Consider the following 56,367-nt stretch of genomic DNA (forward strand, 5'->3'; position numbering starts at 1 on the left):
CCCGGTGAGAAGTGCTCGGGCATGATCAACCGCACCCGTACCCGCCAGAGCAACATCGGCCTGTTCCAGCAGCTGTCGGTGCGCAACCGCCTGCTCGGGCTGGACAACCAGTTCGCCCTCGGCGGCGGTTTCGATTTCAGCCAGGTACGCTTCCAGCAGTCAGCGGAGTACGGCGCGCTCACGGCCGACCGCGGCATCGTCGGCACCGGTGTCTACGCCGAGGCCGACAACGCCTTCAACCTCGATGGCGAGCTGGATGATCGCGCCGTACGGCTGAAGGGCAACACCCGCACCTGGAGCCTCTACGGCAGCGATACGCTGACCCTGCACGAGGGGCTCGACCTCACGCTGTCCGGGCGCTACAACGACATCTCGGTGCGCAACCACGACCAGCAGACGCATTACGAACTGGACGGCGACAGCCTCGGCGAGGACATCGACGAGAGCGCCTCGCTCAGCGGCAAGCACCACTTCAACCGCTTCAACCCCGCCATCGGCCTGACCTTCCAGGCGACGCCGAACCTCACCGCCTACGCCGGCTACAGCGAAGGCAGCCGCGCGCCGACCACCATCGAGCTGGGGTGCGCCAACCCGGACGCGCCCTGCCGCCTGCCCAATTCGATGGCCGGCGATCCGCCGCTGGAGCAGGTGGTCACCCGTACCTTCGAGGCCGGCCTGCGCGGGCGCATCGGCGATCACCTGGGCTGGAACGCCGGGCTGTTCAGCTCACGCAACAGCAACGACATCCAGTTCGTCTCCTCCAGCACCAGTGGCAGCGGCTACTTCGCCAATTTCGGCGAGACCCGCCGCCGCGGCGTGGAGACGGGCCTGTTCGCCGACCTCGGGGACTGGTCGCTGGGCGCCAACTACACCTTCATCGACGCCACCTACCGCTCCGCCGAAACCTTCCTCGGCGAAGCCAACAGCAGCGCGGAGGATGGCCGCATCAGCGTTCGCTCCGGCGACCGCATCCCGCTGATCCCGCGGCACATCCTCAAGCTCTCCGCCGATTACGCGGCGAGCGAGCGCCTGAGCCTGGGCGCCGATGCCATCGGCATCTCCAGCAGCTACGTGCGCGGCAACGAGAACAACGATCACCAGAGCGGCGGGCTGTACGAGGGCAGCGGGGAGATCGGCGGCTACACCGTGTTCAACCTCAGCGCGGCGTATCAGGTCGACAAGGCCTGGAAGGTCTTCGCCGAGGTCGACAACCTGTTCGACCGCGAGTACCTCACCGCCGGCATGCTCGGCGCCAACCCCTTCGACGCCAGTGGGGTGATGCGCACCGATGGCGCTGCCGGCAACGGCACCGTCAATGGTCGACGCAGCAATACGGTCGGGGAGACCTTCGTCTCGCCAGGCGCGCCACGCACCGCCTGGATGGGCGTGCGCTGGCAATTCCTCTGAGGGAAGGACCTTTGAGAGATCGGCAGCCGCCCACGCGGGGCAGGGCGGCTGCCGGCCGGGCGCGGTTATTGCCCCGGAACCCCGCCGGCCTTGGGCACCAGGTCGCCGATGGCCGAGCAGGAGTAGGTGTTGGAGTAGTCGTAGTACTGCTGCGAGAAGCTGCCACCTTCGTAAGTGGTGCACTGGTAGGCCGAGGAGCCTTTCTGCAGGATCAGGAAGTGGATCTGCACGACCCGTCCCGGCGCCCAGTAGGCTGACTTGATCTCATAGCCGCGGCCCAGCAGGTCGGTGAGTTTCGGCTCTTCGGCCAGGGCCTGGCTGCCCCAGGCCATGAGCCCGAGCAGGGAAATTTTCAGTAGTCTGTTCATCGTGGGTTCCGTCCTTGGCGGGTGTTGACGCCTTCCCCGGTGGGGAAGGCGAGAGGCGTCAGGCTTCCGGCCTCAGCGGGATGCCGCCGCAATTGCCGCGGGTGAGCAGGTAGTCGACCTGGCGGGCGCGGTTGATCGCGACGCGGATTTCGCAGCTGGCCGAGTGCACCACGTCGCCCCAGTACTCGGTATGCACCAGCTGGCCGTTCTGCGGACCGGTGTAGGTGCCGAGGGCTTCGCGGGAAACATACGACGTGTCGCGGCGATAGATCAGTACGACCCAGTCGTTCTCCGGCGCCAGGCCGATGTCGCTGGGCGCGCCGAAGTGGTCGATGGCCTCGCCCGCCGGGCGACCCTTCCAGTAGCTGCGGGCCTGCGCCTCGGGCAGGGTGGGGATGGCGGAGCAGCCGCCGAGCAGGATGGCGATCATCCCCAGCGCGAGTAGTCCTTTCATTGCACGCCCTCCTTGGCCGGTGCGTTCTTCACGGGCATCTGCTCGAAGCCCTTGTCGACCATGTCCAGGATCAGGTTCTTGGCGTGATCGCGGTTGCGCAGCTGGAACAGGCCGGGAGCGGCCGAGACCAGTTGCGCCATGGGAATCTTGCCCAGCGGATACATCTTCTGTTCCACGTGGGCGTTCGGCTTGCAGAGGAAGTCACGGCTCTGGGCGATCCAGGCCTCGGGCTTCTTCTGCCATTCCTTGGAGACCTTCTTGGGACGGATGTCGTTGTAGAACTTGTCGTAGTTCTGCGCGCCGTTGAGGCGCACGCGGTTCTTCGCGCAGTCGATCTCGACGTCATAGGCGGTGAAGGTCGGCTTGGCGCCTTCCTCGTAGAACTCATAGACGCCCAGCGAGCGCACGCCGTTCTTGCGGTCGTAGATGTTGGCGGGGTCGCCATCGGCGACGAAGATTTCGTTCTTGTACAGGCTGCCCTGCTGGTGGATCAGCCAGTAATCGCCGGAGGGGCCTTCCGCTTGCGCGGCGAGGGGGCTGCAGAGCAGCAGGGCGGGCAGCCAGGGGCCGAGGGGTTTGAGCATGACGGACAGTCCTTTGCCGTGGGATCGCCAGGGCACAGCGCACCCCGGCGAAGGAAGGGTAGGAAACTAGAGGCGCAGGTTTTGCCGGTCAACCTGCTTGTAGGAATTTTGTGACAGACGGCAGCCAAGTCTTGCGCTGAGGCAACGCCTCCTGTTCCTCGATAACGGCGCGCTGGAGCCTGCCGCCGGGCTGCTCGTTCAGCGACAGGTGCCAGCCTGGCGCGGTGTATCACAGCAGCTACAGTTAGTTCGCAGGCCGTGGCATGGCAGTGTGCAGGGAGCGCGGCTCCCGCACGCCATCGGCGGGAATCCGAATCGACGGAACAAGGAACTCGCCCGTGTCCACCCATGAGCAGATTGCAGGTCTGGAAGCCGCCGTGTCGGCGCAGGTGCTGGGTCAGGCAGAAACGGTCCGGCATATCCTGCTGGGGCTTCTGGCTAACGGCCATGTGCTGCTGGAAAGCCTGCCGGGGCTGGCCAAGACCCGCACCGTCAAGGCCCTCGCGAAGCACCTCGATGCGCGCATGAGCCGCGTGCAGTTCACCCCCGACCTGCTGCCCTCGGACATCACCGGCGCCGAGATCCTCCAGCAGACCGAGCAGGGCAACCAACTGAAGTTCCAGCCCGGCCCGCTGTTCGGCAACGTCATCCTCGCCGACGAGATCAACCGTGCGCCGGCCAAGGTGCAGGCGGCGCTGCTCGAAGCCATGGAGGAACGGCAGATCACCGTGGCCGGGCAGACCCACCGCATGCCCGGCCTGTTCATGGTGCTGGCGACGCAGAATCCCATCGAACAGGAAGGCACCTACCCGCTGCCCGAGGCACAGATGGACCGCTTCCTGATGAAGCTGCTGATCGACTACCCGCGCGTCGAGGACGAGTCCCGCGTGCTGCAACTGGTACGCGCCGAGGAGCGCAGCCAGCACTCCGATGCGGCTGCCGTGGCCATCGCGCCACTGGCCCAGGAAGCGGTGTTCGCGGCGAGGAGGGAAGTAGGCGATGTGCACGTCTCCGAGGCCATCGACCGCTATCTCATCGACCTGATCAATGCCACACGCCGGCCAGCCGACTACGACGCCGACCTGGCCCGCTGGCTCAAGGTGGGCGCCAGCCCGCGTGGCGGCATCAGCCTGGACCGGGTGTCGCGTGCCCACGCCTGGATGGCCGGCAATGATTACGTCAGCCCCGACGATGTGCGCGCGGTCGTGCATCCCGTCCTGCGTCATCGCCTGCTGCTGTCCTATGACGCGGTGGCCGATGGCATCGGCGCCGACCAGGTGATCGACCGACTGCTGGACAAAGTGGCGATTCCCGCCTGAGAGGCACGCTGGCCATGACCGGATCGCAGGCGCTCGCTGATGGCTATGTCTACGCCTCGTTGCAGCAATTGATGCTGCTGGAGCATCGCGTGCGCGGCCTGAGCTTCCTGTCGCGGCAACCGCTTTCCAGCGTGCTCTCCGGCAGCCACGCGGCGCGTCTGCGTGGGCGTGGGCTGAGCTTCGACGAGCTGCGCCAGTACAACCCCGGCGACGACCTGCGGCATCTCGACTGGCGCGCCTCGTTGCGCTACGGCAAGCCGTTCGTGCGCAGCTACACCGAGGAGCGCGACCGGCCGACCCTGCTGCTGGTGGACCAGCGCATGAGCATGTACTTCGGTTCCCGGCGCAGCTTCAAGTCGGTGCTGGCCGCCGAACTCTGCGCGCTGGGCGCCTGGATGGCGCTGCAGGCGGGGGATCGGGTCGGCGGCCTGGTGTTCGGCGATCGCCAGGTCGAGTACGTCCGTCCCCTGCGCAGCCGGGCCAGGGTGGAGGCGCTGTGCGCCGCGGTCGTGCGGCACAACCATGCCTTGCACGCCACGGGTCGGGAAGACGATTCGCCCGGCCAGCTCGACCGGGTGCTGCGCCAGTGCCTGGCAGTGGCCGGGCACGACAGCCTGGTGGTGATCATCAGCGACTTCGCCGGGGTGACCGAGCAGACCCTGCAACTGCTGCGGCAGTTGAGTGCGCACAACGACGTGCTGGCCCTGCAGGTTTTCGACCCCATCGCCGTGCAGCTGCCCGACCGCGGCCGGGTCACCGTGACCCAGGGCGAGCTGCAGGTGGAACTGGAGGTAGGGCGGCGGCAGGTCCACCGGCCGCTGGGGGAGTTCCTCTCCGGACGGCTGAAGGACGTCGCCACGCTGCTGCGCCGCAGCCAGGTGCCGCTGATGATGTTCAGCAGCGGGCGCGACAGCCTGGAGCAACTGCGTGGCGAGCTGGGGCGCCTGGCACGATGAGCGCCCCCGACATCGACCAGCTGCAGGAGCTGGCGGCGCCGCCGGCACTGGTCAGCTACTGGCCGCAGACCTGGGCCTGGGGCGTGCTCGCCGTGGCGCTGCTGCTGGCGCTGGCGGCCTGGGCGATCTGGCGCTATCGGCGCTGGCAGCGTGATCGCTACCGGCGCGAGGCGCTGGCGCTGCTCGATGAACTCGCGCTGGCGATGCAGGACCCGGCACGCCGGCTGACTGCGTTGCGCCAACTGCCGGTGGTGCTCAAGCGCGTGGCCGTGTCGATGCCCGGCGGAGCGGCGGCGGCGCCCTTGGCCGGCGCCGCTTGGCAGGCCTTCCTGCAAAGGCACAGCGCCACGGCCTTGCCCGCCGATCTCGAGCGTCAGCTGGCAGGGCTGGCCTACGCGCCGGATGCCAGGATTCGGGCCATGGACGAGCAGGCTGCGCAGGCCCTGCTGGTCGCCTGTCGGGAGTGGGTCCGGGGGCACCATGTGGCAGCTTGAGTACCCCTGGCTGCTGTTCCTGCTGCCTTTGCCGTGGCTGGCCTGGCGCTTCCTGCCGCTCTACCGGGAATCACGCAGCGCCCTGCGCGTGCCGTTCTTCGCCGCCATGAGCCAGGCGGCGGGCCAGGAACCCCGGAGCGAGGCCAGCGCCGGCGGGCGCTGGCAGCTGCCGCTCAACCTGCTGGTCTGGGCCCTGGTGCTGCTGGCGTGCGCGCGCCCGGTGCTGGTGGAGAAACCCATCGAGCGGGTGCAGCCGGTGCGCGACCTGATGCTCGCCATCGATATCTCGCAATCCATGGAGACCAACGATTACCGTGACGCCGCCGGCAACCGCGTGGACCGGCTGAGCATCGTCAAGGGCGTGGTGCGCGACTTCATCGGTGCGCGCAAGGACGACCGTATCGGCCTGATCGTCTTCGGCAGCGGCGCCTTCGCCCAGGCGCCGCCGACCCTGGACCACGCCAGCCTGCTGATGCTGCTCGATGAGGTCGGCATCGGCATGGCGGGGCCGAGCACCGCCCTGGGCGACGCCATCGGCCTGACGCTGAAGCTGCTCAAGGACGCCCCGGAGCAGGAGAAGGTGCTGATCCTGCTGACCGACGGCAACGACACCGCCAGCGCCATCACCCCTGGCCATGCCGCGTCCATGGCCCATGCGCGTGGCGTGGTGGTGCACACCATCGGCATTGGTGATCCGCAGGCCAGCGGCGAGGCGAAAGTCGACCTGCAGACGTTGCAGGAGATTGCCCGCAGCACCGGCGGCCGTTACTTCCGCGCGGGCGACCGCGAGGCGCTGCAAGCGGTCTACGCGACCCTGGACCGCCTCACCCCGCACCAGGTGAAGACCCTCAGCCACCAACCCAAGCGCGACCTGTTCTGGCTGCCGCTGGGCGCCGCCTTGCTGCTGTTGCTGGTGGCGCACCTGCTGGCCGCCCTTGCCGGGCGCCTGGCCGTACCGCGTGACACGCGCCCTGGCGCGCCAGCGGAGGGCTGATGGCAATCGACCTGAGCGCCTTCCATTTTCTCCGGCCGTGGTGGCTGCTCATGCTGCTGCCGGGCGTGCTGCTGCCGCTGCTGTGGAGCCGGCGCCATGACCTGGCGCGGCGGCTCGACGGGATCATCGCACCGCACCTGCTGCAGCACCTGGTGATCACCCCCGCCGATCATCAGCGCGTACGCTCGGTGCAGTGGCTCGGCGCCTTGCTGGTGCTGGGGGGCGTGGCGGCTGCCGGGCCGGCCTGGGAGCAGGACCGTCCAGCCTTCCTGGAGAACCGCGCGCCGCTGATCCTGGCGCTGGACCTGTCGCCCTCGATGGCCGCCAGCGACGTTCCGCCTTCGCGCATCGAGGCGGCGAAGCACAAGGTGCACGATCTCATTACTCGCCGGCCCGGCAGCCCGACGGCGCTCATCGCCTACGCCGGCAGCGCGCACCTGGTGCTGCCGGCCACCCAGGATGCCGGGCTGCTCGACAGCTTCCTGCAGGCACTGGCTCCCGGGCTGATCCAGCGCAGCGGCAAGGACGCGCTGGGCGCCATCGCGATCGCCAAGCGGCTGCTGGCCGCCGAGCAGTCGCCGGGGACGTTGGTGCTGCTGACCGACGGCGCCGACAAGGATCAGTTCGACGCCATCGGCCAGGCTCTGCGTGGCAGCGACGTACAGGTGCTGGTGCTGGCGGTGGGCAGCCAGGACGGCGGCCTGCTGGCCGGCGGCGAACAGGAGGCGGCGGGCCGCCCCTTGCTCGCCAGCTTCGACGCCCAGGGGTTGCAAGGGCTGGCCGATGCGGCGGATGCGCCCCTGGGCAGCCTGACCCTGAATGACGACGACCTGGACTGGATCGAGCTGCATGCCCAGCAGCACTTCCAGGCAGCCCAGGGCGATGACCGGCAACTGCATTGGAAGGATGCCGGTTACTGGCTGTGCTGGCCCGTGCTGGCGCTCGCGCTGCTCGGCATCCGCAAGGGCTGGAAGGTGCACTGGCTGGGGGCGCTGCTGCTCGCCATCGGTCTGGGTGGGGCGCCGGCCCCGGCGCGCGCCGGGGCACTGGCCGACGCGTTCTTCACGGCAGACCAGCAAGGGCGCTGGGCATTCGAGCACGAGCACTATCCGCAGGCCGCCGCGCATTTCCACGACCCGTTCTGGAAGGGGCTGGCCGCCTACCGCGCGGCGGACTACCCACTGGCCCTGGCCAGCTTCGCCCGGCTCGACTCGGCGCAGGCGTACTTCTACCTGGGCAACAGCTACGTGCGCCTGTCGAAGTTCGACCAGGCCATCGGCGCTTATCGCCAGGCCCTGGCGCGCCAGGTGGACTTCCCGCAGGCCAAGGCGAATCTGGCGCTCGCCCAGGCCCTGAAGAAGGACCGCGAAGACCAGCAGGAGGCCGGCCCGCCGGGCGACAAGCCGGACCAGGAGGTCTTCGACAACACGGCCGACAAGGGCAAGCAAGTGGCGCGGCCCGGTGCCAGGGCCGACTCGGACGAGCAATGGCTGGACAACCTGAGCACCTCGCCGGCGCAGTTCCTGCGCCGCAAGTTCCTGCTGCAGGACGCCGCGAAGGGAGCCGGATCATGAGGCAGGCGCTGCTCCTGTGGCTGCTCTGCTGGTGCTTGCTGGCGCTTGCCGCCGAGCCCGAGGTGAAGGTGCGCACGCAGCTGCTGCCGGCGGACTCGGTGCTGGTCGGCGGCACGCTGACCCTGCAGGTCGACCTGCTGGTGGACACCTGGTTCAGCCAGCCGCCGCAGCTGCCGATGCTGAAAGTCGCCGGCGCGGTGATCTCCGAGCCCGGCAGCGAGGCCACCCACCTCAACGAGAAGATCGCCGGCAAGGCCTTCTTCGGTCTGCGCTACCGCTACCAGATCACCCCACAGAACCCCGGTGAGTTCAGCCTGCCGGCGCTGGCTATCCAGGTGCAACCGGGGCAGGCCAGCGGCCCGCTAACGGTCAGCAGCCAGCCGCTGCGCTTCAGCGCCAAGGCACCGGCGGGCGTTGCGGGCGATGGCGGGCAGCGCCTGGTGGCCAGCCAGGTGACGATCAGCCAGCAGTTGCAGCCTTCCCATGAGCCACTGCGGGTGGGTGACAGCGTCACCCGCCGCCTGCATATCAGCGCCGAGGGCGCCCAGGCCATGTTGATCCCGGCGCCGAACTTTGCCGAGGTGGACGGACTGCGCCGCTACGTGCAGGCGCCAACGGTGCGACCGCTGAGCGATGGACGCGGCGGCAGCAGCGGCGGCGAGCGGCTGGATGCGGTCACCTACGTGATCGAGCAGGCCGGCGACTTCCAGCTTCCGCCGATCCAGCTGCACTGGTGGGCGGCCGACAGTGGCGAGCCGCGCACGGCGTCGTTGCCGGCGCTGAAGCTCTCGGCCCAGGCCCCGGCGGCCTACGCGGCACCTTTTTCCATCAGCGAAGACCTGCGCGAACTGGGCCGGCGCGCCCAGGTGCGGGTCAGCGCCCACTGGCTGCGGCTGGGCCTTCTGCTGGCTGGCCTTGGCGGGCTTTGCCTTGCCGTGCGCGCCTGGGGCAAACCGTTGCGGCTGGCGGCGAGGAGTGCCCTGCAGCGCCATCGGCAACGCTGGCGGGATTCGCCTGCCTACGCCTGGCGGCAGGTGCGCGGGCAACTGGGCAGAGAGCCGCCGCAACTGAGCGCGCTGTATCTATGGCTGCGCCGGACATCGGGAAGCCGTGAAATGAGTAGCGTAATTGACGTTGGCTCCCACCCGGCGGGAAATCCTCTGCTAGCGTTTTTCAGGGCCCGTTACGGGCGCCCGGGCGGGGCGCCGGAAACGGCGTCCGCGCCGCTGCTCCGGGCACTGCCGCAACTGCGGCGCGAGCTGCGGCGGGAGCAGCCTCCGGGCGCCCCAGCCCATGCGCTCAAACCACTGAATCCGTGACCAGGGACGCGACATGCATTCGAACCTCGCTCGACCGTTTGCCCGCTGGCTCTTCCTGCTGACCCTGGGGCTGCCGCTGCTGGCCCAGGCGGCGGGTGAGCTGCCGTCGTGGAATGACGGCCCTTCGCGCCAGGCGATCGTCGGTTTCGTCGAGGCGGTGACCGAACAGGGCGGCAAGGACTTCGTCCCGGTGGCCGAGCGCATCGCCGTGTTCGACAACGACGGCACCCTGTGGAGCGAACAGCCGATGTACTTCCAGGTGCTCTTCGCCCTGGACGAGGTGAAACGGCAGGCGCCGCAGCACCCGGAATGGCAGCAGACGCAGCCGTTCAAGGCGGTGCTCGAAGGCGACCAGAAGACCCTGGCCGACAGCGGCATGCAGGGCATCCTGCAGATAGTCGCCGCGACCCATTCGGGCATGAGCACCGAGGAGTTCATCGCCAATGCCCGCCGCTGGCTGGCCAGCGCCCGCCACCCGCGCAGCGGCAAGCCGTATACCGAAATGGTCTACCAGCCGATGCTGGAACTGCTCGACTACCTGCGCGCCAACGGCTTCCGCACCTACATCGTCTCCGGCGGCGAAGTGGCCTTCATGCGCGCCTTTGCCGAAGAGGTCTACGGCATCCCGCCCGAACAGGTGATCGGCACCACCCTGGGCAGCCGTTTCGAGGATCAGGGCGGCGAGCTGTCGATCCAGCGTCTGCCCAAGCTGGTGCACAACGATGACGGGCGGGGCAAGCCGGAAAGCATCGACAGCATCATCGGCCGGCGGCCGATCCTCGCCTTCGGCAACTCCGACGGCGACCTGCAGATGCTGCAGTGGACCGTGGCGGGCCAGGGCCGGCGCTTCGCCGGCCTGGTGCACCACACCGACGGTCAGCGCGAATGGGCATATGACCGGCAGAGCAGGGTCGGGCGCCTGGACAAGGCGCTGGACGAAGCGAAGGGCAAAGGCTGGGTGGTCGTCGACATGGCCACGGAATGGAAGAAGGTCTATCCGTTCGACCAGTAGCAGGGCGCAACACAAGAAAGCCGCAGGGGCACGGAGACCACCAGCCGGGAAGTCGGTCTCTCCAGTGCATGCAGTCGTGGAACACGATGCAGTGACTGGAATGGAGATACACCCATGAAACGCAGGGGAAGATGGCTATCGCGGTTTGCCCTGGCGGCAACCGCGGTCATGGGCCTTTCCGTGGCGCAGGCCGCGGACAAGCCCAATATCCTGGTGATATTCGGCGACGATATCGGCCAGACCAACATCAGCGCCTATGGCAAGGGCGTGGTCGGCTACCAGACGCCGAACATCGACCGCATCGCCAAGGAAGGCATGATGTTCACCGACTACTACGCGGAGAACAGCTGCACGGCAGGGCGCTCCACCTTCATCACCGGGCAGGCGATCCTGCGCACCGGCCTGTCCAAGGTCGGCATGCCCGGCGTCCCGGTCGGGCTGCAGGACCGCGACGTGACCATCGCCCAGGCGCTCAAGGCCCACGGCTACGCCACCGGCCAGTTCGGCAAGAACCACCTGGGCGACCGCGACGAATACCTGCCGACCAAGCACGGTTTCGACGAGTTCTTCGGCAACCTCTACCACCTCAATGCCGAGGAGGAGCCGGAGCGTCCGTACTGGCCCAAGGACGATGAAGCCTTCGTCAAGGCCGCTTCGCCGCGCGGCGTACTGAAGGCCAGCGCCGACGGCAAGATCGAGGACACCGGCGCCCTGACCAGCAAGCGCATGGAAACCATCGATGACGACACCACCCAGGCCGCCATCGACTTCATCGACAAGCAGGTCAAGGCCGACAAGCCGTTCTTCGTCTGGATGAACACCACCCGCATGCACGCCTTCACCCACGTGCGCGAGTCGATGCAGGGCCAGAGCGGCATGCCCGGCAACGAGTACGCCGACGGCATGCTCGAGCACGACGGCGACGTCGGCAAGCTGCTCAAGACCGTGGATGACCTGAAGATCGGCGACAACACCATCGTCATCTACACCACCGACAACGGCCCGAACCAGTGGTCCTGGCCGGACGCGGCGACCACGCCGTTCCGCAACGAGAAGAACTCCAACTGGGAAGGCGCCTACCGCGTGCCGGCGATGATCCGTTGGCCCAACCACATCAAGCCGGACTCGGTCTCCACCCAGATGTTCTCCGGGCTGGACTGGTTCCCGACCCTGCTGGCCGCCGTGGGTGACACCGATATCAAGGACCGTCTGCTCAAGGGCGCCGACATCGGCGGCAAGAACTTCAAGGTGCACCTGGACGGCTACAACCAGCTGGACTACCTGACCGGCAAGACCGACAAGGGTGCGCGCAGCGAGTTCTACTACTTCAACGACGACGCGGAGCTGGTGGGCATGCGCTTCGGCGACTGGAAGATCGTCTGGTGCGAGCAGCGTGCGCCGGGCGGCCTGCAGGTCTGGAGCGAACCCTTCACCTGCCTGCGGGTGCCCAAGCTGTTCAACCTGCGGATGGACCCCTACGAGCGCGCGGATATCGTTTCCGACCAGTACTACGACTGGCTGACCAAGAACGACTACCTGCTGTTCCAGGGCACGCGCAAGGCGGCGGCCTTCCTGCAGACCTTCGTCGATTACCCGCCGAGCCAGCGCCCGGCGAGCTTCAGCATCGACCAGATCCGCAAGGACGTGGACGCGAAGATCGAAGCCAAGATGAAGCAGAGCGGCAAGCAGTGACACCCGCGACGGGCATTGCCCTGGCAATGCCCGCTTCACTCCCCGCGGCGGCAGCGCCGTCGCGGGGATTCTCCTGTTCGACAAGGTCGTCCCGATGCCGTCAACCGTCAGTTCGTCGAGCATGAATAGCCGCCGCGCCAAGCCGGCCGTCACGGCTGTGCCTTCCGCGCTCGCCCTGTGGGTGCCGGCACTGCTGCTGTTCGTCTCCGGCGCTGCAGCGCTGGTGTTCCAGGTGTTGTGGGTCAAACAGCTGTCGCTGGTGGTGGGGGTGGAGGTGTACGCCGTCACCACTGCGATCAGTGCCTTCTTCGCCGGCCTGGCCCTGGGCGGGCTGCTTTTCGGTCGCCTGGCGGACCGCCTGGCGCGGCCGCTGCGGCTCTACGCGGGGCTGGAAATCCTGGTGGCGCTGCTGGCCGTCACGTCCAGCGTGGCGCTGGCCAATGCCGCCGCTACGTTCGCCTTCCTCGAGGAGGCCTTCGGCATCCTGGCCTGGACGCTGCCCTTTCTGCTGGTGGGCGTTCCGGCATTCTTCATGGGCGGTACGCTGCCGGTACTGGTGCGTGCCCTCGAACCCGCGGATGGCCAGATGGGCCGCGCGGGAGGCGGCCTGTACGCCGCCAACACCGCCGGCGCCATCGCCGGCACATTGCTGGCGGCGTTCCTCCTGCTGCCGCTGCTGGGCGTATTCGGCAGCGCCCTGGCCGCGGCCGCCTGCAACCTGATCGCCGCTGGCGGTGCGCTGGCGCTGCGGCGCGGGCCGAACCGGCCGCTGCTGGAAGAGGCGCCCATTGCCACACCGCGCAGCAAGGCCGCGCGCCTGGCCATCGCCCTGTACTGCGTGGCCGGTGGCGTGGCGCTGGGTTACGAAGTGGTGTGGACGCAGTCGATCGTCCAGTTCATGAGTACCCGCACCTTCGCCTTCGCCGTGGTGCTGGCCACCTACCTGGGCGGGCTGGTGCTGGGCAGCGCGCTGTATGCGCGCCGCGCGGATCGCATCGGTGATCCCTGGGGCCTGTTCGGCCTGCTGATCGCTGCCGCCGGGCTGCTGGCCATCCTGCAGATCGCCGGGCTGGGCACCTGGCTGGTCGGCCTGCAGAGCCGCGCCGAATGGCTGGTGCAGCAAGCCGGCGGCAGCGAGCTGGCCGGCATGTGTGCGCGCTTCGCGGTGGCGGCTCTGTGCGTGGTGTTCCTGCCGACGACCCTGTTGGGCGCGGCATTCCCCATCGCTCTGCGCCTGGCGGTGGATCGCCGCCATGTGGGGCGCGATGTGGGAACGGTGGTGGCGCTCAACACCCTGGGCGGCATCGCCGGGGTCATGCTCACCGGTTTCGTCCTGGTACCGCAGCTGGGCCTGGTACGAACCCTGGCCGTCCTCGGTGCGCTGGCGGCGCTTGTCGGCCTGCTCGCGACTTGGCGTGGCGAGGGCGTGGGCAGGGGCCTGCGCTTCGCCGTGGCCGGCGTGGCCGTGTTGACGGTGGCGGTTGGAGCGCTGACGTCGCCGCAGCACCTGGCGGAACTGATGCCGGGCGCGCGCAACGGGCAGATCAGCTTCTACGCCGAAGGCCGTGGCGGCACCGTGGCCGTGGTGGAGCAGGGCAGCGGCGACAACCGTTTCAGCCGGCTGTACATCCAGGGCGTGTCCAACACCGGCGACGCCATGCCATCGCTGCGCTACATGCGTCTGCAGGCGTTGCTGCCGCTGCTCATCCACAACGGCGAGCCGCGCTCAGCGCTGGTGATCGGCTTCGGTACCGGCATCACCGCTGGCGCCCTGCTGCGCTACCGCGACCTGCAACACCCGGTGGTGGCCGAGCTGTTGCCCGAAGTGCTGGCCGCCGCGCCGCGCTTCAAGGGCAACTTCGACGCGATCCACGATGCGCGCCTGGACATCCGCCTGCGCGATGGCCGTCGCGAACTCCTGCGCAGCGCCGAGCGCTACGACATGATCACCCTGGAGCCGCCGCCACCTTCCGCGGCCGGTGTGGTCAACCTGTATTCCCGCGACTTCTACCAGCTGGCCGCCGCGCGCCTGGAGGAGGGCGGGGTGGTCGCCCAGTGGCTGCCGTTGCCGACCCAGAACGACGAGGAAAGCCGCTCGCTGGTGCGCAGCTTCATCGACGTCTTCCCCTACGCCACGCTCTGGACCACGGAGTTCCACGAGATGCTGCTGGTGGGTTCATTACAGCCACTGCAGCTGGACGTAACGACCATCCGCAAGCGCTTCGAGCAACCGGAGGTGGCCGCCGCGCTGGGCGAAGTCGGGGTCGACTCCGTCGAGGCCCTGCTTGCCACCTGGATTACCGATCGCGCCGGCCTTGAACGCTATGCCGGCGATGCCCGGCCGGTCACCGACGACCAGCCGCGCATCGAGTACGCGCCCTGGGTCCGCCCGAAGGAAATCGCCCGCGTCCTGCCGACCCTGCTCGCCCTGCGCACGCCGCCGCCCCTGGAGAACGCGGTGCCGTCGGTACAGGCGGCGGTCAACGACTACTGGCTGCGGCTGCGGCGCTTCTACGACCTGAGCCTGCACGCCTACCGTGGCGACCGCCAGGCCTGGGCGCGCGATGCCCGCCAGGTGGTGCTGGATGACGGCGATAACCCCTACTACCAATGGTTCCTGGGGGCGCGCTGAATGTTCGCCCCAGGCCGCAACTGCACCAATCGGCGAGGCTCCGGCAATTGCGATTTGCGATGGACGTCCCACCGCGCAATGGCGGTTATCGAAGCCCTGTCTAGACTCCAATCGTTCCGCTGCGGAGCACGCAATGCCGAGTGTGAGACAGACCCTCCTCACTGCAGTTCGCCGATTCGACTCCGTCCAACGCTTCCCATGAATGCAAGGACGTCGATGATGAATGACGCGTTGAAAAAACTGCCGACTCCAGCCCGCCCATCCATTCCCCGTCGCGCTGCGCCTGCAGGTTAGCGAAGACGCCTGCCATGACCAGACCTGGAAACCGGTCGACCTCGTGAAGGCGAAGAGCATCCCCCATTAGAAACCACCCCGTCGATTCCAAGGAGCGTATCCATGCAAATCAAGACCCTGGCCGCCACCCTGTGCCTGACGACTCTCGTGTTGTCCGGCTGCGCCAGCAAGTACGTGGCGCCGGAGCAGTATTCCGGCTTCCTCAAGGACTACAGCGTGCTCAAGGAGGACAAGTCGCCGTCCGGTGCGCCGGTGCGGCGCTGGATCGATCCGCAGGTGGACGTCAACAAGTTCACCAAGGTCTTCGTCGAGCGCAGCCAGCTCTACCCGCAGCCGCAACCGTCGGAGAAGATTCCGCAGAGCACCCTCGATGGCATCACCCAGTACTACGATCAGGTGCTGATGACGGAATTCTCCAAGGTCCTGCCGCTGGCCACCGGGCCGGGTGAGGGCGTGCTGGTGGTGCGCCCGGCGATCACCGCGGTGAGCGCCTCCACCAAGGGCCTGCAGCCTTACGAGGTGATCCCCATCGCGCTGATCGCCGCGGGCGTGAGCACCGCCACCGGCATCCGCGACCAGGACACCAGCCTGGCCACGGAAGCGGCGTTCATCGACGCCGACAGCGGCAAGGTGGTCGCCGAAGTCGTGCGCAAGGGCGCCGGCGCGGAGCTGGAAAACTCCTCCCAGGTCATGACCGCCAACGACGCCAAGGCAGTGCTCAGCGGTTGGGCCAAGGACATGGTGGCGACCTTCCAGCAGCTCAAATCCAAGTGACGGCAGCCTAGCGGGCGAGGCGGCCGGTGCAGCGTACCGGCCGCTTCCGTCCCACGGGGCAATACGGAACTGCCCAGCACCGAGGTAGCAGCATGACCCCCCATCGCGCCCTGATCCGCCCGCTCGCCCTGGGGCTGAGCCTGGCCTCGAGCCAGGCCCTGGCCGGCGGCATCCTGATCTACGAAACCGGGCAGGAAGGCAACGGCCTGGCCAACGCTGGCGCGGCCGCGCTGCCCAGCGACCCGAGCATCCTGATGAGCAACCCGGCCGGCATTGCCGAACTCAAGGGCACGCAACTGAGCGCCAACGCCCAGGTCATCCTCGGCGACATCCGCTTCTCCCGTGACAGCAACAACCAGTTCGACGGCAACGAAGGCGGCAACGCGCTGCAATGGCTGCCCGGTTCGAGCCTGTTCATCAGCCACCAGCTCGACGAACGTTCCGCCATCGGCTTCGGCATGTACGGCAACTTCGGCCTGGCGGTGAACTACGACGATGACTGGGCGGGGCGCTACTTCACCCAGGAATCGGCAGTGATCGGCGTGTCCTTCCAGCCCACCATTGCCCACAAATTCACTGACCAACTCTCGGTCGGCATCGGCCCACGCATCGTCTACGGCTACTACCGCACGGAAGTGGCGATCAACAACAACCTGCTGGGCCTGCGCGACAGCCCGGACGGCCAGCTGGAATACAAGGACACCGACGTCGGCACCGGCGTCAACGTCGGCCTGCTCTACGATCTCAGCGAACGCACCAAGATCGGCCTCGCCTACACCAGCAAGGTCAAGCTGGAGTTCAAGGACAGCCCCGACGTGCGCAAGGTCAGCAACCCGATCATCAACGCCGCCCTCAATCGCCTGGATGTCGACTCCCTGGAACTGGACATGAACGTCCCGCAGACGGCGACCCTGAGCATCGCCCACCAGCTGGACGAACAGTGGAAGCTGCTGGGCAGCCTCGGCTGGCAGGACTGGAGCGACTTCGGCCAGATCGGCGTGGAGGTGGACGCCAACGCCGGCGGCGTGGACCGCACCGTCGACCGCCAGTACAAGGACACCTGGCACGCCTCGGTGGGCACCCAGTACCAGATCGACCCGCGCCTGCGCTGGAGCCTGGGCCTGGGCTACGACAGCTCGGCGGTGGACGACAAGGACCGCACCGTCGACAACCCCATGGGCGAAGCCTGGCGCCTGGCGACCGGGATCAACTACCAGCTCGACGAAGGCCTGGACGTGCACCTGGCCTACACACTCGTCTGGCTCGGCGACATGGACGACGAGCAGACCAAGTCGCGCTCCGGCGAAACCCTGTCGGGCACCTACCACAATGCCGCCCTGCACATCCTCGGCGGCGGGGCGACCTGGCGCTTCTGATGCTCCGGCAGCCCTTGCCCGTGCGGGCTGAGGTCTGCCCGGTGCAGAACTCCCCCGGCAGGAGCGGGCTACGCCCGCGATCCGCCGGCAGGACCGGCGCTACTCCACCCGCAATCGACCGCCGCCAACCCCAGCCCAATCCGGCGACCACCCATCAGCACACCCTCACCAGCGCAAGCACCTGTCCCATCATCATCGGCCACCGTCCAACAACCTCTCGCCACTCCGAGGAACTCCACCATGGCCAGATACCTGATCTCCTTCCCCAGCGCCGCCATGGTCGTGCCTGACAACGAACTGCAGGCCGTCGGCCACGCCGCCCACGCCGTCATCGAGGAGGCCAGGGCCGCCGGTGTCTACGTGTTTGGCGGCGGCATCGACGAAGCCGTGCCGCCCGTGCTGGTCAGCGCCGACGGCTCGGTCACCCCAGGCGGCTACCCCTGGGCCCCCACGCTGGATGGCGGCTTCACCGTGCTCGAACTGCCCTGCGTCGGCGACGCCATCGCCTGGGCGGCGCGCCTGGCGAAGGCCTGCCGCTGTCCGCAGGAGCTGCGGGTGTTCGGGTTTGATCCGAGGGCTTAGCGCGGGGATGGGATGTTTTGCGACCGGCCTCGGGGCAAGGTGCGCCGGGGCGGGCAAAGGCAGTTATCGGCCAGAAGCGGACGTTCGACTCATACTGCTGGTAGCTATTCACGGCTGTCCTGCACAAATGCGATCCTACCGCCAAACGGAACAGATACCGCAAGCAACCGGAAGCAGGACTACTCAAAATGGATATCCGCTTGGGCATCATTCTTCCCCAACACCGCCGGAAGTCTCTGTTCGTCGACGGTGTTGTCGAAACGAGGACGTGGGGCGATGAGATCATTCCCGCAGAAGAGCCTTGGCTGGCGTTCGAAGCGCTTCCGTCCGTGAAGTTTCGCAGCTATTCACCTGTTCCTGGTTGGCTTCGCGACAAACTCTCTCTGCCACTACAAGCGGAAGACCTTGAACAAGTGGTTATGGAGGGTCAGCGCATCATCGACTATGCAGAACTCCTCCAGGAGAAATGCTTCGCGGATGAATGGGATGAGTTCTCCGCGAACCACGGCGACGGGGCGCTTCATACTCAGCAATTCGAAGCTGGGCTAACGGCTTTGCTACGTCAGATTGGATATTGCGCATTGGTATTTGCCAGCAATGACGACATTAATGACTTCCGTATCCTTTCCCTCGAGCAACTCGTTGAATTGCTTAGAGAGTCGCTTGCATCGCCGTGGCGATCCAAAGGCTTTTGTATCTCGGTACGTTTCTCAGACTGAAGCGATCTCGTTTCGACTTTACGAAAAACTCTGCCACTTCAGCAGTGATGCTGGTTTGGCGTGGGTAGCGGACTCTCGCCACGGGCAGCACACGGCCAGAAGCAGATAGCCGTTCGCTCGAGAACGTCACACTACAGGGTGAATCTTCAGGCGTGCTCCCGCTATACTCGCGGAAGGCTCTGAGCGAGAGCATGGGTAAACCTGAAGAGTAAGCACGGTGGAAATAAAGTATCCGGTTCTACGAAATCTTTTGATTTCAGTTTTCTCTGTGGAGGTCGGTCTTTCCGAAGAGTTGGAGATGGCTTTTACGGAGTGTTACCTCCAGAACACGGAAGTGCGACTAGCTCTTAGAGATGAATTGATTGCATTTGAGGCGAGCGGCGAATCATGGAGAGAGCTGCTCGATAATGAGAGCTGGTGTGTTGCTCCAACCGATTCGGAAGACGAGGCGCGAGAGTACATCATGGAAATATTTGGCGCCCGAGTGTTGAGCTGAGACTGAGGAGCAGGCTGGCCACAAAGGATCATGGTGGATAGCTTGAAAGTCCGCTTCGGGCCGGCAGCGGCCTCTCGCCTGGAGCTACAGTCGGCCAGAATCGGGCTTTTAGATTCTAGTGAAGAATTTAATTATTAACTAAACTGCTTTAGCAGGAACCCCCTGCTCACGAAGAAGTTTTTCCAGTTCATCTGAAAAATCAAGAAATCCATCAGCAGGAATCTCTTTCGAAGCTAACAGTGCCCTAACCGACGGAGCTAAATAAGGAAAAATTTCCGCTAAGTCTTTTTTTACCCATCCAGAAATGCTGAAACACACTGGATCTGTATCTTCTTCTCCGCTTCTTCCGACAAGAGCGTACTCAACTTCGCCCAGCCTTAAAATATAGGCGGGAAATTCCTCGTAGCGCCCGGATTGATCCCATTCCAAGTTGATATCTTTTATTGCTGCCGCAACTAAATCGGCCAACTTATTTAGTTCCCCTTCAACAAGAATTTCAGCGCCAGCAGCTACTCTAAACATGTCGAACTCCGATAGTTGTTAACCAATTACACACAGTGCGTATATTCGTTGGTCAGGCCGATAATCTATTGGGACACCCCAGCCAGTTACCTCCATCACACCGAATTTCTCGTCAGTGTAGAACCACTGCTCGTTATCGTCGTATTCCAATTCGGTAAGGCTTAACAAATCCACGATAAAATGGCCGAGCCGAATATCGCCGGGGAGGCGCCCTTGGTAAATTAATGGCTCTGCCATGTCTCCCTGGAAGCTAAAATCATAGGCTTTTATCGCGCACAATCTTCCCTCTCTAAACATCAAGGATAGCGCGGGCATCTCTCGCTTAAACTTACTTATCACACTCCGATCAGAGAGATGAAAATAGAGAATCCCCTCGCCATCTTCATCATCAAAATAGCTCTCCAGGCTTAGTAGTGGCCCCCTTGAAAATCTGTATTCGTTCGAGCCAACCATATATCGAGACAGCACAAGATCAAGACTCTTTTTGCTGATGCCGATGGGTACTCCAGCTAGAGACGCGCCTGGTACAATTGGCGCGTCCCATGAGATTGCAAATTGGAAGGTTTCCTTCTGAAGATAAGGGATGTCGCGCCCAATGATTGCTTCGATTTCCTCTGCTTCACCCAGAAAAGCTTCCGACAGCGAGTGGGTTATAGATTTGGCAATCCAAATTGGGGTCGTTGTTGTAATTACGATGTCCCCACTCTCTTCGATCTTCCTCAATGACTCCAGTATTACATCCACATACTTCTGATTCTCGATTTTGCTCATGACTGGCCCATGGTCAATTTTTGTTTTTATGGCGCTGAGTTTTAGGAGGCTTCAGCGCGAATCCGGCTAAAAATTGGCAACCTGTGCATTCTGACATCATGGGGAAAACATCCGCTATGGGTCGAAAGCATCCCCAGGATGAGGCTGCCTCTACCGATCGATCACGAGCTTGCCTGAACTACTCGCTTGGCGACTGCCTGGAGGATCCAGCCGATGGTTTCGGCGGGGATGCGGGTGATTTTGCTGTCTATGTAGGACGCCAGCTCGTCGACGTGGACGTAGATGCCTTTGGGCTCGAGTTCCTTGAGGAACATGCGTCCGTCGTTGCCGAAGGTGAGGAGGAAGCGGGAGGCGGCGAGCTGCTTCCTTAAATAGATGTTGCGATCGAAGGCATTGAGCTCGGCCGGTGATGCTAACGGTTCTAGAGTAGGAAAATAAATCTGTCCCCTTTACCCCTTTAGTCTTGAGCTGGCATTCCACTCAAAATGAGCCAGGAGCTCATCAACCATAGCGTTCCCCGACGGAATCATGGCCTTGAAACTTCCACTCAGCAGCGCGTCCTCCACTGCGTCTCGAACCGTCATATCGAGGTCAATTCGAGTCACCGTCCAGTTCAGATCAAAGAACGCAATACTCACGGGAATCTCACCGAACTCCTCCTGGAATTCATCAATATGCTGTCGCTCGCGCTTGGTCATTTCCACGAAAAGCAATTTGACCACTGCATCCATAGCGGCGGTTTGCATTGGAGCCACGTCACCTTCCTGGCCCGACCACAGGGTTGGCTCGGCAAGATGGATAAGCTCACTCGATCCAGTTTTGCGTACACGCTCAGCAAAGCAAGCGTTAGGTGAAATCAAGAAGTGAACTGTACGCTGCATTTTCCCATTCCTCGAAATTTCATCATGATCCTGCGTGCTAAGGCAGTCGTGTGGTCGAGTCACTCAACTTGAAGTTCTGCTTCGCCGTCTATAGCCGGCGCATTTTTGCATTCTGCTGTCAGGGAAGTGTGTGCTCGATATTACTGTAAACATCACCACTGTATAGCGCCTTGGCGAGACTTTTCGGGCCTTTACTGCGCTGCTCATTCGACGACTGAATTCATCCGCGCAAGGCCGCTTTGGGGCGAAAGCAGCCCCTAGGCGAGGCTGCTTTGCGCCTCGATCATGAGCTTGCCTGACCACTCGCTTGGCGATTGCCTGGAGGATCCCACAGATGGTTTCGGGTGGGATACGGGTGATCTTGCTGTCTATGTAGGACGCCAGCTTGTCGACGTGGGTAAATGCCTTTGGGCTCGAGTTCCTTGAGGAGCATGCGTCCGTCGTCGCCGAAGGTGAGGAGGAAGCGGGAGGCGGCGAGTTGCTTCCTTATGTAGATGTTGCGATCGAAGGAATTGAGCTCGTCCGGTGATACGAACGGTTCTCTGCAGAATAGGAAAATAAATCTGTCCCCATTGCCTGTCCTAAATGCTGCCAAATTCAAACTATTACCCCTAGACCTCATAATTCCATATAAAAAACTCCTCCGAAATCAATAAATGGTGCCCTGTGAATTTCTGTGGAATATGACAAAGGGAAAAGATCTTCTATCGAGGTAGTCTGAGCCGAACCGAGTTCACTCAAAAAGCTGTGAAGTTGTCCTTTTGAAAGGGTGACTAAGTTTTTGTTAACAAAGAACACCTTGTCATTAGCAAACAAGCCAATGGAAAACACATCCCCAAACCCAACGATATAGCCATCAAAGGATTGTCCAGTTGGGGTTGAAAATTTTGCTTTAAATGAAAGATCGAATATCGAATCCCCCAAATCATCAATCGTCAGTACCGGATATTTCAATTCATCACTATCATCGTATCGCTAGATCGGATGTTCTTCATATTCCATTCGCCCTAGAAAATCTTTTGCCAAATTATTCTTCATGTATTGAGTCCTTTCACCGGCCTAGTGCCAGGGTTTTGGAGGCGGGTGAATCCCCTTGTCTCGGCATTTACAGTGTGCCCCGTGATACTGGTCAGCGATAACAAGTCTACGAAGTTTCATGTCCTACCTGAATCAGCCAAAGAGTCGTTTGAAGCGTCTTACGACTCTCAAGGCTTGTGCATTTCGGTCAGTCACGCTGTCTGAGATCCATGCCCTCCAGTGTCGATTGATGCCAGCATGTCAATACGGACGTCCGTTTTGGGTCAGGCCTGTTGATCAAAGAAAATCTTTACGCCAATCTAAATATACAAGGTCGCGGTCGAATTCTCTTTTCAGCTCAACGGAGTAGTATGACAATCGCGCTATCTCGGATGGTGTCTCATGCCAGATCATTTCCGCAATTTGGCGCATACTTAATCGCTCAAGCAAGCTCTTATAGAACGCATTCACGATTTCTCTCGAACGAGCGATATCTTTAGAGAAGAACAGGGAAACCTTTTGGGAGGTTTCCTCCAGAAGGTAAGGGATGTCGCACTCAATGATTGCTTCGCTTTCCTCTGCTTCACCCAGAAATGCTTCGGACAGCGAGTGGATTATAGATCTGGCAATAGAGGTTGGGGTCGTTGTTGTAATTACGATGTCCCCTCTATCTTCGATCTTTCTCAATGACTCCAGTATTACATCCACATACTTCTGATTGTCGATCTTGCTCATGACTGGCCCATGGTCAATTTTTGTTTTTATGGCGCGGAGTTTTAGGAGGCTTCAGCGCGAATCCGGCTAAAAATTGGCAACCTGCACATTCTGACATCATGGGGCAAACATCCGCTACGGGTCGGTAGCTGACTACAAAAGTCGCCAATCGCCACCCCGTAATCTTGACGTCTCGAACGCCAAACAGTCCTCGCTTGACCGCCGCACCCCCACGCCATAACCTCGCCCGGCCCCTGTGAAAGCGACAGGGGAGCGGGTTTGGCGACCCGATAAAGTCATTGTGCGACCCGCACGGATAAGTCCTGCGCCGTAGTTTTATGGGCGTGGTGCTTTGCTATGGCGAGCCGCGCAGGGAGACCTTCGGGTCTGCCGGGTGATGACTGCCGGTTCGCCAACCCTGCGCGGTTCCGCCTCCCAATCCGTTTGGCGACGGATGAGGGGGCTGTCATGGACAGTCATAAAAGGGTTTGCATGAATGGACGACATCTACGTTCCCACCGTTTTCCACCGCTACAACCGTTCTCTGCGCGGCGTGCTGATCGACAACCAGCCCTGGCTGGTCGCCCGCGAGCTGGGCTATCTGATCCGCGAGCGAGTCGAGTCCTATGTGCTTCGGCTGGATGATGATCTGTTTCGCGAGGCGCGCCTGGTGACGGGCAGTGGCGAAGAGGTCGTGTTGTTGCTCAGCGACTTTGGCGTTTTCCATGTGCTGCAGCGTTATCGCAATCCGGAGCATCGGCCGTTGCGTCGCTGGCTCACCGGCCATGTGCTGCCGGTGCTGAGGGATCAGGGCGCAGTGGCGGCGGGCCTGCCGCAGCGGATGCAGGCGAAGGGGGAAGGGCGGCCGCTGGCGGTGCTGGATTGGCAGGGTGAGTTGTGGGTGCCGATGGCGCAAGTGCCGCGATTGATGCGCGAGGAGCGGCGTGGGCGCTGGTGGCGCAGGGAGTAGGTGCGCGGCGGTGGAGAGCGCCTGTCGGCGCTGATCGCGGACAGAGTCCGCTCCTACGAGGGAAGTGTGCGCAAGCCATGCCGCCGCCACCTGCGTAGCGCCTTTGTAGGAGCAACTGTCTTTGTTCCAGACGTCTGTGCCTGGGTTTCCCTCTCCCTAACCCTCTGACTAGGCGTCCCCCCCATGAAGGGAGAGGGGACCGTTCGATGCAGGTTGAAACGATGGTGTCAGCCGGCACAGACAGCTCCCTCTCCCTTCGGAGCGGGGCGCGCAGCCAGGGCGGGGGAGAGGGACCGCCCTGGTAGGGTATTAAAGTAGGAGCGGATCTTATCCGCGAATCCGGCCGGCAGGCCGGCGCTACCCAATGGCACCGCTATCGCGGTGATCGCGGAGAAGCTCCGCTCCTACAGGGAGCAGGCGGGCGTCGCCCGAGAAGGTAGGGCGAATAACCCGGAACGGGTTATCCGCCGCAGGCGGGCTGCCGGATGACTCAGGACGCGTCGATCCAGATGGTCTTGATCTCGGTGTACTGGTCGTGGGCCCAGGCGGACTTGTCGCGGCCGCCGAAGCCGGACTCGTTGTAGCCGCCGAAGGGGGTGGAGGCGTCGCCTTCGCCGAAGCAGTTCACCGTGACGATGCCGGCGCGGATTTCCCGCGACAGGCGCAGGGCGTGGCGCAGGTTGCTGGTGTAGGCCGAGGCGGCGAGGCCATAGACGGTGTCGTTGGCCAGGCGGATGGCCTCGTCGATGTCGCGGAAGGTGGTGACCGCCAGCACCGGGCCGAAGATTTCCTCGCGGAACAGCCGGCTCTGCGGGGACACGTCATTGACCACCGTGGGGCGGATGAACACCCCCTGATCGGTGTCGCCACCGTGGACGAACGCCAGCTTCTCGCCCTGGGCGTACTCCAGGTACGAGCGCACCTTGTCGAAGTGCGCCGGGCTGACCATGGCGCCCAGGCGATTGTCCGGGTCCATCGGGTCGCCGAGCTTCCAGTCGCGCAGGTGCACGCCGATGCGTTCGAGCAGGGCGTCGCGCACGTCCTCGTGGACGATCAGCCGCGAGGACGCCGAGCAGTTCTCACCCATGTTCCAGAACGCGCCGTTGACCACGTGCTGGGCGACCTGGTCGAGGTCCTCGACATCGTTCATCACCACGGCGGGGTTCTTGCCGCCGCATTCGAGCACCACGCGCTTGAGGTTGGAGTCGGCGGCGTAGCGAAGGAACCGCCGGCCGGTCTCGGTGGAGCCGGTGAAGCTGACCATGGCCACGTCGGGATGGCGGCCGAGGGGTTCGCCGGCGTCCTCGCCGCTGCCCGGCACCACGTTGAACACGCCGGCCGGGATGCCGGCCTGCTGCGCCAGTTCGGCGACGCGCAGGGCGGTGAGGCTGGTTTCCTCGGCCGGCTTGACCACGATGGAGCAGCCGGCGGCCAGGGACGGGCCGATCTTCCAGGCCAGCATCAGCAACGGGAAGTTCCACGGCAGCACCAGGCCGACCACGCCGATGGGCTCGCGTACCACCAGGGTCACGGCGTTGCTGCCCACCGGGGCGGTGGCGTCGTAGACCTTGTCGATCAGCTCGGCGTGCCAGCGCAGCGTGTTGATGGTCTCGGGCACGTCGATGGTCTCGCACTCGCGCACCGGCTTGCCGCTGTCCAGGCTTTCCATCACCGCCAGTTCGTGGGAGTGCTCTTCCAGCAACTGGGCGAAGCCCAGCAGCACGGCCTTGCGTTCGGCAGGCGAGCGCTTGCTCCACACGCCTTGCTCGAAGGCCTGGCGGGCGGCGGCGACGGCGCGGTCGACGTCCGCTGAAGTACAGGCGGCGATGTCCGCCAGGTGCTCGCCGGTGGCCGGGTTGCGGGTGGCGAAGGTCTTGCCGGAAGCGGCGTCCTGGAAGCGCCCGTCGATGAAGGCGCGGGTGGGGAACTGCAGCTCGGCGGCGATGGCCGCGTACTCGGCCCGGGTGAGGAGGTCTGCCATTGTTCTTGTCCTTCTCTGGATGGTCTGGCCTGGCGGGGTTACGCCTGGACGATCTGCGCGACGTTGCGCTTGAGGGTGTCGACGACGTCCTTGAGTGCCGCCTTCTCGGCCTCGGTCATGGCCTTGAGCGGGGCACGTACGCCGCCGGTGCGCAGGCCGTTGAGCTCGCAGCCGACCTTGATCGACTGGACGAACTTGCCGCCTTCGAGGAAGTCCATCAGCGGCATCATCGCCGCCATGATGCGCCGGCCCTTGGCGAAGTCGCCCTGCACCACGCAGGCTTCATAGAGCGCCACGTGCTCGCGGGGGATGAAGTTGGAGCCGGCGCAGACCCAGCTGCGCGCGCCCCAGGCGAAGAATTCCAGGGCCTGATCGTCCCAGCCGCAGGACAGCTGGATGTTCGGGTGGCGGCAGGCCAGGCGGTGCAGCTGGCCCATGTCGCCGGAGCTTTCCTTGATGGCGCAGACGTTCTTGCGCGCGGCGATGGCGGCGAAGAACTCCTCGCCCATTTCCACGCTCATGCGGCCGGGGTAGTTGTAGAGCATGATCGGCAGGCCGGCGGCATCGTCCACCGCCATCACGTGCTCGGCGATCTCCTGCTGGGTCGGCAGGGCGTAGGGCGGCGAGCCGGCCAGCAGGGCGTCGGCCTTGATCTCCTTGGCCGCGCGGGCATAGGCCACCGAGTCCTCGGTGCGGATCGCGCCGGTGCCGACGATCAGCGGCAGGCGGCCGCCGATCACGTCCTTAGCCTTGGCGGCGAGGTCCAGGCGCTCCTGGGCGGTGTGGGCGTAGTACTCGCCGGTGGAGCCGCCGATGATGATGCCGTGGACCTTCGCCTCGATCAGGCTTTCCAGCACGTCGGCGAAGGCCTGGGTGTCGATCGAGCCGTCGTCCTTCAGGGGGGTGATGGCCGGGGTGTAGATACCTTCAAACTTCACGGTGCTTTCTCCAGTGGGGGAATAGTTGCCGTGTGCGCGGGCTTGCCTGCGACGCGACTGTCGAATCGGGTTGTCAGCTTTCCCGGCCGGCGCGGTACTGGCCCCAGCTCAGGTTCATGTTCACCCCGGCCGAGAGGAACGGCTCGGGCGGGTTGGCATTGGGGCCGGGGGAGGCGAGCAGGTAGTCGATCAGCTCGCTCTTGTGCCCGGCCAGCCAGTCGGCCAGCAGCTTGCCGGTGACGGTGCCGCGGGTGACGCCCAGGCCGTTGCAGCACAGCGCGCCGAAGACGTTGGGCGCCAGTTGGCCGAAGTAGCCCAGGTGGTTGCGCGACAGCGCCAGCGAGCCGCCCCAGGTGAATTCGAAATCCACCCCCGGCAGCATCGGGAAGCGCCGGGCGAAGGACTCGCGGTGGCGGCCGACGATGCGTTCCAGGTAGCGCGGGCTGCTGCGGCCATCGGGGTTGAAGCTGAAGCTGTTGCGGATCAGCAGGCGGTTGTCCGGGGTGCGCCGTACGGTGGTGCCGAAGGGGTCGGCGGGGATCAGCCCCCAGTACGGCTTGCCGCCCAGGCGCGCCTGTTCTTCCGCGCTCAGTGCGCGGGTCAGGCTGGCGTAGGTGAACACCGGCAGCATGCGTCCCTTGAGGAAGCCGAAGCTCATGCCGAAGGCGTTGTTGGTCAGCAGCAGGTGCTGCGCGCTGATGCTGCCCTGGGCGTGGCGCAGCACCACCTGGGCGCCGTAGTCGACCTCGGTGATCGGGGTGTTCTCGTAGAGCGTGACGTTGGCCGGCAGCGAGTCGGCCAGGCCCTTGACCAGCGCGGCGGGCTGGATCAGCACGGTGCCGGGGGTGAACAGCGCCTTGCGGTAGAAGCCCGTGCCGATGTGCTCGGGCAGCTCGGCCGCCTCGATCATCCGGTAGTCCTGGCCGAGCTTGTCGAGCCCGCGGCGGTAGGCTTCGAGCACGGCGATACCACGGTCCTCGATGGCCGCCTGGTACTTGCCGCAGGCCTTCATCTGGCAGTCGATGGCGTGTTCGCGGACCAGCTCCTTGAGCAGGTCCTGGCCCATCAGGTTGAGCTTGAGGCTGGTTTTCGCGGTGGCGATGTCGCCGATGTAGTCCTCGGCGCCGATGTCGTGGGGCAGGTCGATGGCAAAGCCGGCGTTGCGCCCGGAGGTGCCGAAGCCGACTTCCTGCGCCTCCACCAGGATGATTTCCTCGTTGGGGAAATGCAGCGCCAATTGGCGAGCGGCGGCCAACCCGGTGAAGCCTGCGCCGACTATGACCCAGCGCGCCGAGCTGTGCCCCGAATGCCGCGGCCGCACTTGCCGGGCTGGGCTCAGGTGATACCAGCCGCAGCGTTTATCGTCGGCGGGCAGATAGGTGATCTTCGTCATTGCAGGGACCTGTTGTTACTTTTATCGGCCAATAGCTATCCCTTGCGTGGAGCCGAAGCTTCACGCGAGATCTCTGGAGCGCGCGGGTGGTGGATGGCTGACGCTGGCGGTCAGCGGAGACTGTCGATGGGGCCGGGCCCTCTGCGGCGCCGGTTTTCGGATGGCGCGGTTTGCGCCGTTGGTGTGACGACTATAGGAGCGGCTCCGACGGAGCGTCTAATTACATTTTCTGGGATCAATTCATACGCTTACAGGGGGCTTCGGGCTTGGCCGGCGATGTGTACTCGGCCGTCGGCAGCACCGCTCATGCACCGTTGAAAGCCCCGGATTGACTGGCCTGCACGCCGCTGGTGAGGGGATTCATGTGGCGCTTTCAGGCGTTGCCAGCGCCAGGGCGTGATGCGCCAGGGTCATCCATTGCCACGGATTTCCCCCGTGCGAATCCGTCGCCGATTGCGCGCGGGTAGCGCGGCCAGTAGCCGAGCGCGAAGGCGTTTGTATAATCCGTTTCCACAAGCGGCAGGCCACGCGGTGATATCCGCGCTCGCACCTGCCAACAAGAAATCGCCGAGGTACGCCGCCGTGGAAAGAAGACAGTTCAGCGAATCGATGCAGGGCCAGAACCTGCGCTTCGTCGGCGAGCGCAAGAGCGACCCGCAGCGCCAACGCAAGGTTGGCTTCGTGCTGCTGGAACACTTCTCCCTGCCGGCCTTCACCCAGGCGCTGGATACCCTGGTCACCGCCAACCTGATCCGCGAAGGCGCCTTCGCCACCCGCACCTACAGCCTGGATGGCGAGTCGGTCACCAGCGATCTCGGGCTGGTCATCTGCCCGGCGTCAGCGCTGGAAAGCAAGTACCTGGACATGGACCTGCTGGTGGTCTGCGGCGGCCTGCGCACGCCGCTCAAGGACATGCCCCACCTCAGCCGCCTGCTGCACCTGGCCGACGAGCGCGGCATCGCCCTGGCCGGCTTGTGGAACGGCGCCTGGTTCCTCGGCAAGGCCGGTCTGCTGGACGGCCACAAGTGCGCGGTGCACCCGGAGAACCGCGCCTCCCTGGCGGAGGTGGCGCGCAACTGCGTGGTCACCGCCGAGAGCTACATCCTCGACCGCCACCGCCTCACCGCCGGCAGCCCCACTGGCGCCTTCAACCTGGTACTGGAATGGGTCCACCAGCTGCACGGCCGCGAGCTGGTGGAAGGCATCGTCGATATCCTCGCCTTCGAGGAGTCGCGCTACCGGCGCACCCGCCCGGCGTTGCACGAGAAGATGACCCAGCCGCTGCGCGACGTGCTCAACCTGATGAGCGCGAACATCGAGGAACCGCTGAGCCCGGACCAGCTCTCGGAATGCGTGGGGCGCTCCAAGCGCCAGCTGGAGCGGCTGTTCCAGGAGCAGCTGGGCACCTCACCGGTGCGTTACTACCTGGAGCTGCGCATCACCGAAAGCCGGCGCCTGCTGCAGCATTCGGACCTGTCGCTGGTGGAAGTGGCGCTGGCCTGCGGCTTCGTCTCGCCCAGCCATTTCAGCAAGTGCTACACCTCGTTCTTCGGCTACTCGCCGTCCAAGGAAGTGCGCTTCGGTTGCGTGCGCTCGGCCAAGTGAGGGCAGGGCGCCCGCACTGCGCAATGGCTCGTTGACGGCCCGCGTCGATCAGAACTGCGCCGCCAGCCAGTCACGCAGGCGGCAGCAGGCGTCGTCGTCTTCCTTGTCCTCGTTGAACGCCAGGTAGTGGTGCGTGTCGTGCAGCACCAGTTCCTGCTCTACCGGGCGGATCAGCGAGCCGTTGGCCACCAGGTGGTTGACCAGGTGGTTCCAGCCCAGCGCCACGCCCTGGTGGCTCAGCACCATCTGCACCAGCAGGTTGTAATCGTTGGCATTGAAGAAATGCGGGCGCTTGCCGGGGCCGTTGTCGATGTCGATGTCGTGGAAGGCCATCCAGACGGCCCAGTCCACGTGCTCGGCGACCTGCGAGCGGCCGTAGGGCGTGAGGTTCAGCAGGGTGGCTTCGCGCAGCCCGTCGAGGCTGGCGATCTGCGGGTGCTGCTCCAGGTACTGCGGCGTGCACACCGGGTAGATGAGGTCGTGCATCAGCGGCAGGTTGCGGTAGCCCTCGCGGACCCGGGTCATCTTGGTGACGAAGATGTCCGGCCGCACGCCCGGTTCCATGGAGAGGAAGTTCTGCGTGGTGATCAGGTTCAGTTCCACGTCCGGGTTGGCGTCGAAGAAGCTCGGCAGCCGGTGCGACAGCCACAGCGCCGAAAAGGCCGGCGAGCAGCACAGGGTGACGATGCGCTTGGACACGCTGTTGTTGCGGATGCGCTCGGCGGCCTGGGAGATGTTGACGAACGACAGCTGCACCGCGTCGAAGAAGATCGACCCCGCGGGGGTGAGCTCCACCGCGCGGCCCACGCGCTTGAACAGCTCGGCGCCCAGGTAGGTTTCCAGCTCGCGGATCTGCCGGCTGATCGCCGCCTGGGTGACGCACAGCGCCTCGGCGGCGCGGGTGAAGTTCTGGTACTTGGCGGCGGCGACGAAGGACTTCACGGCGCGCAGCGAAGGCATCTTGATCAGTGTCTGATCCGGTTCGGTGTGTTTGACCATAACTTCAGGTAATCAAGACCTTGGATAAAATGTCGGTTCTTCCGCGCCTGCCCCCGTCCTAGACTGCCCGCATGCTGTGATCGCGGAGGGCTGGCGGTGACTTGTTTGCGTGGAGATTAGCCCAAGCGCTGCCCCGCAGAAAGCCTCCGCCGCACCACCGGTTCCGCACGCACCGTTCCATACCGCGCCTGTTCTGGAGTGCCTATAACAATGGATAAGAAAGCTGCAGTACTTGACCTGATTCGCCAACGCAAGGCACGCCACGCGCTGCCCCGTGCCGTCTACAGCGACCCTGAGGTGTATCGCCAGGACCTCGAACAGCTGTGGCACCGGGAGTGGATCTTCGCCGGGCATACCTTCGAGCTGGAGAAGCCCGGCCAGTACCTGACGCTGCAGATCGGCGACTACCCGATCGCCGTCGTGCGCGGCGCCGACGGCCAGGTCCGCGCCTTCCACAACGCCTGCCGGCACCGCGGCACCAAGGTCTGCACCGAGAGCAGCGGCAAGGTCGCCAAGCTGGTCTGCCCGTACCACAAGTGGGTGTTCGACCTCGACGGCAAGCTGCTCTTCGCCGGCAACATGGGGCCTGAATTCAACCCCGCCGAATATGGCTTGAAGCCCGCCCACTGCGAGGTGGTGAATACCTACATCTACGTCTGCGTGGCCGAGCGCGCGCCGGACTTCTCGCGCTTCCGCGATGCCGTGTCGCCCTTCATCGGCCCGCACAACCTGGAAGACTGCAAGGTCGCCTTCGAGTCCAACCTCGTCGAGCGCGGCAACTGGAAGCTGGTGTTCGAGAACAACCGCGAGTGCTACCACTGCGACGGCACCCATCCGGAGCTGCTCAACTCCTTCGTCGAGAACCTCTCGGTGGCCGGCGTGGGCGGCGAGGACGACCCGGAGCTGAGCGCCCACTGGGACCGCTGCGAGGCCGCCGGCCTGCCCAGCCGCCTGGTGATGGACGAGGACGGCCAGTACCGCATGACGCGTATCCCGCTGTCCGCCAACGCGGTCAGCTACACCATGGACGGCAAGCCGGCGGTGTCGCGCCGGCTGGACCGCAGCGGCGAGCCAAACATCGGCGCGCTGCTGTACTTCAACTACCCGTCCACCTGGAACCACTTCCTCGGCGACCACGCCCTGAGCTTCCGCATCCTCCCCCAGGGCCCCAACGAGACCCTGGTGACCACCCGCTGGCTGGTGCCCAAGGACGCCCAGGAAGGCATCGACTACGACCTGGAGCGCCTGACCCGCGTGTGGATCGCCACCAACGACCAGGACCGCCGCCTGGTGGAAGGTGCGCAGATGGGGGTGAATTCGCCGGCCTACGAGCCGGGCCCGTATTCCTCCATCGCCGAGAACGGCGTGTGCCAGTTCGTCGACTGGTACTGCGAGCGCATGACCCGCCGACTCAGCGACTGAGCCAGTTTTCGCTGTAGAACAACCCCGCTTCGCCCTCCCGGCGAAGCGGGTTTTTTGTGGCTGCTCGAAACCCCTTCCATCGCCCGGAGCCGCTCATGCGCCTGATGCGTTTTCGTCTCGCCAACCCGCATTCCCAGGGGTTCTTCCTGGTCCTGCTGGCCGCCTTCTGCTATGGCCTGCAACCCCTGTTCGCCAGCTTCGCCTATGCCGGCGGCGCCAACCCGGTCGGCCTGCTGCTGGCACGTTTCGCCATCGCTGCGGCCCTGCTGCTGATGGGGTTGCAGTACCGCCGTATCCGTCTGCCGGGCGCTCGGCTGATCCGGCAGAACCTGATCCTCGGTGTGGGCTACGGCCTGGCCGCGCTGGGCTACTACAGCGCCGCGCGGGCCAGCTCGGTGAGCCTGGCGGTGATCCTCATGTACAGCTTCCCGGCCATTGTCACCGCCGTGTCGATCGCCTGGCTGGGCGAGCGCACCAGCGCGCTGAAGCTGATCGCGCTGCTGCTGGCGCTGGGCGGCGTGACGCTGGCGACCGGGCTGAGCCTCAAGGGCCTGTCGGTGGGCGCGCTGTGGGCGCTGTTCGCGGCCATGGCCTATGGCTCGGCGATCATCTACGGCACCCGACGCATCCGCCATGACCACCCGCTGGCGTCGGCGGCGGTGGTGCTGCTGGGTTGCGCGGCGACCTTCGCGGTGGCCGCGCTGACGGAGGAGGCTCGCTTCCCGGCCACGGGCCAGGCCTGGCTGGCGACGGCGGGCCTGGCGCTGTTCGCGACGGTGATCCCGGTGGCGGCGTTTCTCGCCGGCTCGCCTGCGGTGGGGCCGTCGACGGCGGCCACGCTGTCCACGCTGGAGCCGCTGGTGGCGGTGGCGATCGCGGTCTGGCTGATGGGCGAGCAGCTCACCCTGGGCATGCTCGGTGGTGGGCTGATGGTGCTGCTGGCGGCCGTGTGCCTGGCCCGGCCCGCGCCTGGAATCCCCGTGGCGAGCCCCGTGGCAGAAGGCGCGGGCCTGGATCGATAACATGCAGTTATGGTTTTGAGCGAGCAAATGTCGTTGGACGCTCACCCCTCGGAACCCTAATTTTGACTCACGGCGAGCCACCTGACAGGGTCCGGAAAACAGGGCCGCCGCAAAGCCTTGCAGGAGCTTCTGCAAACCGGAAGGGCCGGCGCGTCCTGAGCCGCGCGGGCCGCTCTTCTTCCGGCGTACGCGAATGCTACGAGGCCATGGGGCCAGCGGCAGCATGACCTTGAACACAAGAATAAGCACAAGGTGAGGAAAGTATGAGCCAGACCGACGACATCCTTTCGGTGAGCAACATCTTCAAGGTCTTCGGGCCGCGCCCGGACGAGGTGATGGAGATGCTGCGCAAGGGCGCTGACAAGAACGAGATCTTCCGCAAGACCGGCCACGTGGTCGGTGTGTTCGACGCCAGCTTCTCGGTTCGCCGCGGCGAGATCTTCGTCATCATGGGCCTGTCCGGCTCCGGCAAGTCGACCATGGTCCGCCTGTTCAACCGGCTGATCGAACCCACCGCCGGCAGCATCCACCTCAATGGCCGGGAGATCACCGGGCTGTCCGACAAGGCGCTGCTCGACGTGCGCCGCAAGGAGATGGGCATGGTCTTCCAGTCCTTCGCCCTGATGCCGCACATGAGCGTGCTGGAGAACGTCGCCTTCGGCCTGGAGATCGCCGGCGTCGCCGAGAAGGAACGCCACTGCCGCGCCGGCGAGGCGCTGGCCCAGGTCGGCCTGGCCGGCCATGAGCACAGCTACCCGCATCAGCTCTCCGGCGGCATGCAGCAGCGCGTCGGCCTGGCCCGTGCGCTGGCCAACGACCCGACCATCCTGCTGATGGACGAAGCCTTCTCCGCCCTCGATCCGCTGATCCGCCACGAGATGCAGGGCGAGCTGATGCGCCTGCAGGCCGAGCAGCAGCGCACCATCATCTTCATCTCCCACGACATCGAGGAAGCCATCCGCATCGGCCACCGCATCGCGATCATGGAAGGCGGCCGGGTGGTGCAGATCGGCACCCCGCAGGAACTGCTCAACAACCCCGCCAACGAATACGTCGAGACCTTCTTCCGCGGCTTCGACAGCTCCCGCGTGCTCAAGGCCGGCGACGTGGCGAAGCTCGACGCCGCAGTGCTCTGCCGGGTCAACGGCCGCGGACCGCAGCCCAAGGTCGGCGTGCCGTTCAGCTACCTGATCAACGAGCGCGACCAGTTCATGGGCGTGATGTCGGCGGACGCCGCCTTCGCCGAACTGGCTGCCGGCCCCTGCACCCGCCACGAAGACCACCCGGTGTACACCGACACGCCGCTGCACGACGTGCTGGATATCGTCGCCGAGCTGCCGTACCCGGTGCCGGTGCTCGATCGCAGTGGTGCGCTCAAGGGCACCATCTCGAAGAACCAGCTGCTGCAGACCCTGAGCCGCCACTGAGCGCACGCCGTCTTCGCCGTCCCTGACGCCTGCCTCCGGGCGTCCCCCGCTTGAAAAGGTACGCAAGCATGTCCGAGTCCAGTTTCCTCGATCCCTTCCAGAGCGCGGTCATCCCGCTGGGCGAGTGGGTCGAAACCAGCCTGAACTACCTGGTGCGCAATTTCCGCGATGTCTTCCACGCCATCCGCTGGCCCATCGACCAGGTGCTCAACGGCTCCGAGCACGTCTTGCAGAGCGTGCCGCCGACCATCGCGATCCTTGTCGCCGCGCTGTTCGGTTGGCAGCTCGCCGGCCCGCGCATGGGCGTGATGTGCGCCGTCACCCTGACGCTGCTGGGGCTGATCGGCGTGTGGTCGGAGTCCATGACCACCCTGTCGCTGGTGCTCACCTCGGTGTTCTTCTGCGCGCTGATCGGCATCCCGCTGGGCATCCTCTGTGCCCGCAGCGACCGCGTCGAACGCGTGGTGCGCCCGCTGCTGGACGCCATGCAGACCCTGCCGGCGTTCGTCTACCTGGTGCCGGTGGTGATGCTGTTCGGCATCGGCAACGTGCCCGGCGTGCTGGTCACCATCGTCTTCGCCGTGCCGCCGCTGGTGCGCCTGACCAACCTGGGTATCCGCCAGGTGCCCGAGGACAAGATCGAAGCCGCCCGCGCCTTCGGCTGCACCCCGCGGCAGATGCTGACCCGCGTGCAGCTGCCGCTGGCCACGCCGACCATCATGGCCGGCGTCAACCAGACCCTGATGCTGTCCCTGTCGATGGTGGTGATCGCCTCGATGATCTCTGTCGGCGGCCTCGGCCAGATGGTCCTGCGCGGCATCGGCCGGCTGGACATGGGCCTGGCCACCGTGGGCGGCGTCGGCCTGGTGCTGCTGGCGATCTTCCTCGACCGCCTGACCCAGGCCATGGGCGAGCGCACCCGTTCCGACCCCAGCCGCCGCTGGTACCACAGCGGCCCCGCCGGCCTGGTGCTGCGACTGTTCAGCAGCCCGCCGGCGGTACAAAAGAGCGTCTGATTCCGCTGTTCTTCCTCACCCTGCCGACCCCACAACGAAAAGAACAAGAGGTACGCAACGATGCAATTCGAGTCGATCAAGAACAAGCTCCTGCACTGTGCTTCGGTGCTGTCCCTGAGCCTGCTGTCGCTGTACGTGCTGGCTTCGCCGGACAAGCCGGGGGAGGGCGTGAAGGTCACGCCGATCTTCCCGCCGATCGCCGAGGAGCGCTTCCGCGGCGAGCTGGCCATGGCCGGCCTGCGCGAGCTGGGTTACGACGTGCAGGAACCCAAGGAGACCGAATACGCGGCGATGATGGTGGCGCTGTCCTACGGCGACGCCGACTTCACCGTGCACTTCTGGGACAAGCTGCACGACGCCTTCTACCAGAAGGTCGACGGGCCCAATACCCTGGTCAAGGCCGGTGACGTGATCCCCGGCGTGCTGCAGGGCTACCTGATCGACAAGAAGACCGCCGACCAGTACCACATCAAGTACATCACCGACCTGAAGAAACCCGAGCTGGCCAAGCTGTTCGACACCGACGGCGACGGCAAGGCCAACCTCACCGGCTGCAACCCCGGCTGGGGCTGCGAGCTGGTGATCTCCCACCACATGAAGGCCTACGACCTGGAGAACTCGATCAACGTCAACCAGGGTTCCTACTTTGCCCTGATGGCCGACACCATCACCCGCTACAAGCAGGGCCAGCCGATCCTCTACTTCACCTGGGTGCCGCAGTGGATCGCCGGCGTGCTGGTGGAAGGTCGCGACGTGGTCTGGCTGGAAGTGCCGAAGACCGACCTGCCCGACGGCAACAACAGCGTCAACACCACCTATGACGGCAAGAACCTGGGCTTCGCCATCGACAAGGTCGAGGCGCTGCTGAACAAGGACTTCGCGCAGAAGAACCCGGTGGCACTGAAGTTTCTCTCGCAGCTGCAGATCAAGGCGGACGACGAGAGCCAGCAGAACCTGCGCATGCAGAAGGGCGAGAACAAGCCCGCCGACATCCGCCGTCATGCGGATGAGTGGATCGCCGCCCACCGCCAGGAATGGGATGCCTGGCTGCAGGCCTCGCGCGCGGCTGCCAAGCAGTGATGCGCAAGCAATGAGATAGGACGGGTGCCCGGTTCCGGGCACCTGCGCTTCCCCCTCCGACAAAGCCTTCTTCGCCTGGGAGAGCCCCCGATGTCGCTGTATTCGTTCGTCCGCGAGTTTCACTTCGAGCAGGCCCCGGCGCGCACCCGCGAGCTGATGCAGACCTGCCTGCTGGATATCCTCGGCGTTGCCGCCGGCGCGCGGGACAACGCCACCAGCCAGGCCGTGCGCCGCTATGCGTTGAATCACCACCCGGCCGGCGTGCTGTCCAGCCGCCTGCTGTTCGATGGCCGCGCCGTGCACCCGCTGGGCGCGGCCTGGGCCGGCGGCTTCTGCGTCGACAGCCTGGACGCCCACGAAGGCCACTTCACCTCCAAGGGCCACGCTGGCGCCACCGTGGTGCCGGCGCTGCTTGCCCTGGCCGATGCCTGCCGCCAGCAGGGCCGCAATATCAGCGGCGCCGAGTTGATGACGGCGCTGACCCTCGGCTACGAAACCGCCCTGCGCGCGGGCGCTGCGCTCATGGCAACCGCGCACGAATATCACGCCTCCGGAGCCTTCTCCGGGATCGGCGTGGTGTGCGGTGGCGCGCGCCTGCTGGGTTTCGATGAAGAGCAGTTCCGCCATGCCCTGGGCATTGCCGAGTACTTCGGCCCGCGCTGTCCGATGATGCGCCTGGTGGACCACCCCAGCATGCTGCGCGACGCCCACGGCGCCGGCGCCCATGCCGGGCTCAACGCGCTGCTGCTGGCCGAGGCCGGCGTCACCGGCGCGCCGGCGGAGACCGTGGAATTCCTCGAAGTCGCCGAGCACTGGTGTGACCTCGGCGCGCGCTGGGAGATCGACGCGCAGTACTTCAAACCCTGGCCGGTGTGCCGCTGGGCACAACCGGCGCTCACCGCGCTGACGGCGCTGATGGCCGAGCACCCGGCGATCCGTGGCGAGAACATCGAGCAAATGCGCGTCGAGACCTTCCACGAGTCGGTGCGCCTGCAGGGCCATCGCCCGGCCAACGCCGACGAGGCGCAGTACGCCCTGGCCTTCCCGCTGGCGGCGCTGGCCGTGCGCGGGCAGGTGGGGCCGCTGGAAGTGACCGGCGCGGCGGTGCACGCGGCGGACATCCTGGCGGTCAGCGAGCGGGTGGAGATCGTCGAGAGCGACGAGCTGTCGGCGCGCTTCCCGGAGGAAATCCTCTCCCGCGTGACGGTCCTGCTCAAGGACGGCAGCCGCTTCGTCAGCCCCATCACCCAGGCCAAGGGCGACCCGCAGACGGCCATGAGCCGCGCGGAATTCCGCGCCAAGTTCGACCTGCTGGCGGGCATCTCGCTGAGCCCGGCGCTGCGCGACGAGATCGACGTGGCCATCGCCGAACTGCCGGCCAGCGTCAGCTGCGAGCGGCTGTTCGGGCTGATCCTCAGTGCACCCCAGGGTGCCTGAGCGCCCCCTTGCGCACCTCCTTCGAAAGCGTGCTGCGCAGTCGCAACCTGGCCCATCTGCCGCAGGGCAAGCGCGTAATCGCCGCGCTGCAACCGGCGCGGCGGGTGGTCTTCGTGCTGCGCGAGCACTTCTCCCAGCTGGCGTTCTCCGCCGCGATGGACGCGTTGATCACCGCCAACATCATGACCGCCGTGCCGCTGTTCCAGGTGCAGGTGGCCGGCAACGAGGGCAGCGTCACCAGTGACCTGGGGCTGGCGCTGGCGACGGATATCCGCATCGCCGATCTGCACGCCGGGCCGCAGGACATTCTCGTCGTCTGCGGCGGCTTCCGCGTGCGCCTGGCGGCCGATCCCTTGCTGCGTGCACGGTTGCGCCAGGCCGACTCGGCTGGCGCGGTGTTGGGTGGACTGTGGAACGGCGCGTATTTCCTCGCCGAGGCCGGACTGCTCGAGGGTCACGAATGCGCCTTCCATCCCGATGGCCGGGCGATGCTGGCGGAAGTCTTCCCGAACGTGAAGGTCACCTCGCGTGCCCGCGTTGTCGACCGTCGTCGGCTGACCTGCGCCGGCCACCACAGCGCGCTGGGGATGATGCTCGATCTGGTGGGTGAGGCGGGCGGGCCGGAGCTGCGCTGCGCGGTGGAAGAGGTGCTCAACTGCGACCAGGTGCCGGACGCGGGCAGCGCGCCGGTGTCCTCGATCGAGGCCGATCCGGGCCTGCCGCGTACCCTGCGCCTGGCGCTGGAACTGATGAGCAGCCATATCGAGGAGCCGATGCAGCAGGAGGAGATCGCCCGCTATGCGCGCATCTCCCGTCGTCACCTGGAGCGCCTGTTCCGTCGCCACGTCGGCACCACGCCGGAGCGCTACTACCTGGAACTGCGCCTGACCCATGCGCGCCAACTGCTGCAGCACACCCAGCGGCCGTTGATCGAAGTGGCATTGGCCAGCGGCTTCTGCAGCCTGCCGCACTTCCATCGCTGCTTCCGCGAACTGTTCAACGTCACGCCAGGGCAGTTCCGCGCGCGTGGTGGCTTGCTCGTTCCCTGCTAGGAGCGAGCTGTGCTGTCACTGCACGGAAACGATGGGTATCGCTACGCTCCACGCCATCCTACGTTGTGCATCCCGGATGCTGTCGCGTGGTCTTCAAAGGCTGTCGCGAAGGCGTCAGCGATCAGAGAGGCTTTTGTAGGATGGGTGGAGCGCAGCGATACCCATGCGGATCGCTGCGCTGGAGTCGATGGGTATCGCTACGCTCCACGCCATCCTACGGGGTGCCGGGATTTGCTCGCGAAGTGTGCGTCAGAACGGCAGCGGCAGCTTCGCCGTGCGTCCGCCGTCGATGACGATCACCTGGCCGGTGATGAACGCCGACGCATCGCTGGCCAGGAACACCACCGCGTTGCCGATATCCTGCGGTTCGCCGGTGCGGCCCACCGGGTGCAGGCGGAGCAGGTCGCGGCGGGCCTGGGCGGGGTCGGCCTGGGCATCGATGTAGGCGTCGCTCAGGTCGGAGTTGATCCATCCCGGTGCGATGGCGTTGCAGCGGATGCCGTCGCGCCCCAGGTCCACTGCCAGGGCACGGGTGAAACCGTGCACGCCGGCCTTGGAGCCGCAGTAGGCGGCATGCCAGGGGTTGGCGCCGATGCCTTCGATGGAGCCGATGTTGACGATGCTGCCACCGCCACGCTGGCGCATCTGCGGCAGCAGCGCCTTGGCCAGGAACACCGGGGCGCGCAGGTTCACCGCCATCATGCGGTCCCAGTCGTCCTCGCTCATCTCGTCCAGCGACTGTTCGAACATGAAGCCGGCGTTGTTCACCAGGATGTCCGCGCCGCCGAAGCGTTGCTGCACTGTGCGGGCGATGAGCCAGGGCGCCTCGCGGTCAGCCAGGTCGGCCTCGCACCAGGCCACGCGCGGGTGCTTGCCCAGCTCATCGTCCAGCCCCTGGCGCTGGGCGATCAGCACCTGGGCGCCGGCCAGCAGCAATTTCTCGGAGATGCCCCGGCCGATGCCGCGCCCACCACCGGTTACCACGGCGACTCTGTTCTTCAGGTCCATGCGCCACCTCAACCCGAAACCGGCTTGGCGCCGGTCACTTCCAGGGCTTCGCCGGCGATATAGCGCGCCTCGTGGGACGCCAGGAAGGCGATCACATCGGCGATGTCTTCCGGCTCCGCGATGCGCCCCAGCGGCACGCTGCGGTTCAACTCCTCGATGGCCTTGTCCGGGTCGAGCCCCCGGCGTGCGAAGCCGCTGCGAATCATCGGCGTGTTGATCTCGTGCGGGCACACGGCATTGACGCGGATGCCGAACGGCGCGGCGTCGCGCCCCATGTTGCGGGTCAGCGCGGCCACCGCGCCCTTGCTGGTGCAGTAGGCGACGTGGCCGGGGCCGGGATAGACGCCCCACACCGACGAGGTGTTGACGATGGCGCCGCCGCCACGCTGCTTCATGTGCGGGATGGCTGCGCGGCAGAGGAAGAACACCGCCGTGAGGTTGACGTCCAGCGCGCTGAACCACATCTCGTCGGTGGTTTCCTCGATAGTCCCGCGAGGGATGATGCCGGCGTTGTTGAGCAGGATGTCGAGGCCGCCGAAACGCTCCACCGCGCGGGCGATCAGCGCTTCGCAGTATTCCTTCTCGCGCAGGTTGCCGGCCAGGTACTCGGCCTCCGCGCCCAGGCGTCGCGCCTCGGCCACCCTGGCCTCGCAGCCCTGGGCGTCGAGGTCGGAAATCATCAGCTGCGCGCCTTCCTTCGCGAACAGCCGCACCAGTGCCTGGCCAACGCCACCGGCGCCGCCGGTGACCACCACCACCTTGTTCTGGAATCTCATCGGGCATTACCTCGAAGCGCAAATGGGAGAGGACTTGCGTGGTGGATGATCGATAGCCGCCGGTTCGCCTGACAAACGAGAAATCCGTCGCCTTCGCTTAACCTGTGCTCAAGCGAGGGCTGTCTGCGGGCCCGCAGTTCATCGGCGGCGGTGTTCGCCGCTGCGGCCGGCTGGTTAACTGTCCCGACGACACCCGAGCGGGAGCCCACCCCATGACCGGCCTGCGTGATCTGCCACCGCTGAATGCCCTGCGCACCTTCGAGGCCGCCGCCCGCCATGGCAGCTTCAAGCAGGCGGCGGAGGAGTTGTGCGTGACCCAGGCGGCGGTCAGCCGGCAGGTCCAGGTGCTGGAAGCGTTCTATGGGCTGCCGCTGTTCCTGCGCAGCAACCGCCGGGTCGAGCTGACCGGCCAAGGCCAGACGCTGTACCAGGCCGCCACCTCGGCGCTGCAACACATCGCCAGCACCTCGCGGGACCTGCTGCGCAGCAGCGGGCAAGACTTCCTGCCGCTGCACACCACCAGCGCCTTCGCCCAGCTCTGGCTGCTGCCGCGCTTGCGTCGCCTGCGCCTGGCGCACCCGGACCTGCAACTGCACCTGATCAGCGGCGAGGGCAATCCGGACTACCGCGAAGGCTTCCAGGCCGCGGTGACCCTGGGCCTGGAGGAGCACCCGCAGTACCAGGCGCAGGAGCTGTTCTCCGAGGAAGTCTTCCCGGTCTGCACACCGGGCTTTCTCGCTCGGCATCCGCAGGCGGCGACCCTCGATGGCCTGCTCGGCCTGCCGCTGCTCAACCTCAGTGCCAGCCACTGGAAGGCGCGGCTGTGGGAGCCGGTGGATTGGGCCTTCTGGCTCAAGCGCCTGGGGCTGAAAAGCCAGCCGGCGCGGGAGGCCATGAGCTTCAGCCACTTCTCCCTGCTGATCGACGCGGTGCACCAGGAGGAGGGCGTGGGCCTGGCCTGGCGGCATCTGGTACAGCACCAGCTGGATGCCGGAAGCCTGGTGCGCCCGGTGCCGCAGAGCTGGAAGGCGGATGAGCGCAAACACTATTTCGTCTGCCGGCGCGAGCTGGGTAACAGCAGACAGCTACAGCAGCTGTGCGACTGGCTGCTGGAGGAAACCGAACCGTTGCGTGCAAACCTGCGTGCCGACTGATTGTCGCTGCCTGGCGCAGTGAGGGCGGTGCGCGGCAAATCGGGGCGGGGAGAGCGCCCCAGACTGATGGACAACCTGAAAACAACAGCGAGGAACAGGACGTGATCTTTCTTTACAACGCCGAACCCGAACATGCGGCCCAGTGGAAGGCGCTGCTGACCGCCCAGGTGCCGGACCTGGAATTCGTCGAGGGTTTCGAGGCGGTCGACCCGGCGCGGGTCACCTACCTGCTGACCTGGAAGGCGGTCGCCGATATCGAGCGCTACACCAGCCTGCGCGTGCTCTTCGCGGCGGGCGCCGGGGTGGACCAGTTCGACCTGAGCCGGATTCCCGAATCGGTGGCGCTGGTGCGCATGGTCGATGATTCCCTGGCCGACATCATGGCCGAGTTCGTGGTGATGTCGGCGCTGGCGCTGCACCGCGAGATGCCGGCCTACCGCGTGCAGCAGGCTGCGCAGGTGTGGGAGCCGCTGAGTATCCTGCCGGCGGCGACCAGCCGCGTCGGCGTGATGGGGCTCGGCCAACTGGGCCAGGCGTGCCTTGCGCAACTGCGTCACCTGAAATTCCAGCTGCTGGGCTGGAACCGTTCCGCGCGGCAGATCGACGGGGTGACGACCTACACCGGCCCCGAGCAACTGGAAAGTTTCCTGTCGCAGTGCGACATCCTGGTCAACCTGCTGCCGCTGACCGACAGCACGCGCGGCATCCTCAATCGCGAAACCCTGGCGCAATTGCCCAGGGGCGCCGGCCTGATCAACGTTGGCCGGGGCGAGCACGTGGTGGAGGCCGACCTTGTCGCAGCGCTGGATGCCGGGCAGGTCGGCGCGGCGATCCTCGATGTGTTCCAGCAGGAGCCGCTGCCCGAAGGCCATCCGTTGTGGTCGCACCCGCGTGTGTGGGTTACCCCGCATGTGGCCAGCACCATGCAGGTGGAAGGCGGCGCGGCGGCGGTGGCGCAGAATCTCCTGCGTGATCTGCAGGGCAGCGAGCTGCTGCACACCGTGGATCGCCGCGCGGGCTACTGAGGCGGCCGCGACGGTCGGGGAGTGCGGTACAGTGCGCCACCGCATTTCCCCCCGTTTCCCGGAATGAGTGAGGATTTCCGATGCTGACCCAGGCCTTCGCCTACAAGTGCTGGTCGGACCGCCGGGCGCTGGACGCCATCGCGCTGATCGACGCCGAGCGCTTTCCTGAAGAACGCGCCTTCGCGCTGCAGCAGCTCAACCACATGGCCATCGTCGAGGACCTGTTCCGTGCACGGCTGAACGGCGCGGCAGACCCGCACCCGGCGACCAATAGCGCCAGCGTGCCCGGCTATGACGAACTACGCGAGCGCCTGCTGGTCTCCGGGCAGTGGTATGTCGAACAGCTCGCTGCGCTGACCCCGGAGCGCGCGGCGGAAGTCATCCGCTTCCGTTTCACCGACGGCCGCAGCGGCAGCCTGACCCGCGAGGAGATGTTCTTCCACGTCCTCAACCACGCCACCTACCACCGCGGCTCCATTGCCCGCGCGCTGGACCAGGCCGGCGTGGCGCACCCGGCGGACACCTACACGGTGTTCGTGCACGCCACCCAGCCGCAGCGCCGCGAGGGCTGAAGGCTCAGCAGGCCACTTCGTCGATGATGATCTGCAGCGTCTGCCGCGAGCAGCGCTCCACCCGCGCCTGTACGCCGTAGACCTCGCCGAACAGCTGCGGCGTGAGGATGCTCTGCGCGTCACCCGCGGCTACCAGCCGGCCCTGGTGCAGCACCGCCAGCTGATCGGCATAACGCGCGGCGAGGCCGATGTCGTGGAGCACGGCAATGGCGATCAGGCCGTGGCGACGCACTTCCTCCTGCACGCATTGCATGACCCGCAGCTGGTAGTTCAGGTCCAGCGCGCTGGTGGGTTCGTCCAGCAGCAACACCTGCGGGCGCTGCGCCAATAGCTGGGCCAGGCTGACCATCTGCCGCTGGCCGCCGGAGAGGCGGTCCAGGCGCTGCTCGCGCAGGTGCAGGATGCCGACCCGGCGCAGCGCTTCGAGGGCGGCGGCCAGCGGGTCGGTGCGGCGCAGCTCGCTGTCGAACGGGTTGACTCGCAGGCTGGCGAGCAGCGCGTCGAGGACACTGAGGGCGATGCCGCCGGGCAGGTGCTGCGGCATGTAGGCGATGCGCCGGCTGCGCTCGCCCACCGACAGCGAGGCGAGCGACTGGCCGTCCAGGCTCAGCTCGCCGTGCACGCGCTCAAGGCCCGCCAAGCCGCGCAGCAGGGTGGACTTGCCCGCGCCGTTGGGGCCGATCAGGGCGGTGAGGGTGCCGCGTTGGAGTTCCGGCAGCGTCACGTCGTGGACCACGGCGTGGCGGCGGTAAGCGACCGTCAGGTCTTTCGCGAGCAGGCTCATGCGTGGCGAACTCCGCGGCAGATCAGGGCGACGAACACCGGTACGCCGACCAGCGCAGTGACGATGCCCACCGGCACGATCAGCCCCGGCATCAGCAGCTTGCTCGCCACCGACGACAGCGACAGCAGCAGCGCGCCGACCAGGGCGCTGGCCGGCAGGTAGAAGCGCTGGTCCTCGCCGATCAGCATGCGCGCGATGTGCGGGCCGACCAGGCCGATGAAGCCGATGGTGCCGACGAAGGCCACCGCGCACGCCGACAGCAGGCAGATGCGCAGCAGGGCGAAGCGGCGCAGGCGGCGTACGTCCACGCCCAGGCTGCGGGCGCGGTCCTCGCCCATGCGCAGTACCGTGAGTTTCGACGCGGCGGCCTGGGAGAACGGCAGGCACAGCGCGAGCACCAGGGCCAGCGCGCCGGCCTTGTGCCAGTCGGCACGGGCGAGGCTGCCAAGGGTCCAGAACACCAGTTGTTGCAGCACGTCCTCGCTGGCCATCATCTGCAGCAGCGCCACCGCCGCGTTGCAGCTGAACACCAGGGCGATGCCGAACAGCACCAGGCTTTCCACGCCACCACCACGCAGGCGCGAGAGCAATTGCAGCAGCACCAGCGACAGGCAGGCGAAGACGAAGGCTGCCAGCGACACTGCCGCATTGGCCGAGAGCCAGGCGTTGCCCAGGTGGAAGAAGATCGCCAGGGAGGCGCCCAGCGCGGCGGAGGACGACACGCCGAGGGTGAAGGGGCTGGCCAGCGGGTTGTCGAGGATGGTCTGCATTTCCGCGCCGGCCAGGGCCAGGGCGCCGCCCACCAGCAGCGCCATCACCGCGTAGGGCAGGCGCACGTTCCAGATGATCACCCGCTGGCTGGGCTCCAGCTCGGCCGGATGCAGCAGGCCATGGAACAGCGCGGCAGGCGTCATGCCCGACGGCCCGCTGAGCAGGTCCCAGGCCATGGACGCCAGCAGCAGGGCGAGCAGCACGAGGAGCACCGCGCCGCGGCGGCGCAGCTGCAGGCGGCGCTCGCGGCGCGCCAGTTGCAGGTCGATATCGTTCAGGGCGGCGTTCATTCGGGCTGGCTGGCGTCGATCCAGTAAGTGCCGTCCAAGCCGATGCGCAGGAACTGCTGGTTGATCTGCGCCTGGGTCTGCGCCGGGTCGAGCGTGGCGAAGCGTTCCGGGTGGACCCAGCGCGCCATGGCCTCGATGGCGAGGATGTTGAACGGCGAGTTGTAGAAGTCGTGCCAGAGGCCGTGGGCCTTGCCGCTGCGGATGGCTTCGAGGCTGGCGAACTCCGGGCGCTGCAGGACTTTGCCCAGGCTTTCGCGGGCCTGCTGCTGGCTGACGCCGGCGCCGAGGATCAGCCCCGGATTGCGGTTGCCGGTGGCGATGTAGATATCCGGTCTGGCCGACAGTGCGTACTCCACGCTGATGTCGCCCAGCGCGCCGGGCACCACGCCAGCGGCGATGTTGCGCCCGCCGACCGCGTCGATGACGCTGCCCAGGCCGCTCTTGCCGGTGGTGTGCCCCGGCGCCTGCCAGACGCCGGCCAGCAGTTCGAGGAACACGCTCGGCTTGTGCGCGTCATCCAGCCCGGCGACGCCGTCGCGGATGCGTTGCAGGTGGGCGTCGTAGAACTTCAGGTACTGCTCCGCCTCGGCCTTGCGACCGAGCGCTGCGCCCAGCGCGGTGAGGCTGGTGCGCACGCCTTCGATGGGGTGCACGCGGAAGTCGACGAACACCACCGGCACACCGGCGGCGGCCAGGATGTCGGCCACCGGGCTGTGCTGGGTCGGGCCTTCGCCGGCGATGCTGAACACCGCCAGGTCCGGCTTCAGGGCGAGGATCTGCTCGGCGCTGACGCTCTGTTCCGAGGCCTGGCCGATCAGCGGAATCTGCTTCACCTGGGGGAAGCGCCGTGCGTAGACCTCGAAGGTGTGCGGGTCGAGCAGGCGCACGTCGTTCTGCCAGCCGACCACGCGCTGGAAGGGATTGTCGCGGTCGAGCAGGGCCAGGGCGAAGAACAGCCGGCCTTCACCCAGCACCACGCGCTGGGCATTGCCGCTGACCTCGACCTTGCGCCCGAGCACGTCAGTGACGGTGAGCGCCTGGGCGGGCAGGGCGAGGCCGAACCAGCCGAGGCAGAGCACGGCGAGGGCGGCGAAGGCGTGAGTGAGATGGGAGCGGGAAGCGCGGGACGACAGGAAGGGCATGCGGAACGACCTGGGCATGAAGTAGAATTAATCGCATTTGCAATCCACTCTACCGCTGCCATGGTGGGCGAGCCGGGCGGCTTTGTATTGGAGAGGCGCGAATGGCCGCGCCACAACATTCCATTACATTTGCGCCCGGCAGCCTGCGCAGGCAGCGGGAACGATAGCGACCCGCCGCGAGTTTCCCGATGTCCAGGCCAGACCACATCCTCGTCGTCGATGACGACCCCGAGATCCGCCAGTTGCTGGCCGATTACCTAAAGGGCATGGGCTACCAGGTGTCCGCCGCCGCCGATGGCCGCGAGATGCAGCGCCAGCTGGAAGTGCAGCCGGTGGACCTGGTGGTGCTCGACCTGATGCTGCCCGGCGAGGACGGCCTGACCCTGTGCCGTGACCTGCGCGCGCGCAGCGACGTGCCGGTGATCATGCTCACTGCCCGCGGCACCCTGATCGACCGCATCATCGGCCTGGAGATGGGCGCCGACGACTACCTGCCCAAACCCTTCGACCCGCGCGAGCTGCTGGCACGGATCAAGGTGGTGCTGCGCCGGGTACAGAGCTTCCCGCAGCGCGCCCAGGTGGACGAGGCGGCGACCCTGCGCTTCGCCGGCTGGGAGCTGGACACCCGCGGCCGCCACCTGCGCTCGCCGGCTGGCCTGAGCATCGCCCTGGCCGGCTCGGACTTCCGCCTGTTGCGCCTGTTGTTGCAGCATCCCAATCGCCCGCTGAGCCGCGACTTCCTGCTGCGCCAGGTGTTCGACAAGGAACGCCTGCCGTTCGACCGCGCCATCGACGTCTGCGTCAGCCGCCTGCGCCAGCACCTGGAAGACGACCCGAAATCGCCGAAGCTGATCCGCACCGTGCGCAACCAGGGCTACATGCTCACCGCCGAAGACGTGGTGAGCGCCTGATGCGCCTGTGGCCGCGCACGCTGTTCGGGCGGCTGGTGGTGATCCTGGTGGGCGGCATGATCGCCGCCCAGGTGCTCACCGGCAGCATCTGGTACGACGTGCGCCATACCCAGGCGCTGGAGATTCCCCTGCGCCTGGCGGCGGCGCGGCTGACCGACCTGCAGCAGCTGCACCAGCGGCGCCCGGAAGACTTCGCGCAGGCCTTGAGCGCGCTCGCTCGCCCAGGGTTCGAGGCGCGCTTGCTGAGTGTCGCCGATGAGCCGGGTGCGCCGCCGGATGCCACCGCCGAACGCCTGCTGCGCCGTGCCGTGCGCGACCAGGGCGGTGATCCCCAGGGGCTGCGCCTGCTGCGGGTGGAGCTGCGCGACAGTGCCGGCCAGCGCAGCGGCCTCAGCGGGCTGTTCGTCGGCAACGGCGTGGAAGCGCACCTGCTGCTGGAAGCGCCGCTGGGTGAGGGCGGCTGGCTGCGCATCGCCATGGTCGAAGGGCAGGGCTGGAGCAGCCAGTCGACCCTCGACGTGGCGCTGGACTACCTGCTGCGCCTGTACCTGCTGCGCATCCTCGTGGTGGTGCTGCTGGCGCTGCTGGCGGTGCGCCTGGCCATCGGCCCGCTGGACAAGCTGGCGCGCGCCGCCGAGGGCCTGGGCCAGGACATCCAGCGCCCGCCGCTGCCCGAGGAAGGCCCGCTGGAAGTGCGCCGCGCCGCCCGTGCCTTCAACGCCATGCAGCAGCGGCTGATCCACAACCTGGGTGAGCGCATGCGCTTTCTTGCCGCGGTGTCCCACGACCTGCGCTCGCCCATCACCCGTCTGCGCCTGCGCACCGAGATGCTCGCCGACGAAACGGCGCGGCAGAAGATGCGCAAGGACCTCGACGACATGGAAGGCATGGTCACCGCGACCCTGGATTTCATCAGCGGCAGCGATCTGGACGAGGCACGGCAGAACCTTGATGTGAACGCGCTGCTGCAGAGCCTGCAGGCGGATTTCGAGGAGCAGGGCGAGCGGGTTTCTCTGTCCGGCCGTGCGTTGCAGCCGCTGGCCGGCTACCCGCTGAGCCTGCAGCGGGCGCTGCTCAACCTGCTGGAGAATGCCGTGCGCTATGCCGGTGCCGCTGAGGTGCTGGTCGAGGACAGCGCGCAGGCTTTGTGCATCCGCGTGCTGGACCGTGGGCCGGGAATTCCTGCCGAACAGCTGGAGCGGGTGACCGAGCCCTTCTACCGCCTGGAGCAATCGCGCAACCGTTCCACCGGCGGCTACGGCCTGGGCCTGAGCATCGCCCAGACCATTGCGGCGGCCCACCATGGCCGGCTGGAGCTGCGTAACCGCGACGGCGGCGGGCTGGAGGCGGTGCTGCTGTTCGATCGCGGCGCGTGAGGTGGCTTCTGAGCGAGCGCGGATCGTCAGGCTTCAGTGCTGGTGACGAATGCCTTCATGGGCGCAGCAGCCCCAAGGCCAGCCCCGCGATGCATCAGCCATCGCTCGCTATTCTGCCGGGAAGTTGGCCTTTGCTGGCCAGCGTCCTGGCGAACAGTTGCCATTCCCGCAGTACCACATCGTAGGGCACATACACCGTGAGCGGCTCATTGTCGGCGCTCTTCATGGGGGAGGGCAGCGTGGAGGTGTAGGTTCCCACGGTGATGCCGACCACGGCATCGTCGCGGCCATAGATCGGGCCGCCGGACATCCCCTCCACGACCGGAGCATCGGCCAGGGCATAGGCGGTGCGGTCATTCCTGCCATTGAGGCGTACGCGCTGCGCCTTGCTGGTCCCGACACCCTTGACGGTCTCGAAGAACGGGCTCTGGCCCACGGCTTCCAGGGACTCGCCAGTCACCGCCGGCCTCCAGAGGGGAAGTGCGCCCTGGGCTTCTCGACGAATGAACACCAGGTCGCAGCCGGTGCTGCAGCGGTGGGCCACATTGGCCAGGGACGGGATGTGGGCCGCGCTCACGGCGTAGTGCTCATTCCACTGCACGGCGCTGCCGAAGTAGAGGCTGGGCAGGGCGCCCGCGGAACTGACGGGAAAATAACCGGGTGTGGCCTCTTCCGCAGGGACGGGCCGCACGGCAGTGGAGCAGGCGGGCAGGGCCAGTAGTGAGGCAACGAATAGCGGCCAGAGCTTGAGAGCTGACATGTCCTATTCCTTGCAGGGGTTTGTGCAAAGAATAGGACAAGTACGGGGTGATTAGTACTTGTCAGTGGGTGCGGTGTGTGTACCAGTTCGCACCCAGGGATTTCTCTCGATCGATTTGACGCCTTGCGCCCGGACGACAGCGTGACGGCACGGCCTCGCGAGCGCGGCTGCCGTCGTCAGGTTCCGCGTCAGCCGTAGCTGGGCAACCCTGCTCCCGGATCAGTCCGACTGCCGCCCAGAACCCGCAGGCGGGCTGCCGTACGAGGCCATGGCGAATGCTCGCAAGGCCGCAGGACTAGCCGTTGGCATGCCCGAGGCTGTCATTGCTCTTCTTGAGCGCCCCCTGTTCAATCTCCCATTGCTCGATATACATCTTCCGGCGCTTGCTCGATGCAAGCAGAAAGCAGTTCATCGTAGAAATAAATGCTGTCTGCTCACCATCGCTCAATTGAGAGAAGCTCAATAAAGCTTCAGTAACTGCGCGATTCTTTGGCTTGCGCATTGTATTCCCCAATTCTATTTATCTGATTTGCGTCGCCCTGGCGTGATTCAAGGCGACCTGTTGCACTCGCAATTCATGCAAGTAGTTTGCTTTCGCTGTCGTCAATCTGGATGTTTCTGTTGCCACCTTCAGATTGATGCGCGGAGTCGAGCAGGCCTGTTTCAAAGGCAAAGCGGAACAGGTCTGCATCGCGGGTAATGCCCATCTTGCGCATCGCGCTGGCCTTCTGCGAACTGACGGTCTGCTTGGTGCGCTTGAGCTGGTTGGCGATGTCATTGATGGACAGCCCGGCGACGTAGAGGCGAATGACTTCGGACTCCCGGCGCGTCAGCGGATGGCTGGCCATCTGGCCGTTGCCGTCCCTGGCGGCCTGCTGCGTGGTCAGGCGCAGCGTCGGCGATATGTAGGTGGCCCCCGCATACACGGCATGCACAGCGGAAATGAGATGGCCCAGGTCGTCGACCTTGTTCAGCACGGAGCCGACGCCGAGCTTGAGGATCTCTCCGACGATGGCGGAGTTGTCGATGGTCGTGAAGACGATGATCTTCAGGTCCGGGTAGCGGCGACGGAAGAACGACAGCATGGCCATGCCGTCTCCGGCACTGCCGCCGGGCATCACGTAGTCCGTGATGAGGATGTCGCAGCTATGCGCGGAGAGCAGATCGATGATCTCGGTGGAATTCCTGGCCTTACCGACGATATCGAGCGTCGGGATTGCCGAGAGTTCGTGCACGACCCCCATGATGAGGGCGGGGTGGTCATCGGCAATGATGATATTGATTTTCATGGTTTCTCCGAGTGCAAGAGCGGCGCTCGTTAGCTGACGGATAGTTTATGACTATCCACGTCGGGTCCCAGTAGGACTTGTACGCAATGGCGCCTTGGCGGGATAAGGGAAGTCAGAAAACCGTGGTCTCTGACTTCCCCTGCCGGGTTCGGCTGCTCACTGAACGCTCACTCCACCGCGCAGCCAGTAGCTCAACTGACCGGCGCTGGCATAGGACTTCAGCACGGCCTGGTAGCCATCGAAGCGGTTGGAAACTTCATTGATGCGGTTGTTGTTGTGGTCGCTTTCGGCAATCAGTACGTCCAGCAGGGTGCGACGGCCCAGGTGGTACCACTGCTCGAAGAACGCCTTGCGCACGCTGTCGGTCTCCGTGGTGAGATCACGGTAGAGATCGGCCCTGGCCAGCAGCGTTTTCGCATCCTGCTCGGCGGTACGGGTATCGAACTCCAGGTCCTGCAGCTGTTGCGCTTTCTTCTCGCGCTCGGCGCTCGCCCGGAGGGTCGCGGCCTCGCGTGCCGCCCGCGACGAGCCGCCACGGAACAGCGGGTAGCTGACCGTCATCATGGTCTGCCAGGGCTGTTCGCGGCCCAGCTGGTCTTCGCCGGTGGACTTGCTGACGACCCAGTTGAACTGCGGCTTTTCGCCGGCGCGCAGGGACTTGGCATGCAGTTCTGCAGCGGTCGCTTCGGCCTCGGTCTGACGCAGCGCCGGATGGTCGTTGGCAGACGCCAGCAGCTTGTCGAGGTTGGCGGCCTGCAGTGCCCACAGATCGTTGGTCGGCAGCACCACCGGAGCATCGCCCACCAGCTTGCGCAGGCGGATCTCGGTGTCACGCACCCGTGCCTGCGAGGCATCACGGCTCGCCTGGGCTTCCATCAGGCGCGCACGCGCCTGGGTCAGTTCGCTGGCACGACCACGGTCGGAGGTGACGATCTCGCTGAGCATGCTCACCAGGGTGCTCATGCGCTCGACGTACTGCTGACCGATCGCGCTGATGCGGCGGCCCTTCTCCAGTTCCACCACGGTGGTGGAGACATCCCGTGCCAGGGTTTCCATGTCCACCAGGTACTTCTGGTCGGCAGCGGCGCTCAGTTGCTTGCGGCTGTCGATGGTGTTGCTGGTGCGACCCCAGTCGAAGACGTTGGTCGTCATGTTCATGGTGACGGCCTGCGAGTTGCTGCCGGTCTCGTTCTTGCCACCGACCGCCAGGGGACGGCTGTTGCCGCCGATGTCGATCTGCGGCAGGCGCTGGCCCTGGGCTTCGCGCACATCGGCCTGGGCGGCTGCCTGCTCGGCCTGGCTCTGGCGCAGCAGCGGGCTCTGGTTGATGGCGCGGTCCAGTGCGCCGGCCAGGATGGTGCGGATCTCGCCTTCGGATACCTGGCTCTGGGAACGCCGGCGCGCGGCCTCGGGGTTGTCCTTGAGCCACTCGGAGAAGCGCACGGAACCTTGCGGGTCAGCGTTCTTCAGGGTCTCGGGGTTGACCTTCCGGGTGCTCGCCGCAGCGGCAGCGGTCGGCGCCTGGGCCCGTTGCACGGCTTGAGCCTGCACGGGGCGGGCCGGTGCCGCTTGCGGCGTGTCCTTGGCGGCAACCAGAACCACATCACGAGCCGGGGTCAGGTTGACGGTCTTCTCGATGTTCTGGGCAAAGGCGACTTCCGCCGAGAAGAGAACAGCAGCCGTCAGACTGACGCAAAGTGCTTGCACGGGCGACACAGTGTTCTTGCTCCATGCCTGTTTGATAGTCGTCGGTTTCATGTCTGTCATCTCTCGCGGAAGGCTTCTTTCGCCTTGAAAATCGGTTTCAGCAAATAGTCCAGAATGGTTTTTTCACCGGTGCGGATTTCCACCGTGGCGGTCATCCCCGGGATGATCGGCAGGCGCTTGCCCGCGGCTTCCAGCCAGCTCGTGTCGGTCAGTACCTGCACGCGGTAGTAGGTGGCGTCGGGGCGGCCGGCGGCGAGTTTCTTCTCGTCCTGGAGGGTGTCCGGGCTGATGTAGACGACGGTGCCTTTCAGGCCGCCGTAGATGCCGTAGTCGTAGGCGGAAATCTTCACCGCGGCGGGCAGTCCCGGACGGAGGAAGGCGACGTCCTGCGGCTTGATCTGGCCTTCGATGATCAGTTGCTCTTCCAGCGGGACGATGTCCATGATGTCCTGGCCGGGCTGGATGACGCCGCCGATGGTGCTGACGCGGACGTTCTTCACGGTGCCGCGCACGGGAGCGGTGAGGACGGTGCGCTCAAGGACATCCTTGCGCCCGACCAGCCCCTCGGCGGTCTGGGCCACTTCCAGCTCGATCTTGACCAGCTCGGAGTTGGCTTCACCCTGGTAGCGGTTCTTGCGCTCGACGATCTGGATCTTCAGCTCGTTGGCCTGGCGGCGCATGCGCAGCAGCTCCACTTCCGACAGCAGCCCGCGGGCAGCTAGCGGCTCGGCCAGGGCGATCTCCTTCATGATCAGGTCGTGGCTGTTCTGCAGAGCCCTGACGCTGGAGTCCAGGGACTGCTTGCGGGCGTTGTAGGCATTGGTTTCCTGCTCGACCATCAACTTCTCGCCCTTGACCTCGTCGGGGAAGGAGAGCGGCAGGTTGTAGGCTTCCGCCTGCAGGCGGGCCATCATGGTCTTGAGGCCCATCAGCTTGGTGTACATCTCCTGGTAGGTCGACTGAGCACGCACCGGGTTGATCTTGATCAGCGCCTGGCCCTTCTCGACGACATCGCCTTCGCGGACCAGGAGCTCATCGATGATTCCGCCTTCGAGGCTGGAGATGAGCTGCTCACGGCTCTTGGAGATGATCTTCCCTTCGCCCTGGGTGATTTCCTCGACGCGGGCGAAGTTCGCCCAGGTCAGGCCGGCGATCATCAGCGCGCCGATCAGGTACATGACGGCGCGGGAGCCGGGGGTCGATTGCACGAGCAGGGACTCGCGCAGGTCGCTCATGAAGGCGGCATCGCCAGCCTTGAGCGGTGCTTCCTTGGAGGTGCGCCAGAACGGGCGCTTCAATGCAGTGATCATTTCAGTATTCCTCAGCGTGCAGCACGGGCAGCGGGTTCGGCAGCGGCCGTTCTCTGGGGCGCGGCCTTGCTCTGGGCGGGCTGCGCGCTTTGGGCTGCCTGGTCTGCGGGGGCACTCAGGGCAGCGATGATTTCGTTCTTCGGGCCATCGGCGACGATGCGGCCGTCATCGACGATGACGATGCGGTCGACGACGTTGAGCAGCGAGGTGCGATGGGTAACCAGGACCAGCGTCTGGCCCTCGGTGGCCCTGACCAGGTGCGACATGAAGATCGCTTCGGTCTGCGTATCCATGGCGCTGGTCGGCTCGTCGAGCAGCAGCGTCTGGGGTTTGGCCAGCAGGCTGCGGGCCAGGGACACCAGCTGGCGCTGGCCGCCGGAGAGGCCTTCGCCCATTTCGCCGATCGGCAGGTTGATGCCCATCGGGTGCTTCTGGGCGATGTGGTCCAGCCCGGTCAGTTGCAGCACTCGCAGCAGCTCGTCAGCGGAGGCGTTGGGGCGGCCGATCATCACGTTGTCACGCAGGGTGCCGTAGAACAGGCGGGCTTCCTGGCCGACATAACCCACCGCGTTGCGCCAGTCGGCCGGGTCGATCTGGGCGACATCCAGGCCGCCCATCAGCATCTGTCCGCCAGTGGGCTGGTAGAGGCGGGCCATCAGGCGCAGCAGGGTCGATTTGCCGCTGCCGATCTTGCCGAGGATGGCCACTCGCTCACCCGGAGCGATGGTCAGGTTGAGGCCACCCAGTACCGGCGGGTTCGGCTTGTCCGGCGGGGCCGGGTAGGAGAACTCGACGCCTTTGAGTTGCAGCTCACCTTGCAGGGACGGCTGTTGCAGGTACTGTTTCTCCGGCTCACGGTCCAGCGGCATGCCCATCAGGCGGTTCAGGCTGGTCAGTGCGGCCTTGGCCTGCTGGAAGCGCACGGCCAGTCCAGCTACCTGGGTCAGCGGAGCAGTGGCACGACCGGCGAGCATCACGGTACCGATCAGCGCGCCCTGGGACAGGTCGCCCGAGCCGATCAGGTAGACACCGATGACCACCAGGACGACGGTCTGCAGCTGCTGCAGGAAGGTGACCATGTTGAGGGCGGTGCTGGTCATCTGCCGGGACTTCATCGAGGTGCTCGCGGCGGCGGCACTGAAGGATTCCCAGCGACGGGTCATGTAGCCTTCGCCACCGACGGCCTTGAGGGTTTCCATGCCTTCCACGGATTCCAGCAGGACGCCTTGCTTGAGCGAGGACTCACGCAGGTTCTCACGCATGATGCGGGCCAGCGGCCACTGGATGGCGACGCTGATGGCGAGGATGCACGGGACCATGAGCAGGCAGACCCAGCCCAGCGGACCACCGATGACGAACACCACGCCGATGAACAGGAACACGAACGGCAGGTCGGCGAGGGCGGCCAGCGTGGCCGAGGTGAAGAAGTCCCGCACCGATTCGAATTCGCGCAGCTGGTTGGCGAAGGCGCCCGGGGAAGCAGGCTTGTGCTCCATGCGCACGCCCAGCGCCTGGCGGAAAAGCCGCGAACCCAGGGTCAGGTCGGCTTTCTTCGCGGCGACATCGAGCAGGTGCGCTCGCAGGTAGCGGGTGATCGCTTCGAAGCCCATGGCCACGGCAACACCGATCGCCAGCGACCACAGGGTGACATACGCCTGGTTGGGGACGACGCGGTCGTAGACGTTCATCGTGAAGAAGATGCTGGCCAGGGCCAGCAGGTTGACGATGACCGTCGCGATGGCCGCGCTGCGGTAGTAGCGGCGATAGCGCCACAGGGTGCTGAACAGCCAGTGACCGACCGACTTGGGAGTTTCCTCACCGGCGCGGGTATCGACCTTGGCACTGGGTTTGACCAGGATCGCGTGCTCGGAGTACCAGCCGGACAGTTCCTCGTGGGAGATTTCCACGCGGGTGTCGCAGCCCATTTCCGGGAGCATGACCTGGTAGATCAGCTTGCCTTCGTCATTGCGACGGGAGCTGAACAGCACCGCGGCGCCGTGATCCTTGCGCAGCAGGATGACCGGCATCAGGTGCTGGGAGAATTCATGGGCACGGCGGCGCACGATGCCGCTGGTGAGGCCGGCGCTTTCAAGGGCCGACTGGGCCTGGGAGGGCGACAGCACGCTGGCCTTGGGCAGGCCGGCGCAGAGGCTTTCGGCAGAGCGCGGAACGCCCTGGTGCTTGCACATCCACAGGACG

At 65.6% G+C, this 56,367-nt stretch carries 53 protein-coding genes (2 of these 53 running past the window's edge); 29 read left to right on the plus strand and 24 right to left on the minus strand.

Going from position 1 to position 56,367, the window contains the following annotated elements:
• Positions 1-1,407, plus strand: partial view of a TonB-dependent receptor gene (locus HNP46_RS22925; RefSeq protein WP_184593561.1) — the 3' portion only. It extends 1,083 nt beyond the left edge of the window; 1,407 of the gene's 2,490 nt are visible here — the last part of the coding sequence; the start codon falls outside the window, past its left edge; its stop codon occupies positions 1,405-1,407.
• Positions 1,408-1,472: 65 nt separating this feature from the next.
• Here HNP46_RS22925 and HNP46_RS22930 read toward each other — a convergent pair whose 3' ends face one another.
• Genes HNP46_RS22930 through HNP46_RS22940 form a run of 3 tightly spaced genes read right to left on the minus strand, consistent with a single transcriptional unit; the run spans position 1,473 to position 2,813 of the window.
• A complete protein-coding gene (locus HNP46_RS22930; protein WP_184593563.1) occupies positions 1,473-1,775 on the minus strand; it encodes a hypothetical protein in 303 nt (100 codons plus the stop codon).
• A gap of 58 nt (positions 1,776-1,833) precedes the next feature.
• A complete protein-coding gene (locus HNP46_RS22935) occupies positions 1,834-2,229 on the minus strand; it encodes a hypothetical protein (RefSeq protein WP_184593565.1) in 396 nt (131 codons plus the stop codon).
• The gene (locus tag HNP46_RS22940; protein WP_184593567.1) at positions 2,226-2,813 is read right to left on the minus strand and encodes a hypothetical protein; all 588 of its coding nucleotides are present in this window, start codon (positions 2,811-2,813) and stop codon (positions 2,226-2,228) included. Before HNP46_RS22940 ends, HNP46_RS22935 begins: the two co-directional genes overlap by 4 nt.
• 338 nt (positions 2,814-3,151) lie before the next feature.
• On the opposite strand from HNP46_RS22940, the gene HNP46_RS22945 reads away from it, so the two are divergent.
• The 14 genes from HNP46_RS22945 to HNP46_RS23010 all read left to right on the plus strand — a co-directional run bounded on the left by HNP46_RS22945 (position 3,152) and on the right by HNP46_RS23010 (position 19,046).
• Positions 3,152-4,132 (plus strand): AAA family ATPase, encoded by a 981-nt coding sequence (locus HNP46_RS22945; protein ID WP_184593569.1) that lies wholly within the window; start codon positions 3,152-3,154, stop codon positions 4,130-4,132.
• Positions 4,133-4,146: 14 nt separating this feature from the next.
• Positions 4,147-5,088, plus strand: coding sequence for a DUF58 domain-containing protein (locus HNP46_RS22950; RefSeq protein ID WP_184593571.1), 942 nt, complete (start codon positions 4,147-4,149; stop codon positions 5,086-5,088).
• Positions 5,085-5,582, plus strand: a complete 498-nt coding sequence (locus HNP46_RS22955) for a DUF4381 family protein (protein WP_184593573.1) — start codon at positions 5,085-5,087, stop codon at positions 5,580-5,582. Before HNP46_RS22950 ends, HNP46_RS22955 begins: the two co-directional genes overlap by 4 nt.
• Positions 5,569-6,576 carry a vWA domain-containing protein gene (locus HNP46_RS22960; protein ID WP_184593575.1) on the plus strand — a complete coding sequence of 336 codons (1,008 nt, stop codon included), beginning with the start codon at positions 5,569-5,571 and terminating at the stop codon, positions 6,574-6,576. The genes HNP46_RS22955 and HNP46_RS22960 overlap by 14 nt, the downstream gene beginning before the upstream one ends.
• Positions 6,576-8,150, plus strand: coding sequence for a VWA domain-containing protein (locus HNP46_RS22965; RefSeq protein WP_184593577.1), 1,575 nt, complete (start codon positions 6,576-6,578; stop codon positions 8,148-8,150). Before HNP46_RS22960 ends, HNP46_RS22965 begins: the two co-directional genes overlap by 1 nt.
• Positions 8,147-9,469: a BatD family protein gene (locus HNP46_RS22970; protein WP_184593579.1), complete on the plus strand. Its 1,323-nt coding sequence runs from the start codon at positions 8,147-8,149 to the stop codon at positions 9,467-9,469. The genes HNP46_RS22965 and HNP46_RS22970 overlap by 4 nt, the downstream gene beginning before the upstream one ends.
• 13 nt (positions 9,470-9,482) lie before the next feature.
• A complete protein-coding gene (locus HNP46_RS22975; protein WP_184593581.1) occupies positions 9,483-10,481 on the plus strand; it encodes an HAD family hydrolase in 999 nt (332 codons plus the stop codon).
• A 114-nt stretch (positions 10,482-10,595) separates the two neighbouring features.
• A complete protein-coding gene (locus HNP46_RS22980) occupies positions 10,596-12,173 on the plus strand; it encodes an arylsulfatase (protein ID WP_184593583.1) in 1,578 nt (525 codons plus the stop codon).
• A 121-nt stretch (positions 12,174-12,294) separates the two neighbouring features.
• Positions 12,295-14,805, plus strand: a complete 2,511-nt coding sequence (locus HNP46_RS22985) for a spermidine synthase (RefSeq protein ID WP_184593684.1) — start codon at positions 12,295-12,297, stop codon at positions 14,803-14,805.
• Positions 14,806-15,201: 396 nt separating this feature from the next.
• Positions 15,202-15,873, plus strand: coding sequence for a DUF3313 domain-containing protein (locus HNP46_RS22990; RefSeq protein ID WP_184593585.1), 672 nt, complete (start codon positions 15,202-15,204; stop codon positions 15,871-15,873).
• Positions 15,874-15,965: 92 nt separating this feature from the next.
• Complete coding sequence (locus HNP46_RS22995; protein ID WP_184593587.1) at positions 15,966-17,249, plus strand: OmpP1/FadL family transporter; 1,284 nt, start codon at positions 15,966-15,968, stop codon at positions 17,247-17,249.
• 240 nt (positions 17,250-17,489) lie between these two features.
• Positions 17,490-17,831 (plus strand): YciI family protein, encoded by a 342-nt coding sequence (locus HNP46_RS23000; protein WP_184593589.1) that lies wholly within the window; start codon positions 17,490-17,492, stop codon positions 17,829-17,831.
• Between the two features lie 188 nt (positions 17,832-18,019).
• Positions 18,020-18,550 (plus strand): hypothetical protein, encoded by a 531-nt coding sequence (locus HNP46_RS23005; protein WP_184593591.1) that lies wholly within the window; start codon positions 18,020-18,022, stop codon positions 18,548-18,550.
• 217 nt (positions 18,551-18,767) lie between these two features.
• Entirely contained in the window at positions 18,768-19,046 is a 279-nt protein-coding gene (locus HNP46_RS23010) for a hypothetical protein (protein WP_184593593.1), read from the plus strand.
• Positions 19,047-19,184: 138 nt separating this feature from the next.
• Here the strand turns inward: HNP46_RS23010 and HNP46_RS23015 are convergent, their stop codons facing one another.
• From HNP46_RS23015 to HNP46_RS23040, 6 genes are all read right to left on the minus strand, one after another.
• Positions 19,185-19,568, minus strand: coding sequence for a hypothetical protein (locus HNP46_RS23015; RefSeq protein ID WP_184593595.1), 384 nt, complete (start codon positions 19,566-19,568; stop codon positions 19,185-19,187).
• An 18-nt stretch (positions 19,569-19,586) separates the two neighbouring features.
• Positions 19,587-20,339, minus strand: a complete 753-nt coding sequence (locus HNP46_RS35925; RefSeq protein ID WP_260403241.1) for a hypothetical protein — start codon at positions 20,337-20,339, stop codon at positions 19,587-19,589.
• 161 nt (positions 20,340-20,500) lie between these two features.
• The gene (locus HNP46_RS23025; protein ID WP_184593597.1) at positions 20,501-20,653 is read right to left on the minus strand and encodes a hypothetical protein; all 153 of its coding nucleotides are present in this window, start codon (positions 20,651-20,653) and stop codon (positions 20,501-20,503) included.
• A 135-nt stretch (positions 20,654-20,788) separates the two neighbouring features.
• Positions 20,789-21,220 carry a hypothetical protein gene (locus HNP46_RS23030; protein WP_184593599.1) on the minus strand — a complete coding sequence of 144 codons (432 nt, stop codon included), beginning with the start codon at positions 21,218-21,220 and terminating at the stop codon, positions 20,789-20,791.
• Between the two features lie 618 nt (positions 21,221-21,838).
• Positions 21,839-22,174: a hypothetical protein gene (locus tag HNP46_RS23035; RefSeq protein WP_184593601.1), complete on the minus strand. Its 336-nt coding sequence runs from the start codon at positions 22,172-22,174 to the stop codon at positions 21,839-21,841.
• Positions 22,175-22,534: 360 nt separating this feature from the next.
• Positions 22,535-22,972 (minus strand): hypothetical protein, encoded by a 438-nt coding sequence (locus HNP46_RS23040; protein WP_184593603.1) that lies wholly within the window; start codon positions 22,970-22,972, stop codon positions 22,535-22,537.
• A gap of 475 nt (positions 22,973-23,447) precedes the next feature.
• Between HNP46_RS23040 and HNP46_RS23045 the strand changes: the two genes are divergently transcribed.
• The gene (locus tag HNP46_RS23045; protein ID WP_184593605.1) at positions 23,448-23,921 is read left to right on the plus strand and encodes a BRO-N domain-containing protein; all 474 of its coding nucleotides are present in this window, start codon (positions 23,448-23,450) and stop codon (positions 23,919-23,921) included.
• A gap of 490 nt (positions 23,922-24,411) precedes the next feature.
• Here HNP46_RS23045 and HNP46_RS23050 read toward each other — a convergent pair whose 3' ends face one another.
• The 3 genes from HNP46_RS23050 to HNP46_RS23060 form a co-directional block, all read right to left on the minus strand.
• Entirely contained in the window at positions 24,412-25,902 is a 1,491-nt protein-coding gene (locus tag HNP46_RS23050; protein ID WP_184593607.1) for an aldehyde dehydrogenase, read from the minus strand.
• A 38-nt stretch (positions 25,903-25,940) separates the two neighbouring features.
• Entirely contained in the window at positions 25,941-26,840 is a 900-nt protein-coding gene (locus tag HNP46_RS23055; RefSeq protein ID WP_184593610.1) for a dihydrodipicolinate synthase family protein, read from the minus strand.
• Between the two features lie 73 nt (positions 26,841-26,913).
• Complete coding sequence (locus HNP46_RS23060; RefSeq protein WP_184593612.1) at positions 26,914-28,233, minus strand: NAD(P)/FAD-dependent oxidoreductase; 1,320 nt, start codon at positions 28,231-28,233, stop codon at positions 26,914-26,916.
• Between the two features lie 582 nt (positions 28,234-28,815).
• Between HNP46_RS23060 and HNP46_RS23065 the strand changes: the two genes are divergently transcribed.
• Positions 28,816-29,838 carry a GlxA family transcriptional regulator gene (locus HNP46_RS23065; protein WP_311771834.1) on the plus strand — a complete coding sequence of 341 codons (1,023 nt, stop codon included), beginning with the start codon at positions 28,816-28,818 and terminating at the stop codon, positions 29,836-29,838.
• A 48-nt stretch (positions 29,839-29,886) separates the two neighbouring features.
• Here HNP46_RS23065 and HNP46_RS23070 read toward each other — a convergent pair whose 3' ends face one another.
• Positions 29,887-30,837: a LysR family transcriptional regulator gene (locus HNP46_RS23070; protein ID WP_184593614.1), complete on the minus strand. Its 951-nt coding sequence runs from the start codon at positions 30,835-30,837 to the stop codon at positions 29,887-29,889.
• Positions 30,838-31,047: 210 nt separating this feature from the next.
• On the opposite strand from HNP46_RS23070, the gene HNP46_RS23075 reads away from it, so the two are divergent.
• From HNP46_RS23075 to HNP46_RS23105, 7 genes are all read left to right on the plus strand, one after another.
• A complete protein-coding gene (locus tag HNP46_RS23075) occupies positions 31,048-32,259 on the plus strand; it encodes an aromatic ring-hydroxylating oxygenase subunit alpha (protein WP_184593616.1) in 1,212 nt (403 codons plus the stop codon).
• A 95-nt stretch (positions 32,260-32,354) separates the two neighbouring features.
• Positions 32,355-33,281, plus strand: a complete 927-nt coding sequence (locus tag HNP46_RS23080) for a DMT family transporter (protein ID WP_184593618.1) — start codon at positions 32,355-32,357, stop codon at positions 33,279-33,281.
• A 263-nt stretch (positions 33,282-33,544) separates the two neighbouring features.
• On the plus strand, positions 33,545-34,708 hold the full coding sequence (locus tag HNP46_RS23085) for a quaternary amine ABC transporter ATP-binding protein (RefSeq protein ID WP_184593620.1): 1,164 nt from the start codon (positions 33,545-33,547) through the stop codon (positions 34,706-34,708).
• A gap of 68 nt (positions 34,709-34,776) precedes the next feature.
• A complete protein-coding gene (proW, locus tag HNP46_RS23090) occupies positions 34,777-35,724 on the plus strand; it encodes a glycine betaine/L-proline ABC transporter permease ProW (RefSeq protein WP_184593623.1) in 948 nt (315 codons plus the stop codon).
• A 60-nt stretch (positions 35,725-35,784) separates the two neighbouring features.
• On the plus strand, positions 35,785-36,804 hold the full coding sequence (gene proX, locus HNP46_RS23095; RefSeq protein ID WP_184593625.1) for a glycine betaine/L-proline ABC transporter substrate-binding protein ProX: 1,020 nt from the start codon (positions 35,785-35,787) through the stop codon (positions 36,802-36,804).
• A 90-nt stretch (positions 36,805-36,894) separates the two neighbouring features.
• Complete coding sequence (locus HNP46_RS23100; protein WP_184593627.1) at positions 36,895-38,241, plus strand: MmgE/PrpD family protein; 1,347 nt, start codon at positions 36,895-36,897, stop codon at positions 38,239-38,241.
• Positions 38,242-38,249: 8 nt separating this feature from the next.
• The gene (locus HNP46_RS23105; RefSeq protein WP_184593630.1) at positions 38,250-39,293 is read left to right on the plus strand and encodes a GlxA family transcriptional regulator; all 1,044 of its coding nucleotides are present in this window, start codon (positions 38,250-38,252) and stop codon (positions 39,291-39,293) included.
• Between the two features lie 249 nt (positions 39,294-39,542).
• Here the strand turns inward: HNP46_RS23105 and HNP46_RS23110 are convergent, their stop codons facing one another.
• Both HNP46_RS23110 and HNP46_RS23115 read right to left on the minus strand, forming a co-directional pair.
• A complete protein-coding gene (locus HNP46_RS23110) occupies positions 39,543-40,301 on the minus strand; it encodes an SDR family NAD(P)-dependent oxidoreductase (protein WP_184593632.1) in 759 nt (252 codons plus the stop codon).
• 8 nt (positions 40,302-40,309) lie between these two features.
• On the minus strand, positions 40,310-41,077 hold the full coding sequence (locus HNP46_RS23115) for an SDR family NAD(P)-dependent oxidoreductase (RefSeq protein WP_184593634.1): 768 nt from the start codon (positions 41,075-41,077) through the stop codon (positions 40,310-40,312).
• Positions 41,078-41,289: 212 nt separating this feature from the next.
• Between HNP46_RS23115 and HNP46_RS23120 the strand changes: the two genes are divergently transcribed.
• The 3 genes from HNP46_RS23120 (at position 41,290) to HNP46_RS23130 (ending at position 43,828) form a co-directional block, all read left to right on the plus strand.
• Positions 41,290-42,231, plus strand: coding sequence for a LysR substrate-binding domain-containing protein (locus HNP46_RS23120; RefSeq protein ID WP_184593636.1), 942 nt, complete (start codon positions 41,290-41,292; stop codon positions 42,229-42,231).
• Positions 42,232-42,332: 101 nt separating this feature from the next.
• Entirely contained in the window at positions 42,333-43,256 is a 924-nt protein-coding gene (locus tag HNP46_RS23125; RefSeq protein WP_184593638.1) for a 2-hydroxyacid dehydrogenase, read from the plus strand.
• A gap of 80 nt (positions 43,257-43,336) precedes the next feature.
• Positions 43,337-43,828, plus strand: a complete 492-nt coding sequence (locus HNP46_RS23130) for a DinB family protein (RefSeq protein ID WP_184593640.1) — start codon at positions 43,337-43,339, stop codon at positions 43,826-43,828.
• Between the two features lie 4 nt (positions 43,829-43,832).
• On the opposite strand, the gene HNP46_RS23135 is transcribed toward HNP46_RS23130, so the two are convergent.
• Genes HNP46_RS23135 through HNP46_RS23145 form a run of 3 tightly spaced genes read right to left on the minus strand, consistent with a single transcriptional unit; the run spans position 43,833 to position 46,815 of the window.
• On the minus strand, positions 43,833-44,612 hold the full coding sequence (locus tag HNP46_RS23135; protein WP_184593642.1) for an ABC transporter ATP-binding protein: 780 nt from the start codon (positions 44,610-44,612) through the stop codon (positions 43,833-43,835).
• Positions 44,609-45,673, minus strand: a complete 1,065-nt coding sequence (locus tag HNP46_RS23140; protein WP_184593645.1) for a FecCD family ABC transporter permease — start codon at positions 45,671-45,673, stop codon at positions 44,609-44,611. Before HNP46_RS23140 ends, HNP46_RS23135 begins: the two co-directional genes overlap by 4 nt.
• Positions 45,670-46,815, minus strand: a complete 1,146-nt coding sequence (locus HNP46_RS23145) for an ABC transporter substrate-binding protein (RefSeq protein ID WP_184593647.1) — start codon at positions 46,813-46,815, stop codon at positions 45,670-45,672. Before HNP46_RS23145 ends, HNP46_RS23140 begins: the two co-directional genes overlap by 4 nt.
• Positions 46,816-47,003: 188 nt before the next feature.
• Between HNP46_RS23145 and HNP46_RS23150 the strand changes: the two genes are divergently transcribed.
• Together HNP46_RS23150 and HNP46_RS23155 are read left to right on the plus strand one after the other, a co-directional pair.
• Positions 47,004-47,726, plus strand: coding sequence for a response regulator (locus HNP46_RS23150; RefSeq protein WP_184593649.1), 723 nt, complete (start codon positions 47,004-47,006; stop codon positions 47,724-47,726).
• Entirely contained in the window at positions 47,726-49,102 is a 1,377-nt protein-coding gene (locus HNP46_RS23155; RefSeq protein ID WP_184593651.1) for an ATP-binding protein, read from the plus strand. The genes HNP46_RS23150 and HNP46_RS23155 overlap by 1 nt, the downstream gene beginning before the upstream one ends.
• 94 nt (positions 49,103-49,196) lie before the next feature.
• On the opposite strand, the gene HNP46_RS23160 is transcribed toward HNP46_RS23155, so the two are convergent.
• The 6 genes from HNP46_RS23160 to HNP46_RS23185 all read right to left on the minus strand — a co-directional run.
• Positions 49,197-49,862 carry a S1C family serine protease gene (locus tag HNP46_RS23160; protein ID WP_184593653.1) on the minus strand — a complete coding sequence of 222 codons (666 nt, stop codon included), beginning with the start codon at positions 49,860-49,862 and terminating at the stop codon, positions 49,197-49,199.
• 295 nt (positions 49,863-50,157) lie between these two features.
• Positions 50,158-50,364, minus strand: coding sequence for a hypothetical protein (locus tag HNP46_RS23165; RefSeq protein WP_184593655.1), 207 nt, complete (start codon positions 50,362-50,364; stop codon positions 50,158-50,160).
• Positions 50,365-50,437: 73 nt separating this feature from the next.
• Entirely contained in the window at positions 50,438-51,151 is a 714-nt protein-coding gene (locus tag HNP46_RS23170; protein WP_184593657.1) for a response regulator transcription factor, read from the minus strand.
• 156 nt (positions 51,152-51,307) lie between these two features.
• Positions 51,308-52,909 (minus strand): TolC family protein, encoded by a 1,602-nt coding sequence (locus tag HNP46_RS23175; RefSeq protein ID WP_184593659.1) that lies wholly within the window; start codon positions 52,907-52,909, stop codon positions 51,308-51,310.
• Between the two features lie 5 nt (positions 52,910-52,914).
• Positions 52,915-54,168, minus strand: coding sequence for an HlyD family type I secretion periplasmic adaptor subunit (locus HNP46_RS23180; protein ID WP_184593661.1), 1,254 nt, complete (start codon positions 54,166-54,168; stop codon positions 52,915-52,917).
• Positions 54,169-54,179: 11 nt separating this feature from the next.
• On the minus strand, positions 54,180-56,367 hold the 3' portion of the coding sequence (locus HNP46_RS23185) for a type I secretion system permease/ATPase (protein WP_184593663.1). Its footprint extends 89 nt past the window's final position; 2,188 of the gene's 2,277 nt are visible here — the last part of the coding sequence; the start codon falls outside the window, past its right edge — the gene reads right to left on this strand; the stop codon is at positions 54,180-54,182.

This window comes from Pseudomonas nitroreducens, assembly GCF_014204515.1.
GTDB lineage: Bacteria > Pseudomonadota > Gammaproteobacteria > Pseudomonadales > Pseudomonadaceae > Pseudomonas > Pseudomonas nitritireducens_A.

Bases quoted from the DNA above. Each gene is read 5' to 3' on its own strand.
- HNP46_RS22930 (WP_184593563.1), bottom strand. From the start codon at position 1,775: ATGAACAGACTACTGAAAATTTCCCTGCTCGGGCTCATGGCCTGGGGC.
- HNP46_RS22935 (WP_184593565.1), bottom strand. From the start codon at position 2,229: ATGAAAGGACTACTCGCGCTGGGGATGATCGCCATCCTGCTCGGCGGC.
- HNP46_RS22940 (WP_184593567.1), bottom strand. From the start codon at position 2,813: ATGCTCAAACCCCTCGGCCCCTGGCTGCCCGCCCTGCTGCTCTGCAGC.
- HNP46_RS22950 (WP_184593571.1), top strand. From the start codon at position 4,147: ATGACCGGATCGCAGGCGCTCGCTGATGGCTATGTCTACGCCTCGTTG.
- HNP46_RS22955 (WP_184593573.1), top strand. From the start codon at position 5,085: ATGAGCGCCCCCGACATCGACCAGCTGCAGGAGCTGGCGGCGCCGCCG.
- HNP46_RS22960 (WP_184593575.1), top strand. From the start codon at position 5,569: ATGTGGCAGCTTGAGTACCCCTGGCTGCTGTTCCTGCTGCCTTTGCCG.
- HNP46_RS22965 (WP_184593577.1), top strand. From the start codon at position 6,576: ATGGCAATCGACCTGAGCGCCTTCCATTTTCTCCGGCCGTGGTGGCTG.
- HNP46_RS22970 (WP_184593579.1), top strand. From the start codon at position 8,147: ATGAGGCAGGCGCTGCTCCTGTGGCTGCTCTGCTGGTGCTTGCTGGCG.
- HNP46_RS22975 (WP_184593581.1), top strand. From the start codon at position 9,483: ATGCATTCGAACCTCGCTCGACCGTTTGCCCGCTGGCTCTTCCTGCTG.
- HNP46_RS22980 (WP_184593583.1), top strand. From the start codon at position 10,596: ATGAAACGCAGGGGAAGATGGCTATCGCGGTTTGCCCTGGCGGCAACC.
- HNP46_RS22985 (WP_184593684.1), top strand. From the start codon at position 12,295: ATGAATAGCCGCCGCGCCAAGCCGGCCGTCACGGCTGTGCCTTCCGCG.
- HNP46_RS22990 (WP_184593585.1), top strand. From the start codon at position 15,202: ATGCAAATCAAGACCCTGGCCGCCACCCTGTGCCTGACGACTCTCGTG.
- HNP46_RS22995 (WP_184593587.1), top strand. From the start codon at position 15,966: ATGACCCCCCATCGCGCCCTGATCCGCCCGCTCGCCCTGGGGCTGAGC.
- HNP46_RS23000 (WP_184593589.1), top strand. From the start codon at position 17,490: ATGGCCAGATACCTGATCTCCTTCCCCAGCGCCGCCATGGTCGTGCCT.
- HNP46_RS23005 (WP_184593591.1), top strand. From the start codon at position 18,020: ATGGATATCCGCTTGGGCATCATTCTTCCCCAACACCGCCGGAAGTCT.
- HNP46_RS23015 (WP_184593595.1), bottom strand. From the start codon at position 19,568: ATGTTTAGAGTAGCTGCTGGCGCTGAAATTCTTGTTGAAGGGGAACTA.
- HNP46_RS35925 (WP_260403241.1), bottom strand. From the start codon at position 20,339: ATGAGCAAAATCGAGAATCAGAAGTATGTGGATGTAATACTGGAGTCA.
- HNP46_RS23025 (WP_184593597.1), bottom strand. From the start codon at position 20,653: ATGTTCCTCAAGGAACTCGAGCCCAAAGGCATCTACGTCCACGTCGAC.
- HNP46_RS23030 (WP_184593599.1), bottom strand. From the start codon at position 21,220: ATGCAGCGTACAGTTCACTTCTTGATTTCACCTAACGCTTGCTTTGCT.
- HNP46_RS23040 (WP_184593603.1), bottom strand. From the start codon at position 22,972: ATGAGCAAGATCGACAATCAGAAGTATGTGGATGTAATACTGGAGTCA.
- HNP46_RS23045 (WP_184593605.1), top strand. From the start codon at position 23,448: ATGGACGACATCTACGTTCCCACCGTTTTCCACCGCTACAACCGTTCT.
- HNP46_RS23050 (WP_184593607.1), bottom strand. From the start codon at position 25,902: ATGGCAGACCTCCTCACCCGGGCCGAGTACGCGGCCATCGCCGCCGAG.
- HNP46_RS23060 (WP_184593612.1), bottom strand. From the start codon at position 28,233: ATGACGAAGATCACCTATCTGCCCGCCGACGATAAACGCTGCGGCTGG.
- HNP46_RS23070 (WP_184593614.1), bottom strand. From the start codon at position 30,837: ATGGTCAAACACACCGAACCGGATCAGACACTGATCAAGATGCCTTCG.
- HNP46_RS23075 (WP_184593616.1), top strand. From the start codon at position 31,048: ATGGATAAGAAAGCTGCAGTACTTGACCTGATTCGCCAACGCAAGGCA.
- HNP46_RS23080 (WP_184593618.1), top strand. From the start codon at position 32,355: ATGCGCCTGATGCGTTTTCGTCTCGCCAACCCGCATTCCCAGGGGTTC.
- HNP46_RS23085 (WP_184593620.1), top strand. From the start codon at position 33,545: ATGAGCCAGACCGACGACATCCTTTCGGTGAGCAACATCTTCAAGGTC.
- proW (WP_184593623.1), top strand. From the start codon at position 34,777: ATGTCCGAGTCCAGTTTCCTCGATCCCTTCCAGAGCGCGGTCATCCCG.
- proX (WP_184593625.1), top strand. From the start codon at position 35,785: ATGCAATTCGAGTCGATCAAGAACAAGCTCCTGCACTGTGCTTCGGTG.
- HNP46_RS23100 (WP_184593627.1), top strand. From the start codon at position 36,895: ATGTCGCTGTATTCGTTCGTCCGCGAGTTTCACTTCGAGCAGGCCCCG.
- HNP46_RS23110 (WP_184593632.1), bottom strand. From the start codon at position 40,301: ATGGACCTGAAGAACAGAGTCGCCGTGGTAACCGGTGGTGGGCGCGGC.
- HNP46_RS23115 (WP_184593634.1), bottom strand. From the start codon at position 41,077: ATGAGATTCCAGAACAAGGTGGTGGTGGTCACCGGCGGCGCCGGTGGC.
- HNP46_RS23120 (WP_184593636.1), top strand. From the start codon at position 41,290: ATGACCGGCCTGCGTGATCTGCCACCGCTGAATGCCCTGCGCACCTTC.
- HNP46_RS23130 (WP_184593640.1), top strand. From the start codon at position 43,337: ATGCTGACCCAGGCCTTCGCCTACAAGTGCTGGTCGGACCGCCGGGCG.
- HNP46_RS23135 (WP_184593642.1), bottom strand. From the start codon at position 44,612: ATGAGCCTGCTCGCGAAAGACCTGACGGTCGCTTACCGCCGCCACGCC.
- HNP46_RS23140 (WP_184593645.1), bottom strand. From the start codon at position 45,673: ATGAACGCCGCCCTGAACGATATCGACCTGCAACTGGCGCGCCGCGAG.
- HNP46_RS23145 (WP_184593647.1), bottom strand. From the start codon at position 46,815: ATGCCCTTCCTGTCGTCCCGCGCTTCCCGCTCCCATCTCACTCACGCC.
- HNP46_RS23150 (WP_184593649.1), top strand. From the start codon at position 47,004: ATGTCCAGGCCAGACCACATCCTCGTCGTCGATGACGACCCCGAGATC.
- HNP46_RS23155 (WP_184593651.1), top strand. From the start codon at position 47,726: ATGCGCCTGTGGCCGCGCACGCTGTTCGGGCGGCTGGTGGTGATCCTG.
- HNP46_RS23160 (WP_184593653.1), bottom strand. From the start codon at position 49,862: ATGTCAGCTCTCAAGCTCTGGCCGCTATTCGTTGCCTCACTACTGGCC.
- HNP46_RS23165 (WP_184593655.1), bottom strand. From the start codon at position 50,364: ATGCGCAAGCCAAAGAATCGCGCAGTTACTGAAGCTTTATTGAGCTTC.
- HNP46_RS23170 (WP_184593657.1), bottom strand. From the start codon at position 51,151: ATGAAAATCAATATCATCATTGCCGATGACCACCCCGCCCTCATCATG.
- HNP46_RS23175 (WP_184593659.1), bottom strand. From the start codon at position 52,909: ATGAAACCGACGACTATCAAACAGGCATGGAGCAAGAACACTGTGTCG.
- HNP46_RS23180 (WP_184593661.1), bottom strand. From the start codon at position 54,168: ATGATCACTGCATTGAAGCGCCCGTTCTGGCGCACCTCCAAGGAAGCA.